The organism is Neobacillus dielmonensis, from assembly GCF_000612665.1.
Lineage (GTDB): Bacteria > Bacillota > Bacilli > Bacillales > Cytobacillaceae > Neobacillus > Neobacillus dielmonensis.
Genome location: NZ_HG942057.1, coordinates 1 through 57,671, shown reverse-complemented (window position 1 = coordinate 57,671; position 57,671 = coordinate 1). Strand labels below are relative to the sequence as shown.

General features: G+C 40.7%; 59 protein-coding genes and 1 pseudogene. 51 read left to right on the top strand and 9 right to left on the bottom strand.

The window, feature by feature from the left end; all coding sequences use genetic code 11:
* Nucleotides 1-4 precede the first annotated feature (4 nt).
* The 23 genes from BN2425_RS10425 (at nt 5) to BN2425_RS10315 (ending at nt 21,771) form a co-directional block, all read left to right on the top strand.
* Nucleotides 5-658, top strand: a complete 654-nt coding sequence (locus BN2425_RS10425) for a tetratricopeptide repeat protein (protein WP_042458689.1) — start codon at nt 5-7, stop codon at nt 656-658.
* 33 nt (nt 659-691) lie between these two features.
* Entirely contained in the window at nt 692-3,103 is a 2,412-nt protein-coding gene (gene recD2 / locus BN2425_RS10420) for an SF1B family DNA helicase RecD2 (RefSeq protein ID WP_042458686.1), read from the top strand.
* Between the two features lie 33 nt (nt 3,104-3,136).
* On the top strand, nt 3,137-3,640 hold the full coding sequence (locus BN2425_RS10415; RefSeq protein WP_042458683.1) for a PRC-barrel domain-containing protein: 504 nt from the start codon (nt 3,137-3,139) through the stop codon (nt 3,638-3,640).
* Between the two features lie 54 nt (nt 3,641-3,694).
* The gene (locus BN2425_RS10410) at nt 3,695-3,886 is read left to right on the top strand and encodes a hypothetical protein (protein ID WP_042458680.1); all 192 of its coding nucleotides are present in this window, start codon (nt 3,695-3,697) and stop codon (nt 3,884-3,886) included.
* Between the two features lie 89 nt (nt 3,887-3,975).
* Nucleotides 3,976-4,110 carry a YrzQ family protein gene (locus BN2425_RS10405; protein WP_074433042.1) on the top strand — a complete coding sequence of 45 codons (135 nt, stop codon included), beginning with the start codon at nt 3,976-3,978 and terminating at the stop codon, nt 4,108-4,110.
* Nucleotides 4,111-4,203: 93 nt separating this feature from the next.
* A complete protein-coding gene (locus tag BN2425_RS10400) occupies nt 4,204-5,283 on the top strand; it encodes an AI-2E family transporter (protein ID WP_154663488.1) in 1,080 nt (359 codons plus the stop codon).
* A gap of 386 nt (nt 5,284-5,669) precedes the next feature.
* Nucleotides 5,670-8,306 (top strand): alanine--tRNA ligase, encoded by a 2,637-nt coding sequence (gene alaS, locus BN2425_RS10395; protein ID WP_042458677.1) that lies wholly within the window; start codon nt 5,670-5,672, stop codon nt 8,304-8,306.
* Nucleotides 8,307-8,361: 55 nt separating this feature from the next.
* Nucleotides 8,362-8,628, top strand: a complete 267-nt coding sequence (locus BN2425_RS10390; protein ID WP_042458674.1) for an IreB family regulatory phosphoprotein — start codon at nt 8,362-8,364, stop codon at nt 8,626-8,628.
* Between the two features lie 3 nt (nt 8,629-8,631).
* The gene (ruvX, locus tag BN2425_RS10385) at nt 8,632-9,048 is read left to right on the top strand and encodes a Holliday junction resolvase RuvX (protein WP_042458670.1); all 417 of its coding nucleotides are present in this window, start codon (nt 8,632-8,634) and stop codon (nt 9,046-9,048) included.
* A gap of 12 nt (nt 9,049-9,060) precedes the next feature.
* On the top strand, nt 9,061-9,387 hold the full coding sequence (locus tag BN2425_RS10380; RefSeq protein WP_042458667.1) for a DUF1292 domain-containing protein: 327 nt from the start codon (nt 9,061-9,063) through the stop codon (nt 9,385-9,387).
* Nucleotides 9,388-9,552: 165 nt separating this feature from the next.
* Nucleotides 9,553-10,677 (top strand): endolytic transglycosylase MltG, encoded by a 1,125-nt coding sequence (gene mltG / locus BN2425_RS10375; protein WP_042458664.1) that lies wholly within the window; start codon nt 9,553-9,555, stop codon nt 10,675-10,677.
* A 301-nt stretch (nt 10,678-10,978) separates the two neighbouring features.
* Nucleotides 10,979-11,617 carry an O-methyltransferase gene (locus BN2425_RS10370; protein WP_042458661.1) on the top strand — a complete coding sequence of 213 codons (639 nt, stop codon included), beginning with the start codon at nt 10,979-10,981 and terminating at the stop codon, nt 11,615-11,617.
* A 5-nt stretch (nt 11,618-11,622) separates the two neighbouring features.
* A complete protein-coding gene (locus BN2425_RS10365; protein WP_042458659.1) occupies nt 11,623-12,552 on the top strand; it encodes a peptidase U32 family protein in 930 nt (309 codons plus the stop codon).
* A gap of 25 nt (nt 12,553-12,577) precedes the next feature.
* Nucleotides 12,578-13,849, top strand: a complete 1,272-nt coding sequence (locus BN2425_RS10360; protein ID WP_042458657.1) for a peptidase U32 family protein — start codon at nt 12,578-12,580, stop codon at nt 13,847-13,849.
* Nucleotides 13,850-13,853: 4 nt separating this feature from the next.
* Nucleotides 13,854-14,486: a uridine kinase gene (gene udk, locus BN2425_RS10355; protein WP_042458655.1), complete on the top strand. Its 633-nt coding sequence runs from the start codon at nt 13,854-13,856 to the stop codon at nt 14,484-14,486.
* A gap of 173 nt (nt 14,487-14,659) precedes the next feature.
* A complete protein-coding gene (gene greA / locus BN2425_RS10350) occupies nt 14,660-15,133 on the top strand; it encodes a transcription elongation factor GreA (RefSeq protein WP_042458652.1) in 474 nt (157 codons plus the stop codon).
* Between the two features lie 76 nt (nt 15,134-15,209).
* A complete protein-coding gene (locus BN2425_RS10345; protein WP_042458649.1) occupies nt 15,210-16,958 on the top strand; it encodes a peptidoglycan D,D-transpeptidase FtsI family protein in 1,749 nt (582 codons plus the stop codon).
* Between the two features lie 141 nt (nt 16,959-17,099).
* On the top strand, nt 17,100-19,085 hold the full coding sequence (locus BN2425_RS10340) for a S9 family peptidase (RefSeq protein ID WP_042458647.1): 1,986 nt from the start codon (nt 17,100-17,102) through the stop codon (nt 19,083-19,085).
* A 148-nt stretch (nt 19,086-19,233) separates the two neighbouring features.
* Entirely contained in the window at nt 19,234-19,926 is a 693-nt protein-coding gene (locus BN2425_RS10335) for a DUF1510 family protein (protein WP_042458644.1), read from the top strand.
* A 24-nt stretch (nt 19,927-19,950) separates the two neighbouring features.
* Nucleotides 19,951-20,646 (top strand): 5'-methylthioadenosine/S-adenosylhomocysteine nucleosidase, encoded by a 696-nt coding sequence (gene mtnN / locus BN2425_RS10330; RefSeq protein ID WP_042458642.1) that lies wholly within the window; start codon nt 19,951-19,953, stop codon nt 20,644-20,646.
* 132 nt (nt 20,647-20,778) lie between these two features.
* The gene (locus tag BN2425_RS10325) at nt 20,779-21,036 is read left to right on the top strand and encodes a YrhC family protein (RefSeq protein WP_042458640.1); all 258 of its coding nucleotides are present in this window, start codon (nt 20,779-20,781) and stop codon (nt 21,034-21,036) included.
* A gap of 425 nt (nt 21,037-21,461) precedes the next feature.
* Nucleotides 21,462-21,602 (top strand): YrzI family small protein, encoded by a 141-nt coding sequence (locus BN2425_RS10320; protein WP_074433041.1) that lies wholly within the window; start codon nt 21,462-21,464, stop codon nt 21,600-21,602.
* A gap of 28 nt (nt 21,603-21,630) precedes the next feature.
* Nucleotides 21,631-21,771 (top strand): YrzI family small protein, encoded by a 141-nt coding sequence (locus BN2425_RS10315; RefSeq protein ID WP_074433040.1) that lies wholly within the window; start codon nt 21,631-21,633, stop codon nt 21,769-21,771.
* A gap of 413 nt (nt 21,772-22,184) precedes the next feature.
* On the opposite strand, the gene BN2425_RS10310 is transcribed toward BN2425_RS10315, so the two are convergent.
* Complete coding sequence (locus BN2425_RS10310) at nt 22,185-23,978, bottom strand: M3 family oligoendopeptidase (RefSeq protein WP_042458637.1); 1,794 nt, start codon at nt 23,976-23,978, stop codon at nt 22,185-22,187.
* A gap of 241 nt (nt 23,979-24,219) precedes the next feature.
* Between BN2425_RS10310 and BN2425_RS10305 the strand changes: the two genes are divergently transcribed.
* Nucleotides 24,220-25,194: a F510_1955 family glycosylhydrolase gene (locus BN2425_RS10305; protein ID WP_052352821.1), complete on the top strand. Its 975-nt coding sequence runs from the start codon at nt 24,220-24,222 to the stop codon at nt 25,192-25,194.
* Between the two features lie 135 nt (nt 25,195-25,329).
* Here BN2425_RS10305 and BN2425_RS22495 read toward each other — a convergent pair.
* From BN2425_RS22495 to pssA, 3 genes and pseudogenes are all read right to left on the bottom strand, one after another.
* Nucleotides 25,330-25,784, bottom strand: a pseudogene (locus tag BN2425_RS22495) (transposase); the annotation flags it as partial.
* Between the two features lie 293 nt (nt 25,785-26,077).
* Nucleotides 26,078-26,794, bottom strand: coding sequence for an RNA polymerase sporulation sigma factor SigK (sigK, locus tag BN2425_RS10295; protein WP_042458633.1), 717 nt, complete (start codon nt 26,792-26,794; stop codon nt 26,078-26,080).
* Nucleotides 26,795-26,967: 173 nt separating this feature from the next.
* On the bottom strand, nt 26,968-27,507 hold the full coding sequence (gene pssA, locus BN2425_RS10290; protein ID WP_042458630.1) for a CDP-diacylglycerol--serine O-phosphatidyltransferase: 540 nt from the start codon (nt 27,505-27,507) through the stop codon (nt 26,968-26,970).
* Nucleotides 27,508-27,634: 127 nt separating this feature from the next.
* Between pssA and BN2425_RS10285 the strand changes: the two genes are divergently transcribed.
* Nucleotides 27,635-28,420 carry a phosphatidylserine decarboxylase gene (locus BN2425_RS10285; RefSeq protein WP_042458627.1) on the top strand — a complete coding sequence of 262 codons (786 nt, stop codon included), beginning with the start codon at nt 27,635-27,637 and terminating at the stop codon, nt 28,418-28,420.
* A gap of 71 nt (nt 28,421-28,491) precedes the next feature.
* Here BN2425_RS10285 and BN2425_RS10280 read toward each other — a convergent pair whose 3' ends face one another.
* Complete coding sequence (locus BN2425_RS10280; RefSeq protein WP_042458625.1) at nt 28,492-28,632, bottom strand: sporulation histidine kinase inhibitor Sda; 141 nt, start codon at nt 28,630-28,632, stop codon at nt 28,492-28,494.
* Nucleotides 28,633-29,138: 506 nt separating this feature from the next.
* On the opposite strand from BN2425_RS10280, the gene BN2425_RS10275 reads away from it, so the two are divergent.
* The 8 genes from BN2425_RS10275 to BN2425_RS10240 are packed head-to-tail and all read left to right on the top strand — an operon-like array spanning nt 29,139 to nt 34,162.
* Entirely contained in the window at nt 29,139-29,654 is a 516-nt protein-coding gene (locus BN2425_RS10275) for a YqeG family HAD IIIA-type phosphatase (RefSeq protein ID WP_042458622.1), read from the top strand.
* 3 nt (nt 29,655-29,657) lie between these two features.
* Complete coding sequence (gene yqeH / locus BN2425_RS10270) at nt 29,658-30,767, top strand: ribosome biogenesis GTPase YqeH (RefSeq protein ID WP_042458621.1); 1,110 nt, start codon at nt 29,658-29,660, stop codon at nt 30,765-30,767.
* Between the two features lie 22 nt (nt 30,768-30,789).
* On the top strand, nt 30,790-31,629 hold the full coding sequence (gene aroE, locus BN2425_RS10265; protein WP_042458618.1) for a shikimate dehydrogenase: 840 nt from the start codon (nt 30,790-30,792) through the stop codon (nt 31,627-31,629).
* On the top strand, nt 31,623-31,913 hold the full coding sequence (yhbY, locus tag BN2425_RS10260; RefSeq protein WP_042458615.1) for a ribosome assembly RNA-binding protein YhbY: 291 nt from the start codon (nt 31,623-31,625) through the stop codon (nt 31,911-31,913). The genes aroE and yhbY overlap by 7 nt, the downstream gene beginning before the upstream one ends.
* A 22-nt stretch (nt 31,914-31,935) precedes the next feature.
* A complete protein-coding gene (locus tag BN2425_RS10255; protein WP_042458612.1) occupies nt 31,936-32,505 on the top strand; it encodes a nicotinate-nucleotide adenylyltransferase in 570 nt (189 codons plus the stop codon).
* Nucleotides 32,495-33,061: a bis(5'-nucleosyl)-tetraphosphatase (symmetrical) YqeK gene (gene yqeK / locus BN2425_RS10250; protein ID WP_042458609.1), complete on the top strand. Its 567-nt coding sequence runs from the start codon at nt 32,495-32,497 to the stop codon at nt 33,059-33,061. Before BN2425_RS10255 ends, yqeK begins: the two co-directional genes overlap by 11 nt.
* 4 nt (nt 33,062-33,065) lie before the next feature.
* Nucleotides 33,066-33,422: a ribosome silencing factor gene (gene rsfS / locus BN2425_RS10245; RefSeq protein WP_042458606.1), complete on the top strand. Its 357-nt coding sequence runs from the start codon at nt 33,066-33,068 to the stop codon at nt 33,420-33,422.
* A complete protein-coding gene (locus tag BN2425_RS10240; protein WP_042458603.1) occupies nt 33,419-34,162 on the top strand; it encodes a class I SAM-dependent DNA methyltransferase in 744 nt (247 codons plus the stop codon). Before rsfS ends, BN2425_RS10240 begins: the two co-directional genes overlap by 4 nt.
* A gap of 456 nt (nt 34,163-34,618) precedes the next feature.
* Here the strand turns inward: BN2425_RS10240 and comER are convergent, their stop codons facing one another.
* On the bottom strand, nt 34,619-35,443 hold the full coding sequence (gene comER / locus BN2425_RS10235) for a late competence protein ComER (RefSeq protein WP_042458600.1): 825 nt from the start codon (nt 35,441-35,443) through the stop codon (nt 34,619-34,621).
* A 68-nt stretch (nt 35,444-35,511) separates the two neighbouring features.
* On the opposite strand from comER, the gene BN2425_RS10230 reads away from it, so the two are divergent.
* The 3 genes from BN2425_RS10230 to BN2425_RS10220 all read left to right on the top strand — a co-directional run bounded on the left by BN2425_RS10230 (nt 35,512) and on the right by BN2425_RS10220 (nt 39,102).
* The gene (locus tag BN2425_RS10230) at nt 35,512-36,198 is read left to right on the top strand and encodes a helix-hairpin-helix domain-containing protein (protein WP_235714604.1); all 687 of its coding nucleotides are present in this window, start codon (nt 35,512-35,514) and stop codon (nt 36,196-36,198) included.
* A gap of 71 nt (nt 36,199-36,269) precedes the next feature.
* Complete coding sequence (locus BN2425_RS10225) at nt 36,270-36,731, top strand: ComE operon protein 2 (RefSeq protein WP_042458594.1); 462 nt, start codon at nt 36,270-36,272, stop codon at nt 36,729-36,731.
* Between the two features lie 58 nt (nt 36,732-36,789).
* On the top strand, nt 36,790-39,102 hold the full coding sequence (locus BN2425_RS10220; protein WP_042458591.1) for a DNA internalization-related competence protein ComEC/Rec2: 2,313 nt from the start codon (nt 36,790-36,792) through the stop codon (nt 39,100-39,102).
* Between the two features lie 71 nt (nt 39,103-39,173).
* On the opposite strand, the gene BN2425_RS10215 is transcribed toward BN2425_RS10220, so the two are convergent.
* Nucleotides 39,174-39,308 carry a YqzM family protein gene (locus BN2425_RS10215; RefSeq protein WP_042458588.1) on the bottom strand — a complete coding sequence of 45 codons (135 nt, stop codon included), beginning with the start codon at nt 39,306-39,308 and terminating at the stop codon, nt 39,174-39,176.
* A 304-nt stretch (nt 39,309-39,612) separates the two neighbouring features.
* On the opposite strand from BN2425_RS10215, the gene holA reads away from it, so the two are divergent.
* Nucleotides 39,613-40,629, top strand: a complete 1,017-nt coding sequence (gene holA / locus BN2425_RS10210) for a DNA polymerase III subunit delta (protein WP_042458585.1) — start codon at nt 39,613-39,615, stop codon at nt 40,627-40,629.
* A gap of 443 nt (nt 40,630-41,072) precedes the next feature.
* Here holA and rpsT read toward each other — a convergent pair whose 3' ends face one another.
* Nucleotides 41,073-41,333: a 30S ribosomal protein S20 gene (rpsT, locus tag BN2425_RS10205; protein WP_042458582.1), complete on the bottom strand. Its 261-nt coding sequence runs from the start codon at nt 41,331-41,333 to the stop codon at nt 41,073-41,075.
* Nucleotides 41,334-41,533: 200 nt separating this feature from the next.
* Here rpsT and gpr point away from each other — a divergent pair, with 200 nt between their 5' ends.
* From gpr to mtaB, 12 genes are all read left to right on the top strand, one after another.
* Nucleotides 41,534-42,652 (top strand): GPR endopeptidase, encoded by a 1,119-nt coding sequence (gpr, locus tag BN2425_RS10200; RefSeq protein ID WP_042458580.1) that lies wholly within the window; start codon nt 41,534-41,536, stop codon nt 42,650-42,652.
* A gap of 122 nt (nt 42,653-42,774) precedes the next feature.
* Nucleotides 42,775-43,968 carry a stage II sporulation protein P gene (gene spoIIP / locus BN2425_RS10195; protein ID WP_042458576.1) on the top strand — a complete coding sequence of 398 codons (1,194 nt, stop codon included), beginning with the start codon at nt 42,775-42,777 and terminating at the stop codon, nt 43,966-43,968.
* 17 nt (nt 43,969-43,985) lie between these two features.
* Nucleotides 43,986-44,312 carry a DUF3679 domain-containing protein gene (locus tag BN2425_RS10190; protein ID WP_042458573.1) on the top strand — a complete coding sequence of 109 codons (327 nt, stop codon included), beginning with the start codon at nt 43,986-43,988 and terminating at the stop codon, nt 44,310-44,312.
* A gap of 174 nt (nt 44,313-44,486) precedes the next feature.
* Nucleotides 44,487-46,322, top strand: a complete 1,836-nt coding sequence (gene lepA / locus BN2425_RS10185) for a translation elongation factor 4 (protein WP_042458570.1) — start codon at nt 44,487-44,489, stop codon at nt 46,320-46,322.
* A 79-nt stretch (nt 46,323-46,401) separates the two neighbouring features.
* Nucleotides 46,402-47,541, top strand: a complete 1,140-nt coding sequence (hemW, locus tag BN2425_RS10180) for a radical SAM family heme chaperone HemW (protein WP_042458566.1) — start codon at nt 46,402-46,404, stop codon at nt 47,539-47,541.
* Nucleotides 47,542-47,688: 147 nt separating this feature from the next.
* Nucleotides 47,689-48,720, top strand: a complete 1,032-nt coding sequence (hrcA, locus tag BN2425_RS10175) for a heat-inducible transcriptional repressor HrcA (protein ID WP_042458712.1) — start codon at nt 47,689-47,691, stop codon at nt 48,718-48,720.
* A 95-nt stretch (nt 48,721-48,815) separates the two neighbouring features.
* Entirely contained in the window at nt 48,816-49,421 is a 606-nt protein-coding gene (grpE, locus tag BN2425_RS10170) for a nucleotide exchange factor GrpE (RefSeq protein WP_042458709.1), read from the top strand.
* Nucleotides 49,422-49,455: 34 nt separating this feature from the next.
* On the top strand, nt 49,456-51,291 hold the full coding sequence (gene dnaK / locus BN2425_RS10165) for a molecular chaperone DnaK (protein ID WP_042458563.1): 1,836 nt from the start codon (nt 49,456-49,458) through the stop codon (nt 51,289-51,291).
* A 146-nt stretch (nt 51,292-51,437) separates the two neighbouring features.
* Nucleotides 51,438-52,577, top strand: coding sequence for a molecular chaperone DnaJ (dnaJ, locus tag BN2425_RS10160; protein WP_042458560.1), 1,140 nt, complete (start codon nt 51,438-51,440; stop codon nt 52,575-52,577).
* 17 nt (nt 52,578-52,594) lie between these two features.
* The gene (gene prmA / locus BN2425_RS10155; RefSeq protein ID WP_042458557.1) at nt 52,595-53,536 is read left to right on the top strand and encodes a 50S ribosomal protein L11 methyltransferase; all 942 of its coding nucleotides are present in this window, start codon (nt 52,595-52,597) and stop codon (nt 53,534-53,536) included.
* A 110-nt stretch (nt 53,537-53,646) separates the two neighbouring features.
* A complete protein-coding gene (locus BN2425_RS10150) occupies nt 53,647-54,396 on the top strand; it encodes a 16S rRNA (uracil(1498)-N(3))-methyltransferase (protein ID WP_042458554.1) in 750 nt (249 codons plus the stop codon).
* A gap of 6 nt (nt 54,397-54,402) precedes the next feature.
* Nucleotides 54,403-55,758, top strand: coding sequence for a tRNA (N(6)-L-threonylcarbamoyladenosine(37)-C(2))-methylthiotransferase MtaB (gene mtaB / locus BN2425_RS10145; RefSeq protein WP_042458552.1), 1,356 nt, complete (start codon nt 54,403-54,405; stop codon nt 55,756-55,758).
* A 55-nt stretch (nt 55,759-55,813) separates the two neighbouring features.
* Here mtaB and BN2425_RS10140 read toward each other — a convergent pair whose 3' ends face one another.
* Nucleotides 55,814-56,749 (bottom strand): Na/Pi symporter, encoded by a 936-nt coding sequence (locus tag BN2425_RS10140; protein WP_042458549.1) that lies wholly within the window; start codon nt 56,747-56,749, stop codon nt 55,814-55,816.
* Nucleotides 56,750-56,973: 224 nt separating this feature from the next.
* Between BN2425_RS10140 and rpsU the strand changes: the two genes are divergently transcribed.
* Nucleotides 56,974-57,147, top strand: coding sequence for a 30S ribosomal protein S21 (gene rpsU, locus BN2425_RS10135; RefSeq protein ID WP_042458546.1), 174 nt, complete (start codon nt 56,974-56,976; stop codon nt 57,145-57,147).
* Nucleotides 57,148-57,162: 15 nt separating this feature from the next.
* Nucleotides 57,163-57,609 carry a GatB/YqeY domain-containing protein gene (locus BN2425_RS10130; RefSeq protein WP_042458543.1) on the top strand — a complete coding sequence of 149 codons (447 nt, stop codon included), beginning with the start codon at nt 57,163-57,165 and terminating at the stop codon, nt 57,607-57,609.
* The last annotated feature ends 62 nt before the right edge of the window (nt 57,610-57,671 follow it).

Genomic DNA, 57,671 nt, shown 5'->3' with positions numbered 1-57,671 from the left:
AAATATGGACCATAATCAAAGAGGTGTGCAATTTCTCCAGGAAGGAAATTTGGAGGAAGCAGCCAAAGCTTTTAATGAAGCCATTAATGAGAATCCTCGCGACCCTGCGGCCTATATTAATTTTGGACATGTTTTATCTGAATTAGGAGAAACGGATAAGGCATTAAAATTTTACCAAAGGGCCATTGAAATAGATGAAAATGCTGCAGCCGCTTATTACAGTGCGGGCAATCTGTACTTTAGTAACGACCGTTTTCAACAGGCAAAGAAGATGTTTGAGGAAGCGATGAAACGAGGCATGGAAACAAGCGATAATTATTTTATGCTCGGACTGACCTTAATGAACTTGGAGCAAGGTAAATTTGCGCTGGCTTATTTGCAAAGAAGCGTAGAACTGAACGGAACCGACGCCGAAGCCCGTTTCCAATATGGACTATGCTTGGCACAGCTTGAGTTGCTGGACCAGGCAATGGAGCAATTTGAAAAATGCTTGGAGATCGATCCGAATCATTCCGATGCTTACTATAATCTGGGAGTGTCCTATGCCTTTAAGGAACAGGCAGATAAGGCAATTGATATGTTTAACAAGGCGCTCGAAATTCAGCCGGATCATCTTTTAGCTGGACATGCTAAACAGTTAATCGAAGCCAACCAATAAGCAAATTAATTTTTATTGAAAGGAGGGAGTCCTTTGGAAAACCAGCAATCGCTTGATTTATTTACCGAACAGGGGACGTATATTAAAGGGCGGCCATTCGTCACGATTTTTCATAATGAACAGAATTTATATACTGTGATAAGAATCCGAGTGGATGAAACCAACCATACATATGAGGATAAGGAAGCAGTCGTGACCGGCTATTTCCCTAAAATTCACGAACAAGAGACTTATACCTTTTACGGAGATTTTAAGGAGCATCCCAAGTTTGGCATGCAATTCCACGCTACCCATTTCCGCAAAGACATGCCGCAATCGAAACAAGGTATTATTGCCTATTTGTCTGGGGAAATGTTCAAAGGGATTGGGAAAAAAACGGCAGAGAACATAGTTGAAACCCTAGGGGAAAACGCCATATCGAAAATCTTAAATCAGCCGTCCCTGCTGGACACTGTTCCAAAACTTCCTCCAGATAAGGCAAAACTGCTGTATGATACCCTAATGGAACATCAGGGCTTAGAGCAGGTCTTAATTGCTTTGAATCAATATGGCTTTGGTCCACAGCTTTCAATGAGAATTTACCAAGTGTATAAGGAAGAAACGCTTGAAATTATTCAAAAAAATCCATATCAGCTCGTTGAAGCTATTGAGGGGATTGGTTTTGGCAGAGCAGATGAGCTAGGCTACCAAATGGGGATTTCCGGGAATCATCCAGACCGTATCAAGGCAGCCTGCCTGTATATTTTAGAGAATGAATGCATGCAAACGGGCCATGTTTATATGCAAGCGAAGGATTTGCTCGAACAGGTAAAGTTGCTTCTTGAAGATAACCAACGTGATATTATCGACTATACAAATATTTCAACGGAAATCATCAAACTTCAAGAAGAAGGGAAGATTATCGGGGAGGAACAGCGTGTCTATCTGCCATCGTTATTTTTTGCCGAAAAAGGCCTGGTTACGAGCATCCGTCGAATTTTAGAACAGAAAGAGTATGAAGAACAATTTCCTGAATCTGAGTTTTTATTGGCGCTGGGCAGCTTAGAAGAACGATTAGCCGTACAGTATGCACCGACCCAGCGGGAAGCTATCCAAACTGCTTTAATGTCTCCTATGTTGATTTTAACAGGGGGCCCAGGAACCGGCAAAACCACCGTTATAAAAGGGATTGTCGAGCTCTATGCTGAGTTGCATGGCTGCTCGCTTGACCCTAAAGATTATCATAAAAAGCAAGAGCCATTCCCAATTTTACTTGCCGCCCCTACTGGAAGAGCTGCCAAGCGAATGAGTGAGTCTACAGGACTGCCTGCGGTCACTATTCACCGGCTGCTAGGCTATAATGGGACAGAAAACTTTGACCGTGATGATGCAAGCCCGCTTGAAGGTAAAATTCTCATCGTCGATGAGACCTCCATGCTCGATATTTGGCTGGCTAACCAATTGTTTAAAGCATTGCCAGAGCATATTCAAGTCATTCTTGTAGGGGATGAGGATCAGTTGCCGTCTGTCGGACCAGGTCAGGTACTAAAGGATTTGTTGCGATCAGAACGAATTCCTACAGTCAGGTTAACCGATATTTACCGCCAAGCTGAAGGGTCATCCATCATTGAATTGGCCCATGAAATTAAAAAGGGCAGACTGCCGGCCAATATTGCCATGAAACAAGCAGACCGCTCGTTTATTAAGTGCAGTACCGCACAGGTTGCACAAGTGGTTGAAAAAATCGCCTTAAACGCAAAAAATAAAGGGTTTACGGCGATGGATTTTCAGGTGCTTGCTCCGATGTACCGTGGGCCTGCAGGCATTGACCGATTAAATGTCCTATTGCAGGAAATTTTTAATCCTAATCCGAGCGGTACCAGAAAAGAAATCACCTACGGAGATGTGAAATACCGGATTGGCGATAAGGTTCTGCAGCTAGTCAACCAGCCTGAGAATAACGTATTCAATGGGGATATTGGTGAAATCATTTCGATTATCTATGCTAAGGAAAATACAGAAAAGCAGGATTTAATTTATATCTCTTTTGAAGGCCATGAAGTGGAGTATACAAAGCAGGATTTAAATCAAATCACGCATGCTTACTGTTGTTCGGTACATAAATCGCAGGGTAGTGAATTTCCAATCGTCCTATTGCCAGTTACTCGAAGCTATTACCGGATGCTGCAAAGAAATTTGATTTATACCGCCATCACCCGGTCCAAGCAATCGTTAATTATCTGCGGCGAAGAAGAAGCACTAAGGATGGGAGTAGAACGGGCTGACGAAATGTCAAGATTGACAACCCTTTGCGAAAAACTACAAGACGCCATACCTGTCCCAGATCAAAATCAAAGCATAACACCCGAAACCAAATCCATCTCATATGAAGAATTTCTAATGCGGGTGGACCCAATGATCGGGATGGAAAACGTTACACCTTATGATTTTATGGCGAAAAACTGAAACTAAAAATGTTCAATAGGAGGTGGGTACTCTTTGCGAACATTTTCCTTATTAAAAGGGCAGCCTGTATTTGAAACAAAAAGCGGCACAAAGATTGGAGAAATCAGCGACTTATATATTTCACCAGAGGGAATCGTTAAAGGCTTGCTAGTGAAAAAAGGAACATTATTTAAGCAATCCTGCTTTCTTGACATTCAAAAGGTGGATTCCTTCGGCTGGGACGGGGTCATGATTGAGGATGCCGGTCTTTTGGAAAAAGCAAAAGAAATGCCAGAATATACCTTAGGTCACCAGCATTCTCTTGAAGGGAAAATGATGCTTTCGAAAAGCGGTGAATCACTGGGACTGCTAAACGACGTATATTTTCAGGAAGAATTGGGCACAATCGTAGGGTACGAAATCACGGATGGCTTCTTTTCGGATATTACGGAAGGGAAACAAGTGATTCATTCCAAGAAGCCCTTAACGATTGGAAAAGATGCCATCATCGTAGACGTAAATAAAATGGAACCGTCTATTAACACACGAGGTGAATAGACCGCAGAAATTTTATTAGCGATTTAGCTGAAGAATGCGTGAGGTGTCTTTTCCATGTTTAAGTGTCCAAACTGCCAAAGCAAGGATATTGGTAAAATCGGCATCAACCAGTATTACTGCTGGAACTGTTTTATTGAGTTATCTGTGTCAAAAGGATTGATTAATACTCATCAGGTCGAAGAGGATGGGACATTAAGTTCATTGGATGATCTGTTTGAGGAAGATGTCCGCCGATTTACAATGTAATCAATTAAACGCCCGTAAGAACGGGGCTATGAGCCTGTAAACCGAAGTCAAAATAGTACTTTCCCATTCCCGATGAAGAGGTGAAAAGTATGAAAAAAGCAATGACATCGATGGCTGTACTCGGAATCGGAGCAGCTGCGTATACCATGGCACAGAAAAATCATTTAATGTCAGGCCGCCAAATGAGAAAAATGGCAAGAAAAGTAAAACGGGCTATGTTTTAATATTTCGCGTGTCCCCCTCGGGTTTTTCGAGGGGGATTTATGTATATTTACATATTGGGTCTCCAACACTAACGGTAAAAGGAGGCTAAAGCTTTGGAAAATCGGATGAAGTGGTTTTATCGAATCGGTTTTACACTCCTTTTATTAATTGCCATCTATATCTTTTTAAAGCTGCGGGTTGTTTGGCTGCCAGTTATTAAGTTAATTCTTATTATCCTGCTTCCATTTGGCATTTCTGCTTTTATTACTTACCTGTTGCATCCCATTATTGAAAAATTGCATGAAAAAGGACTGCACAGAGGAGTAGCTATTTTTTTAATTTATCTCCTGTTTTTTGGCGGTATTGGTTTTGCCCTTTATAAAGGCATACCTGCGATTATCGATCAAATAAAGGACTTGTCTGAAAGTGCCCCTGTTTTTGCCCAGCAGTACCGCGAGTGGATCAAAATTCTCCAATCTCACACAAGGGAGTGGCCGGACGGATTGCAAAATCGTGTAAACGAGGGGATTGACGCGTTTGAGGATAAATTGGATAGTCTCCTGACTACTATCGTAAATGTGCTAATCCAGTTTTTAAACTCAGCGGTTATTTTAGCGATAATCCCTTTTATCGTTTTTTATATGCTTAAAGATTTTGCAAAAATTAGACAGACAATCTGGTATTTAACACCGAAAAGCTGGCGAAAAAAAGGTATATTGTTCCTAAGAGATGTGGATAAATCATTAGGGAATTACATAAGGGGCCAGTTGCTTGTGTGTTTGATTATGGGGACAATTGCTTCCTGTTTATTTTGGGCATTTCAGCTAAAATATCCATTGTTGTTAGGTCTGATTGTTGGGGTAACCAATGTAATTCCTTACTTCGGACCAATCATTGGAGCGATTCCGGCAGTAATCGTGGCGGCAACGACTTCGGTTAAATTAATCATCGTTACCATCATTATTGTGTTCGGCCTTCAATTTATTGAAGGGAATATACTATCGCCTTATATTGTTGGCAAAAGTCTGCACATGCATCCATTATGGATCATGGCCGCGCTGACAGCAGGGGGAGAGATAGGCGGAATTCTCGGTTTGATTTTGGCTGTACCGGTTTTTGCCATTATGAAGGTGGGCCTCATCCACGTAAAAAATCATTTCATCGATGTCCGGCGCCATGAATCTTCAACATAGGATTTGACAAACCTTTTTTCCGTCGATATAATTCGTCATATATGGAAAATGAAGAAGGATCGAGTATGTTATAGTCCATCTGTAGCGGTTAAATGCGCAGAAGAGAGGAGTCCCCTTGGCTGAAAGAGATTCCAGATGAAGGATAACAGAACGCTAATCCGGAGTGCAGCTAACCACTGCCGTCATAAGCCGCGTTAAGGCGATATTGAGAGATGAGTACAATTTTTTTGTATTCATAATCAGGGTGGTACCGCGAGACAAGCTCTCGTCCCTGTTTTGGGGATGAGGGCTTTTTTGTATGCATTTTTAATAATGCGGTTTGTTCATATTGGTTCTTGATCAATACTGCCCTATAACATGCCTGCACATAAAAAGGAGGAAGTTTGATGAAAAATTTATCGGGATCACAAATCCGAAAAATGTATTTAGATTTCTTTAAGGAAAAAGGTCACTCCGTTGAACCAAGCGCATCATTGGTTCCACATGATGACCCTACCCTGTTGTGGATTAACAGCGGGGTGGCAACCCTAAAAAAATATTTTGATGGTCGGGTTATACCGGAAAATCCGCGAATCACTAATGCCCAAAAATCAATCAGAACCAATGATATCGAAAATGTCGGAAAAACTGCCCGGCACCATACTTTCTTTGAGATGCTAGGTAACTTCTCCATTGGTGATTATTTTAAAAAAGAAGCGATTCATTGGGCATGGGAATTTTTAACCGATGAAGAATGGATTGGCTTTGATAAAAAATTGCTTTCTGTAACCATCCATCCAGAAGACGAGGAAGCCTTTGAGATTTGGAATAAAGAAATTGGCATTCCGGAGGAGCGGATTATCCGTTTGGAAGGCAACTTCTGGGACATCGGGGAAGGCCCGAGTGGACCAAACTCTGAAATCTTCTATGACCGTGGTCCAGAATATGGAGATGACCCAAGTGATCCTGAATTGTACCCAGGCGGGGAGAATGAGCGTTATCTCGAAGTATGGAATTTGGTCTTTTCCCAATTCAATCATAATCCTGATGGCACGTATACTCCACTGCCAAAGAAAAACATTGATACCGGAATGGGTCTGGAGCGGATGGCATCGGTTGTGCAAAATGTTCCAACCAACTTCGATACAGACTTATTTATTCCAATTATCCGGGCAACTGAAGAGATTTCCGGTAAAAAGTACGGTGTAGATAAAGAAAAGGACGTTGCCTTCAAAGTAATTGCTGACCATATTCGTACAGTTGCCTTTGCCATTGGTGACGGGGCGCTTCCATCAAACGAGGGCCGCGGTTATATCTTGCGCCGCTTGCTTCGCCGTGCCGTTCGCTATGCAAAGCAAATTAATATTGAGCGTCCATTTATGTATGAACTTGTGCCAGTAGTAGGCGAGATTATGCATGATTTTTACCCTGAAGTAAAAGACAAGACTGATTTTATCCAAAAGGTTATTAAAAATGAAGAGGAACGATTCCATGAAACGCTGCATGAGGGATTAGCGATTTTATCCGGCATTATTAAGAATGCAAGAGAAAATGGTTCAAGTACGATTAGCGGCGAGAATGTATTCCGTCTTTATGATACGTACGGCTTCCCTGTGGAATTAACGGAAGAATATGCAGAGGAAGAAGGATTAACGGTTGACCATGAAGGCTTTGAAAAGGAAATGGAAGAACAGCGTGAGAGAGCCCGTGCCGCCCGTCAAGATGAAAGTTCCATGCATGTACAAGGCGGTATCTTAAGAGATTTGATCGTTTCAAGTAAATTTGTTGGTTATAACGAACTTAAGACGGATTCCATTGTAGTGGCCATTGTAAAAGAAGGAGAACTAGTGGAAAATGCTAACCAGGGTGAAGAAGTTCAGTTGATTCTCGATGTTACCCCGTTTTACGCTGAAAGTGGCGGACAAATTGCCGACCGCGGTGTATTAGAGGGTGAGGGTGTCACGGTTTCCATTAAGGATGTGCAAAAAGCGCCGAACGGGCAGAACCTTCATCAAGTAGTGATCAAATCCGGTCAATTAACCGTTAACCAGCAAGTTACAGCCACCGTTGACCCAGAAAATCGGGCACGAATCATCAAAAACCATACAGCGACCCACTTGATGCACCGTGCATTAAAAGATGTTCTCGGTGAGCATGTCAACCAAGCTGGTTCGCTTGTGGAACCGGATCGCCTCCGTTTTGATTTCTCTCATTTTGGCCAAGTGAAGCCAGATGAGCTGGAGCGGGTTGAAAGAATCGTGAATGAAAAAATTTGGAACAGCTTGGAAGTAACTATCTCCCAAAAACCGATTGCTGAAGCAAAGGCAATGGGCGCCATGGCACTGTTTGGCGAGAAATACGGCGATATTGTCCGAGTGGTCAAAGTGGGTGATTACAGCCTTGAGCTTTGCGGCGGCTGCCACGTGCCGAATACTTCTGTAATAGGCTTGTTTAAAATTGTATCTGAGAGCGGAATCGGTGCTGGAACTAGACGGATTGAAGCTGTAACAGGAGAGGCAGCTTATGTGCTATTGAATGAACAGGTTGGTTTGCTGAAAGAAGCAGCAGAAAAATTAAAGACCAATCCAAAAGACATTGTTACCCGGATTGACGGATTAATGGGTGAAATTAAGGGTCTTCAACGGGAGAATGAATCTTTGGCAGCCAAGCTTGGAAATATCGAAGCTGGCAGTCTTGTCTCAAAAGCAAAAGAGATTAATGGCGTAACCGTCCTAGCAGCCAAGGTTCAAGCAGCAGATATGAATAACTTGAGGAATATGGCTGACGATCTCAAACAAAAGCTGGGCTCCGCAGTTATTGTGCTAGGCAGTGCCCATGAAGGAAAGGTTAATTTAATCGCTGCTGTTACTAAAGATTTAATAGAGCGCGGTTACCATGCCGGCAAGCTTATTAAAGAAGTCGCTTCAAGATGCGGCGGCGGCGGCGGCGGCCGTCCAGATATGGCCCAAGCTGGAGGAAAGAATCCAGAACAGCTTGAGAGCGCCCTACAATTTGTGGAGGAATCGGTAAAATCTGTTTTGTAATAGGGACAAAGTAGTGTAGAATAAAGGTAACAAAGACGAGTTGAGGTGCACGTGAATGAGCTCATTTGACAAAACGATGCGATTTAATTTTCCGGAAGAGCCGTTTGAACATAACGTACAGGATGTACTTTTTCAAGTGTATGAGGCATTGCAGGAAAAAGGATATAATCCGATTAATCAAATTGTTGGTTACCTTTTATCCGGGGACCCGGCATACATTCCCCGTCACCGGGATGCCCGTAATATCATCCGTAAATTGGAACGGGATGAAATCATTGAGGAGTTAGTCAAATCCTATCTTAAACAACAGCGAGAGGTCTAAAGCATGCGTGTATTGGGTTTAGATGTCGGCTCCAAGACAGTGGGTGTCGCTCTTAGTGATGAACTGGGGTGGACAGCTCAGGGGCTGAAAACGCTCAAAATCAACGAAGAAAAGCAAGTGTTTGGTTTTGAGGAAATTGGTCAATTAATAGAAGAGTATCAGGTTAGCAAAGTCGTCGTCGGTTTGCCCAAAAACATGAACGGGACCATTGGACCCCGGGGTGAAGCAAGCAAACAGTATGCCGAGGAGATCGAACGAAGATTTTCGGTTCCCACAGTACTGTGGGACGAGCGTCTGACAACAATGGCCGCAGAACGTGTATTGCTTGAAGCGGATGTCAGTCGGAAAAAACGTAAAAAAGTCATCGACAAAATGGCAGCTGTGATGATTCTGCAGGGTTTTCTTGATAGTATTAAATAATGAGGTGAAGAAATGTCAAACGAACACAACCATAACCATCATGACCATGATCATGACCACGATGAGCAGTTTATTACACTGGTAAATGAAAATGGTGATGAAGAATTATTTGAAATCCTGCTAACTTTTGATTCAGAGGATTTTAACAAATCATATCTATTATGTTTCCCAGTCGGAGAGCTTGAGGATGATGAGGAAGGCGTTGTGCATGCCTATGCTTATGTCCCAACCGAAGACGGAGGCATCGGTGAATTGTTACCAGTTGAGTCGGATGAAGAATGGGATATGATTGAAGAAGTATTCAACACATTTATCGAGGACCAGGAAGAAGAAGAATAACCCAAAGGAAAGAGTCGGCAATAGCCGGCTCTTTTTCTGCATTTTATATGTAAAATTGACATTTTTCTCACTATATGCTGAAATAATTACAATGTAACTTCTGTGTTTTTATTATGATTTAGAAAAGCTAATGAATCTAAAGCATCATTGGGAAGGAGGAAAGGGATGACAACAGACAAAAAAGATATTATCCGAGAAAAAATGCTTGAACATCAAAGTGAAGCGAGAATCGTCAGACGAATTGTATTAATCATTTCCGTTTTACTGCTATTATTAATCATTATAATTGGTGGCGGAGGCTATCTTTATATTCAATCTGCCTTAAAGCCAATAGATGCCGGCAGCAAACAAAATAAGGTAGTGGAAATTCCACTGGGCTCTTCTGTAACAGGCATTGGTGAAACATTAGAAAAAAATGGAATTATAAAGGATGCAAAAGTATTTAAATATTATGTGAAGTTAAAAAATGAAGGCGGTTTTATGGCGGGAAAATATGAGCTAAGCCCATCCATGGATGTCCCGGAAATTGTCGGCAGGTTAAAAACGGGTAAAGTACTGGCGAATGCTAGCTTTAAAATCACCATACCGGAAGGCAAACAGCTAACGGAAATAGCCGCCATTATGGCAAAAGCCACAAACCAGAATGAAACAGAAGTATTTAATAAGCTAAACGACGGTGAATTTATTAAACAGGTCATGACTAAGTTTCCTGACCTTTTAACAACTGAAATAAACAATCCGGCTGTGAAATATCCGTTGGAAGGGTATCTGTACCCGGCTACCTACCCATTCTATAAGCCAAATCCAACTGTAGAAGAAATGGTGTCCGCCATGCTTAGCAAAACGCAGGAGGTTTTAGCCGACTATTCGGAGGAAATGAATCAAAAGAATGTATCGGTCCATCAAGTGTTAACCATGGCAGCGCTTGTGGAGGAAGAGGCAACGGCAAAAACGGATCGCAAAAAGATCGCGAGTGTATTCTATAATCGGATGGATAAGGGCATGCCGCTGCAAACGGACCCCACCGTCCTATATGCACAAGGCAAACACAAGGAGCGGGTCATGTATAAGGATTTGGAGGTCAACTCTCCATATAATACTTATCTGCACACGGGTCTTCCGCCGGGACCGATTGCCAATTCCGGGAAGTCATCGATTGAAGCCGCATTAGAACCAGAACAAACAGATTATTATTATTTCTTAGCAACTGAAACAGGAGATATTATTTTTACTAAAACATTGGAAGAACATAACCAGGAAAAGGAAAAATATATTTCTAATAAAAAATAGTACGATGGAAGGGGGAAGTATAGCATTCCCTCTTTTTTTGTGGTAGAATGGTTCAGGTGTTTATTTGGAAATCATAGCGTAACTCACAGTAAACGAACATTGAGTGGAATACCCGGTTATGTTGCTCGGGCCACCTTCACTGGTAAATTTCTGTGTACGCTATTTTTTATGTCTAAATAGGTGAAATTCAGCGAATAATAAGAGTATTTGACTTCGAAAAACTATTTTTAGTTCCAACGCCCGTAAAGTTAGTTCGCCGGGTGTTCTTATAGTATTTTTAGGATTGAGGTGACGCAGCTTGATGAATGAAAAGCTGCATTCATATTTAGAAGAGCTTATTCCGGACCGACATTTCCTGTTTACCGAAATGGAGAACTATGCAAAACTGCACCAAGTTCCGATCATGGAGCTGCAGGGCATTGAAGCTATGCTGCAGCTACTTAGAATTCATCGTTCTAAAACCATTTTGGAGGTTGGAACCGCAATTGGTTACTCAGCGCTTAGGATGGCTGAGGCACTTCCAAACGCGCAGATTGTAACAATTGAACGTGATAGCGAAAGGATCTCTGCAGCAGAGGAATTTTTCAAACGGACAAGCCTTAGTGAAAATATTCACTTGATTAAAGGAGATGCTTTGGAGGTTTCGGAACAGGTTAGCCACTATGCTCCTTTTGATGCCATCTTTATTGATGCAGCAAAAGGGCAATATAAAAAGTTCTTCGAGATTTATTCAAAGTATCTGAATTTGGACGGGATGATTATTACTGACAATGTGTTATTTAAAGGCCTTGTTGCTGAGGAGGAAATTGAATCAAAGCGCACGCGGAATCTTGTTAAGAAAATTAATGAGTTTAACCGCTGGTTAATGGGCCATCCAGATTATGATTCAGTTATCCTGCCAGTAGGCGATGGGGTGGCCATTAGTAAAAAGAAGAGGTGAAGAAGATGAAAAAACCTGAACTGCTGGTGACACCAACATCTGTTCATGATATTTTGCCTTTGGTAGAAGCAGGGGCGGATGCCTATGTGATTGGGGAACAGCGTTATGGCTTAAGGCTTGCCGGTGAATTTAACCGTGAAGATGTAAAACAGGCGATTGAACTAGCCCATTCTGCAGGAAAAAAAGTATATATTGCGATGAATGCAATTTTTCATAATGAAAAAATTGAGGAGTTAAATGATTATATCCGTTTCGCAGCTGACGCCAATGCAGATGCGATTATTTTTGGCGACCCTGCCGTGTTAATGGCAGTGAGAGAAACAGCCCCTCAGATGAAGCTCCACTGGAGTACAGAAACAACTGGGACCAACTGGTATACCTGCAACTATTGGGGGAGAAAAGGGGCTAAACGAGCAGTCTTGGCGCGTGAAATTAATATGGATGCGATTGTCGAAATAAAGGAAAATGCCGAAGTGGAAATTGAAGTACAGGTACATGGAATGAGCTGCATGTTCCAATCTAAACGGTCATTGCTTGGAAACTACTTTGAATACCAAGGGAAGGCCATGGAAATTGAGAATCGCAAACAGCAAAAAAATATGTTCCTTCACGATAAAGAGCGGGGAAGCAAATACCCGATTTTTGAGGATGAAAATGGCACCCACATTATGAGCCCAAATGATATTTGTATTATTGATGAGTTCCAAGATATGTTAGAAGCTGGCATTGATTCGTTTAAAATTGACGGCATCTTAAAAGATTCGGAATATATCCTTGCTGTCACTAAAATCTACCGTGAAGCCATTGATTTATATTTTGAAGATCCAGACCTTTATGAAGACAAGAAGGACGACCTGTTAGCTGCTATCGAAGAATTACAGCCGGCTAACCGTCCATTAGATACAGGTTTCTTCTTCAAGGAGACAGTTTATTAAACTGAAATTAAGGGAGGGGTCCAACGTGAATACAGTAAAAGACAAGATTTCTGAAATCATTGATGGAAAACGTGTCATTGTGAAAAAACCGGAACTACTTGCTCCAGCAGGCAATCTGGAAAAATTAAAGATTGCCGTGCAGTATGGAGCAGATGCGGTATTTATTGGCGGGCAAGAGTACGGACTCCGTTCCAATGCAGACAACTTTACGTTAGAAGAAATTAAAGAAGGCGTAGAGTTTGCCAAAAAATATGGTGCGAAAATTTATGTAACAACCAATATTTATGCCCACAATGAAAATATTCCCGGCTTGGAGGAATATCTACAAGGGTTAAAAGAAGCGGGTATTGCCGGAATTATTGTAGCAGACCCACTGATCATCGAAACCTGCCGCCGAATTGCACCAGAGATTGAAGTTCATTTAAGTACACAGCAATCTCTTTCCAACTGGAAAGCTATTAAGTTCTGGCAGGAAGAAGGATTGGAGCGGGTCGTATTAGCCCGTGAGACCAGTGCGGAAGAAATACGTGAAATGAAAGAAAAAGTAGATATTGAAATTGAAACGTTTATTCATGGCGCTATGTGTATTGCTTATTCAGGCCGTTGTACCTTGAGCAACCACATGACAGCAAGAGACTCGAACCGTGGGGGCTGCTGCCAGTCGTGCCGCTGGGATTATGACTTATATCAGCTTGAAGGAAATAACGGGGAATCGGCTCTTTTCGGGGCAGAGGACGCGCCATTCGCCATGAGCCCGAAGGATTTAAATCTAATTCAGTCGATTCCGAAAATGATTGAACTAGGCATTGATAGTTTAAAAATAGAAGGCCGAATGAAATCGATTCACTACATCGCAACTGTAGTAAGTGTTTATCGAAAAGTAATTGACGCATATTGCGCTGATCCCGACAATTTTGTCATTCAACGCGAATGGCTGGAAGAGCTTGATAAATGCGCTAATCGGGAAACAGCTCCAGCCTTCTTTGAAGGGGTGCCAGGGTATAAAGAGCAAATGTTTGGTAATCATAGCAAGAAGACAACGTTTGATTTTGTCGGTCTGGTCTTGAACTATGATGAAACGACACAAATGGTCACCCTGCAGCAGAGAAACCATTTTAAACCGGGTGATGAGGTGGAATTCTTCGGACCGGAAATTGACAACTTTACTCATGTCATCGACAAAATCTGGGATGAAAAGGGAAATGAACTGGACGCTGCCAGACATCCGCTTCAAATTGTCCGTTTTAAATTGGATAAACCGGTCTATCCTAACAACATGATGCGAAAGGAGAACTAGCTAGATGCGCAAACCAGTTGTTATTGGAGTAGCCGGCGGATCCGGCTCTGGAAAAACAAGCGTTACGAGAGCGATAGCTGAGAGTTTTAAAGACCATTCTCTTTTAGTGATTGAGCAGGATTATTATTATAAAGATCAAAGTCATTTGCCTTTTGAGGAGCGGTTAAAAACCAATTACGACCATCCCTTTGCTTTTGACAATGACCTGCTGATTGAACATGTGGAAAAGTTGCTGCGATATCAGCCAGTTAACAAGCCAGTCTACGATTATTCACTTCATACCCGTTCCGACCAAGTCATCCATGTGGAACCAAAGGAAGTCATTATTTTAGAAGGAATCTTGATTTTGGAGGACGAGCGTCTACGTAACTTAATGGATATTAAATTGTTTGTTGACACTGATGCGGATCTTAGAATTATCCGTCGGTTGTCCCGTGACATCAAAGAACGCGGACGTACGTTTGATTCTGTTATTGACCAATATACCAATGTGGTACGGCCGATGCATAACCAATTTATTGAACCAACTAAGCGGTATGCAGACATCATTATTCCAGAAGGCGGGCAAAATCACGTAGCCATTGACTTAATGGTCACAAAAATTCAAACAATTCTTGAACAAAAATCAATTTTATGACACAATAGCAAAAGAAAACACTTCAAAAATTGATTTTAGAGTTATAATTTTAAAAAAGCGCGCCCTAAACAATAGGACGCGCAAGCTTATATTATGCCTGTTTCGGCATAATATAAATTACATATATTGCACAATTCTAATGGGGGATTGTGAGACTAGAAGGAGTGAGGATTTTGGCTGCAGAAAAAGTATTTCCGATGACGCAGGCTGGTAAAGAAAAATTGGAACAGGAATTAGAGCAACTAAAAACTGTTAAACGTAAAGAAGTGGTAGAAAGAATTAAAATCGCTAGAAGCTTCGGCGACTTGTCGGAAAACTCCGAGTACGATTCCGCCAAAGAAGAGCAAGCCTTCGTTGAAGGAAGAATTACTACCTTAGAGAACATGATCCGTAATGCGAAAATCATTGAAGGCGGAGAGTTAGCCGATTCCGTTTCACTGGGCAGCTCAGTGACTTTTGTTGAACTACCAGACGGAGAGGAAGAGACTTACACAATTGTAGGAAGTGCGGAGGCAGACCCATTTGAAGGGAAAATTTCCAATGATTCACCGATTGCCAAAAGTTTGATTGGCAGAAAAGTGGGCGAACAAGTAACAGTTCAAACACCAGGCGGCGAAATGAGTGTGCGAATCGTTTCTATAAAGTAAAATTTAACTGTTAATTCAGTGTCATATTGTTTGAAAGTTCGAAACCTCGTCAAAACTTTTGACGAGGTGTTTTTTTATGTGGAGAAAACGTGCAATTGGCTGGTTAATCATTTGTATGATAGGTCTTACTTTCCTTTTAGTTCGATTAGTTCAAGTTCAATTAATCGATACAGAGACCTTTTCTAAACATCATGTCAATTTACTTGAGGAGAGCGTCAAACAAAGAACACAAGAGTTGGTCATAGATAATGGCAGAGGAAACTTCCTTGACCGAAATGGTACCATGTTGACCCATAAAATGGTGTCTGTCTTGGTTTTATTTCCATTTTTAAAAAAGCTGGATTGGGACATTGAAAAAGTTTCAGCGATTACCAATATCCCTGCAGATGATTTGAAAAAAGCGGTGGATTCAGCTAAGAAACCATTTGCCTTCGGGCAGCCTGACCCAATCGAGTTGACAAAATCACAAACGGAAAAAATAAATAAGCTAAATATACCCGGCGTTTTTGCGGTTGAGAAAAAGTTTGAACGTTCTTCTGTTCCTGCTGAACAGTTACTTGGGTTAACAGGTCAAAATTCAAAAGAACTTGCCAAACGCTATCCAAATAAAGAATTACCAGAGAAAACTCTGATTGGCGTTTCCGGTCTAGAAGAAAGCTTTGACGAATTTCTGCTGCCAGAGGGCCCCTCAAAACTGGTTTACCATGTTGACGGCAGTGGGGCGCCACTATTCGGAATCAATGTTAAATATGTGGATCCGGCTAATCCGTTTTATCCTGTCAATATTCGGACAACCATTGATAAAACCATCCAGGAGAAGGCTGAAGCATTAGTGGATCAATATCAGATTAAAAAGGGAGGTCTTGTTCTCCTTAATATTGAGGATAACAGTGTGTTAGCCATGGTCTCTCGTCCAGCTGTCAATAAAAAGGACCCTTATAGCAGTGCAGGCATTACGAATATGATGTTGGAACAACAAATTATGGGGTCTGTCTTTAAAACAGTTGTCGCAGCTGCAGCTATTGACCGCAACTTGGATGATCCAATGCGCTTGTTTGATTGCAGTAAGAAAATTAACGGCAATCCGGAGTTAAAATACAACTATGGCATGCTTAATTTCTCGGACAGCTTTGCAAGGAGCTGTAATCGCACGTTCGGGGAACTGGCTCAAGAGTTGCAAAAGCAAGACCCGAATACTTTAGAAGAATACGCTGCAAAGTTATCACTTACCGGTTCTGTTGGATGGCAGGGTGAAGTGTTCCATACCAGTAATTTCAAGCAGCTTGCTGATGAAGATAAAGGGCGTGTTTTTCTATCGGAGGATGCGAGAACAGACAAAAATTATGTGGCGATGTCGGGGATCGGCCAGCATGAAGTTCGGGCAACGCCCTTGGCTGTGGCAAACATGATGGCCACTATTGCCCGTGGGGGAAAAAAAGAAATGGTCCGGGCGGCGCTTAAAATAGAGTATAAAAATGAGACAACCATGATTGATTTTCCAGAAAAGAGTCTGGAAGGAGAAACCATTTCCCCCTATACAGCTTCTAAACTGCAAAAATTGCTGCGTGAGGTGGTTGTCAATCCAAACGGCACAGGACGCTGGTTTCAGGACCTGCCATTTGAAGTTGCAGGAAAGTCGGGAACGGCTGAAACGGGAAAATACGTGAATGGAGAACAACTGCATAATAAGTGGTTTGCGGGCTACTTTCCTTACCAAAATCCCCAATATGCACTGGTCGCCGTTAATCTAGATGTTTCAGACAGTGAAGGTGGAGTCAATTTACTGTTCGCTGATATCGTAAAAATGCTGTATGAAAATAAGTGATACAAATGTATTTTTGTATCAAAAAAAGTTTATAGAAAACAGCCAAAATATATTAATATAATTTTGGCTGTTTTTTTGCAGGAAAAATTATTTCTAGTGTCGAAATGAATTAGAGTAAATATTTTAAAAGGCGGTAATGTTATGACAACTAGAAAAGGGATACAGTCAACGGATTTATACAAACTAAAGTCAGTAGCAAATCCGGTTTTTGCTCCGGACGGAAGCTCCTATGTTTACGTCGAGACAATGATTGATAAAGAAACGGATGAATACCAATCGCATCTATTTTTTAATAACCTATCTGACGATGAAGCAGCTGTGCAATGGACGTTTGGAAAAGGAAAAAATATTTCTCCCTGCTGGTCTCCTGATGGAACAAAGCTTGCATTTGTTTCAACTCGAAGCGGTAAAAGTGAAATTTATGTGTTAAGTAAACATGGCGGGGAAGCTCGACAGCTGACCTCTCTATCAAACGGGGCCAGCAATCCTGTATGGTCACCTGATGGCAAAAGGATTGCCTTCGTTACGTCAGTAAAACCGGGACACGATCTATTAGATCAAGAAGAAGCGGTCAAAAAGCAGGACAAGCCGAAGCCGCTTGAGGTAACGCAAATGAAATATAAATCCGATTCCAGCGGCTTTTGGCAAGGAGATTACAGTCAGATAGCGGTTATTGATGTCAATAGTGGCGTAGTAACCCAACTGACTGAGGGCGATTTTGATTATGCACTTTACAGCTGGTCCCCAGATGGGAAAAACCTGTTAATTGGTGCCGATCTTGAGGAACCTGTGGATACATCCTTTAATCAAGATGTTTATCTACTAGAGGTTAACACTAAGAAGTTAACACGGATCACCAAAGGAACAGGTGACTTTGAAAAGGCAGTTTTCTCACCCAATGGCCAATTGGTCGGAATGATCGGTAATGAACGTGAATATGAAAATGCCACTCATCCAAAAGTATGGATTTATGAGCTTAAGTCGCAAGAGCTCAAATGTATAACCGCAAATTGGGATGTACCAGTGGGCAATTTAATGGTCGGTGATTTTCAACAATCAGTTGCTGACCCAGGATTGGTGTGGGATAACAATAGTGATGGTGTCTATTTCCTAGCAACAGACAGAGGGAACACCAATTTGTATTATGGAACTGTTGATGGGACAATTCACCCCATTACAACGGGTAATCATCATGTTTACGGATTTACTATCAATGATTCTAATAAAGTCATTTGTGCGATTAGTCATCCCACCCAAATTGGCGACTTATTTTTAGTGTCATTAAATGACGGGCAAATCGTAGGCCGCTTAACGGAAGTGAACGGAGACTATTTACAAGACATTGAGTTATCTCAGCCTGAAGCTATTGAATATGAAAGTGAAAATGGCTGGAAGGTTCAGGGATGGCTGATGAAGCCGATAGGATTTCAAACGGGGGAAAAGTATCCGCTTATCTTGGAAATTCATGGCGGACCGCACATGATGTATGGAAACACCTATATGAATGAATTTCAAATTCTCGCCGCTCAAGGATATGCTGTTTTATATACCAACCCAAGGGGCAGCCACGGCTATGGCCAACAGTTTGTTGATGCCGTCCGGGGCGATTATGGGGGAAATGATTATAAAGATGTAATGAACGGTGTCGATTTTGTATTACAACATTATGATTTCATCGATGAGGACCGACTCGGTGTAACCGGCGGAAGTTACGGTGGTTTTATGACAAACTGGATTGTCGGCCAGACAAATCGCTTTAAAGCGGCAGTCACTCAACGGTCCATTTCAAACTGGATTAGTTTTTATGGTGTCAGTGATATTGGCTATTACTTTACAGAATGGCAAATCAAATCAGATTTTCGCGATATTCAAACACTTTGGAAGCATTCGCCGTTAGCCTATGTTGAAAACGTGGAAACACCATTATTGATTCTTCACAGTGAAAAAGATTATCGTTGCCCAATCGAACAAGGAGAACAATTTTTTATTGCTCTAAAACGGCTTGGCAAAGAAACCAAGTTTGTCCGCTTCCCGGAACAAAATCATGAACTGTCCCGCAGTGGCAAGCCCGAATTGAGGATGAACCGTTTGGATTATATCACAGGCTGGTTCAAGGAATATATCTAATAATTTTGAGGGAAACCGCTTTGCTACATATAGCATGCGGTTTCTTTTCTTTTATTACAGAAATCTTACCGTCCAAGGTTATTCCTTCAAGTAAACGTGAATTCATGTTAAAATATTGAAAGCCTACTGTTTATAAGGAGTGATACAAATGAATAACGATTTCCAAAAGTCTCGTTCCGGTGTTCGGGCAAAACGAAGGAAAACCAATTTGATTTTAAATGGTTTAATAATTTTAGTTCTGGCGTTAATTATTATAGTTGCGTATAATATTTTTGCTTCTGGAAATGATGAAAATGCCTCATCAACAAAAGCAACTCAGAAGACTGAGCAGAAGGCAGCTGCAAATAAAGATAAAACAGAGAAGTCAACTCAAGCAGAAAAATCAAGTAAGGATAGCGAAGATACGGCAGCTAAGGCTGATGAAACTTCTGATGACTCTGATTCTGAAACGGCAAATAATAACCAAGCCGATGATCCTGAGCAGGCAGATACTGCACAAGCCACAGTTACGGATGGTGGCAGTTCACCAAATGTGGTCAAAACCATTGTGAACCCGGCATGGAAGCCAGTAGGCACCTCTCAGTCTGGAGAGCATGCAGCTGTTTATGATGAGAGCTCTGTTGATTGGCAGGAAATGTTAAAGGCAATTACCTATGCAACTGGAATTGACCAAAGCAATATGACCGTTTACTGGCTGGGAAGAGATAAATCCACCACCAATGGTTCGTTTGCAACGGTCGCTTCAAAAGATAAAACCCAAAAATATAATGTTTACCTTCAGTGGGTAGATGGTCAAGGCTGGATGCCGACCAAAATGGAAGAACTGTCTCAAATTCAATGACCAATTAATGAAAGAGGTTAAACCATGAAAATTGCCATAATCGGCGCAATGGAAGAAGAAGTAGCAATGCTTAAAGAAAATATCGAAGAGAAGACAGAGGAAACCATTGCAGGTTGTGAATTCACTTTCGGCCGCATGCATGGAGCGGATGTCATTTTGCTTCGTTCAGGAATAGGAAAAGTAAATGCCGCTATGTCAACGACGATCCTGTTGGAAAAATACAAGCCCGATGGTATTATCAATACCGGTTCAGCAGGCGGATTAAATCCTGACTTAAATGTGGGGGATGTCGTTTTCTCTACAGAAGTTCGGCATCATGATGTGGATGTTACTGCATTTGGTTACGAATACGGCCAAGTTCCTCAACTGCCGGCTTCATTTCAAGCAGATGAAAAGTTAGTAAAAATTGCTGAATCTGCAGCAAGGGATCTTGAAAAATTTAAGATTGTAAAAGGGTTAATTGTATCGGGTGACTCTTTTATCGAAGATCCAAACAGGGCAGCATTTATACGTGGAAAATTTGGAGATTTGCAGGCGGTTGAAATGGAAGCAGCTGCGATTGCCCAAGTTGCCCATCGGTTTGGGGTTCCTTTTGTCATTATCCGGTCTCTGTCGGATATTGCCGGCAAACAATCAGAAATCTCTTTTGATCAATTCATTGATCAAGCGGCAACAAATTCTGCCACGTTAGTCATGAAAATGGTGGCTGCTTTAAAATAGCGAGAAGATAATATTGTATATGCTAAAGGGCCGGCTAAGATAAGCCGGTCTTTTTAGTAATATTTACATCTGCTTTAATCTAATAACCTGTGTTAAAGTAAGTTAGTAGATTAAAAGAAAGCAGGTGGGCGCGTGAAGCAGCAAGCGAAACGGCTTTATGAGAAAATGGTTGATTTTAAGCGGTTTGCCATTATTCTGTTAGCTGTAGGAGTATTCTTCTTCTTAGGTGTCATTGTCCCGGCTGAAAAAACTGACATGGCATTAAATATTATGATCCTTGCTTCTTTGTCATTTCTGGCATTATCCATTTTATTTTTTACAATATCTAAGCAATGCCAAATAAGATTGATGGATATGGACGAAGATCATGACTTTTTCTCACAAGGATAAGTGTCCCGTCGCAATAGGGGGCGCTTATTTTTTTTGCCTATTTTCCTGATGTATCTAAATTTATTCAAAAACTTTCCAAAAAAAGGTTTACAACGCTGGAAATAGTGGATATAATTACCGTAGCAACAAATTAATTCCAAAGGAGGTCGAAGAATATGTTATTTGCGACAACTAAACCGGGAGCTAAAACAGAATATTTGAATAACACTCATTCGACCGGATTGGAATGGATTTTCTAGTTTATTATTACCATACATATCCATGCCGCAGGGAGAATGACGTCCTGCGGTATTTTTGTGCAAAAAATAATAACAGCCGCAGGGGTATTCTTCTGCGGCCTTTTTTTGCCTATTTTTCACACGTATTGGATATGTATGGTATAAGCTGGAAGTGCCGCTGCAAAAACACATTGGAGGTGATAAGAGATGACGCTGAATATTTTATTTTTTACAATTACAATCAAAAAACACGAAGTGACACGTGAGGAAGCGAATCACAAGGAAATCGTAGACAGCCTGTTTGAAAAGCATAAGGACCGGCAGATAACGATGCATCATTTGATATAAAACTGGGTTAAAAAAGGAAGTGAATGACATGACCCTGAATATCTTATTTTTAACGATTACCATTTCTAAACGGAAAGTGACAGCTGAACAAGCAAGACACCAGGAAATGGTTGAAAAGATATACGAACAACACAAAGACCGACAAATTTCTATGTATCGTATTATGTAAAGAAATTAAAAAATCTAGTGGAAGAAAGGTGGTTTTTCTAATGATATTTTTAATGCAAGGACGTGGAGCAAGCTTATGGGGTATGAAGGATACCACCTAGTCAAGAAAAAATGGGAGGGATCAAGTTGCCGCTACACATCTTATTATGGACAGTTTTCCTGAAAGTGATGAAAAAGGATTCATGAAGACGATTGGTTGTTAACAAAACGTTCACATTTCCTGAAGATTGATACTGTGAAAATATGATAAATTCAAAGTAGAAAATAGCAGAATCTTTCTAAGGGGTGGAGAGCATGTTTATGATGGTGATGGCCTTCGTCATAACTGGAACGATCGGCTGTGTCATTTCCGCCGAACTAAGCGCGGAATTCTAAACAAAGCAAGCATCGGCTGTTCAATGCCGATGCTTTTACTTATTTCGTTAATTCTAAAAACTCATCGATATCATCAAGACAAATTCGGACGGCTTTTTCCCAGAAGTCCTTTTGGGTGAGGTCAACCTGCAAATGTTTCATCGCAAGATCCTCAACGGTCATCGAGGCCGTATCCCGAAGTAGGGCAATATACTTTTCTTCATAGCCCTTTCCCTCTGCAATCGCCTGTGCATATATCCCCAATGAGAACAGATAACCGAATGTATAAGGGAAATTATAGAATGGTACATCGGTAATAAAAAAGTGCAGCTTGGAAGCCCAGAATAATGGATGATAGTCTACCAGGCTGTCTGCATATGCCTCTTTCTGAGCCTGCAGCATTATTTCATTTAACCGTTCTGCTTCCACAGGGCCCTGCTTTCTTTCTTCATAGAAACGTGTTTCAAAAAGAAAACGGGCATGGATATTCATTAACAGAGCGACTGTTCTTTGTATTTTATCATCCAGCAAAATCAGCTTTTCTTCTTCATTCTTAGCATTTTTAACTGAGGCATCTGAGACTATCATTTCGGCAAAGGTCGAAGCTGTCTCGGCCACGTTCATCGCGTAATTACGATTTAGAAAATGTACGCCTTTCATGGCAAATGAATGGAAGCCGTGTCCCAGTTCGTGTGCCAATGTCGAGACGTTTGATGGAGTGCCAGAGTAGGTCATAAATATCCGCGATTGGCCACTTTCCGGAAAATAGGTACAGAATCCACCAGGTGCTTTGCCTGGCCGGTCTTCAGCTTCAATCCATCGATTTTCAAACGCATTTTTAGCAAACGCCGCCAGCTTTTCCCCAAACAAGGCAAAATTTTGTTCGATAAACTCGGCCCCTTGTTGATAGGATATTTTGGTTTCGGTTTTACCGAGCGGTGCGTCAAGGTCGTACCAGCTTAATTTTTCTAAGCCAAGCAGTTTTGCCTTCCGTTCTAAATAGCTGACTAGTTTTTGTTTATTTTCTGAAATGACTGTCCACATTGTTTCCAATGTTTTCTTTTCCATTCTGCTGATGTTTAGAGGTTCTTTTAACACATCTTCCCAGCCGCGTTTTTTATAGACGTTTAGACGAAAGCCAGCTAAATGATTAAGCGTTTTTGCCAGCAAATCTTCCTGTTCGCCCCACGCCTTTTCCCAGCTCTCAAAAACAGTTTTTCTTATGTTGCGGTCAGGATTTGAAAATTTGTTGTGGGCTTGACCAACTGAAAGCAGTTTTTCTTCCCCTTGTTCGATAACGGGTACTTTAATTTTACTAACAATCAAATCGTATAATTGCCCCCAGCTGTGGTAGCCATCTACTCCAAGTGTGCTTATTAGGGCCTCTTCTTCTTTTGACAGTTTATCCTTTGCTCGTTCACGCCGCTCAGTTAACACAAACGAGAGTTCATTTAATGGTTCAATAGCCAATAGTTCCTGCCATACAGCGTCATTAAAAACGGTTAGCAGACTGTCAAATGAGCCAAGCGCTGTCTGGAAAGACGCACTTAAACTGGTCACCTTGGCATCTAGTGAATAGGCTTGTTTATCTGCGGTATTTTGAGCTAATAGGCACCCTGTAAATGCTCCTGCTTGACGAATTTTTTTACCAATCGTGACAAAATCGTTCAGTAGCTGTTGAAGAGATAGAGCATCTTCCGTGGTGTTATGTGGCTTCCAAGCAGTAACTTTGGATTGAAATTGAGCAATCAATTTTTCAGTATGCGCCAAATGATCGTGGAATTCAGGAGATTGGCTCCCACCGTTAAAAACTGAATCAAGATTCCATACGTCTGAATATGTATTAGTTGTCATTTGGGATCCTCCTTTTATTTTGTACTGTTTCATTATAGGGCTTATATTCAAATAATTCTATTACTTAGATGTTTTCAGTAAAAAAACTTATGCTAACACAGAAAATGATTTTTCATTATCTATGGGAGAGTTCCATTTTCAAAACTATATCATTTGACATTACCTTCTGCACTAGGGTATAAGTGGATGGATGAATCCTTCATTTAAATAGTTTATGAATATAATTTTGGGAGGAAAAAAAGTGAAAATCCAGTGGAAAGCTGCCTGCTTTGCTCTATTAGCCTGCTTCGTTCTGATTTCCTCAGGTTGTTCAAACAACAACAGCAGCTCTAAAAATGAAGATGAAAAGAGCACCCAAACGGCAAATAATAAGTTTAAAATTGTTAAGGCTAAATCTATAAAAGTAAGCCGGATTTTTGGTATTGGCTATCCAGGCAATGATTCTGAATTATATGTTGCAGCTAATAACGGCATTAAAATGTACCAACAGGGAACTTGGTTGGAAACAACGGCCAATCGCAATCAATATATGGGATTTCAAGCAATTGATACTGGCTTTATCGGGAGTGGACACCCACAAAAAGGTAGTGGTTTGAAGGACCCGCTTGGGATTATTTTGAGTAAAGATAAAGGGAAGACATTAGAAAAACTATCATTCTATGGTAATGGCAATTTTAACTTTATCGGTGCTGGTTATCAAAATGACAATATATATGTTATAAGTGACCAGGAAAAACAAGGACTAGCTCTCGGTGTGAATTATTCAACCAATAACGGATCTTCTTGGAAACAAAGCCTTTTGGCCGGATTTGATGCGAACTCCTTTGGAATGCTCGCTGTTCACCACCAGAACGGCGCAATTATGGCAATGTCCACAAGAACTGGGATTTATTATTCCTTGGATAATGGAAACACCATGAAACGGATTACAGACCCAGTTATGGTGACTGCTTTGACCTTCACTGGAGACTCTATTCTGTATTCGAGTGTGGAGAATGAGAAAATTATGTTTAAAACGATAAATCCGGGAACAGGGGAGATTGCCGAACTAACCATTCCGTTTCTAGATTACGATAATCCAATAACCTATGTGAGCGTTAATCCTAAAAATCCTAATCAGATGGCCTTCTCTACATATAAAAATGATTTATATGAATCAACTGATGGCGGCAAAGCATGGATGAACCTTCTAAAAAACGGCAAAGAGCAGGAGTAACTCCTGCTCTCAGATTGTAGATAGAAGGCATTACGAGTTTCCACATTTCGGGTGCCTTTTTCTAATAATATCCTTTTTTACTATAGTTTGGTGTTCAAACTGACCCCTAGGGGTCAATTTTTATGCCATTTTTGGTTTAACATGAGTAGAATTAATAAGCACATGTTCATGGCTAATCAAATTCTTATCGGATGCTTCTTTTAGAATGCGATAGAATATTCTTTCAAATAAGTCAGTATCTTTGAAACGGCGCTCATAGTTTTTTCCGAAAATCAAAAAATGGGGTACCTTATCATAAAAACCATAACCAAGAAACTAGTGATAGGCCATATTGGTTCTGATTTCTTCTATGGTTTGCCTCATAGATCGAATACCGAAGGTATATTGGATGAAAGTCATTTTAATTAATACTATAGGGTCAATGCTTGGACGCCCTTATCAGAGGAATACATATCTTGAACAAGTGGATAGATGAAAGAAAAGTCTATGGCAGCTTCTATCTTTCGGACCAAATGGTCCTCAGGTACAAGCTGCTCTAGAGCGACTATTTCTACTTGGTCACGGTTCATCAGTGTATTTTTTTTTAACATTTCATCCGCCTCATAAAATATATATACTTAATTGTACAAAAAAGGTAATCTATAGGTCATGTTGTTTGCCCTGTTGATTGGAGCGGAAGGCGCGAAGACTCCTGCGGGAGTACGGAGCAGGGGAGACCCCGCAGGCGCGGTACTCGCCGAGGAGGCTCACCGCAACGCCCGCGGAAAGCGAAGCGCCTGGAGCGCAAATCAACAGCCCCTATAAAAGAGCAAAAAAAGACTGTCGGCAAACCCAAAATTTCTTCGGATTTGTCGACAGTCTGAGAGCAGGCGTAACTCCTGCTCTAATTTTTTTTCTTTTTCTCTTTTTCTGCTCGATAAAATTCGTGAAACATTTTCATTAGGGCCCGTTTCTCAATCCTGGAAACATAACTCCGGGAAATTCCTAATTCTTTGGCAATCTCGCGCTGGGTTTTTTCCTTTTGTAAATCGAGGCCAAACCTCCCGATAATGACTTCTTTCTCCCTATTATCGAGGACTTCAATGTACTTTTTAATTTTTTCAAGCTCCATATTTAACTGGATTGTATCAATGACATCTTCTGATTCGGATTTTAACACATCAATCAATGATATTTCATTGCCTTCTTTATCTTGGCCAATTGGATCATGGAGAGATACATCCTTTTTCGTTTTCTTAAGCGCTCTTAAATGCATCAAAATCTCATTTTCAATACATCGAGCAGCATAGGTAGCGAGCTTTGTTCCTTTCCCTTCTGAATAACTCTCAATTGCTTTGATCAACCCAATTGTTCCAATTGAAATTAAATCTTCCGAGTCTTCTCCGGTATTTTCAAATTTCTTGACGATATGCGCAACAAGCCGTAAATTATGCTCAATTAACATATTCCGCGCATGGGAGTCCCCTTCTGCCATCAATCGCAAATACTTTCTCTCATCTGCGGCGGATAGGGGTTGGGGAAAGGCATTATTTTTCACATAAGAAACAAGAAATAAAAATTCCTTCACTAAGTATCCAAGAGCCGTTAAGATTCCAGACATCCACATCCACCCCGCATTGTTTTGGACTTTAGCCTATTATTAATTCCTATGAAGAAAACGGGTAATTGTGTCTGTCCAGTTTATTTTATTTCAAATTAGTCCGATAATAATAAAAAGACCTGACTGGCACGTGCCATTTGCAGGTCTTTTGGTTATTTTATAAGTAATTAGTGTTATACTTTTCTTAGTTTAAAGGTACTAACCATTAAAAATGAGAGAATGATCATAATAAATAAGAACATATAGGCTGGAACATAAGGGATCGCTAGATAACTAAGTGTAGCGATGCAGCCAGCAGCTGTAATTGGTAAACCAGTAAAGTAACCATTGCTTTCTGTAATGTTAAAACGGGCTAAGCGAAAAGCACCGCATCCTATATAAAAGACCGTAAAAAAAGAACCGGGCCCGCCAAATTCATGCAGAATTCCTTGATATAACAATAGTGCTGGTGCCATTCCAAATGATATAATATCACTCATGGAATCTAATTGTTTGCCGAGGTCAGATTCAATGTTAAACTTTCGGGCAACCATCCCATCAAATCTGTCTGCCAAAGCTGCAATAAAAATAAGCAGTAAGCTGAGCCGGAGATTGCCATGAATGCCAAACACGATGGCGAAACCCCCTAAACACAGATTCGACAATGTTATCACATTGGCTGTTTGGGATTTTAGCTTTTTAATTGTCTGGTCAAGAACATTTTGTAAGAACATTTCTCGGCACCACTCCTTTTTGACTATAGAAGCGAATTTTATTAGGTAAGTTACTCTATATTATTTCATTCTAAGTCTTTTATGTCTGTACGTAAAGAGTATTTTTACACTTTTTGGGGGTTGTTGCATGTTTCAGATGCTATACCGAACGTTAATCGAATTAACCAATGGGAAATGGACATCAGTGGTTTTAAAATGGTTCTCCAGGTCACGGATCAGCCGCTTTGTGGTTCCATCCTTTGCAAAGGTATACCAATTAAATCAAGACGAAATGGAAAGAGAGCTGCGGGAGTATCAAACCCTCCATGAATTGTTTGTACGAAATTTAAAGCAAGATGCTCGTTCCATTGATCAAAGTACGGAGTCGGTTGTTAGTCCGGTGGATGCGGTAATAGAAGATATCGGAGCCATTAAAGCATCGAGTGAGATTACGGTTAAGGGGAAAATTTATTCGATTGAGGAAATGCTTGGGGACCAAGATGTTCTACATAAATATTTGAATGGTACTTACATAATTCTCTACTTGAGTCCAAGTCACTATCATCGAATCCATAGCCCTGTAGATGGAACAGTGACAAAGCAATGGACTCTAGGGTCCAAATCTTACCCCGTAAATAAGTGGGGATTAAAGTATGGTGTCCGGACACTTGCGAAAAACTTCCGTGTCATTACAGAAGTAAAAACAGACTATGGGCATGTTTCAATCGTGAAGGTAGGCGCTATGTTTGTTAACTCGATTGAAACAACGCATAAGGGTTCCACATTGACAAAGGGTGGAGAGATAGCCTACTTTAGTTTTGGTTCTACAGTGGTGTTATTGTTTGAACAAGGAATATTCCAGATCGATCCGCGCATACAAACGCCAAAGGATATTAGGATGGGTGAAAAACTCGGATCTTTCACCCGAAGCTGATGTATTGCCATCACTAGGGCGCTATAAGTCTCTAAAAAAAGAAAAGCCCTTAAAGGGCGGAGTACAACCAGTTATGAGGACTTTTTTATTTTATGAATAAGGGAGCGCCGCCGAATTTCAGATTCAATAAGGCTAATAAATTCCGGACTTAAGTTCAGCTCTCGGGCTTTAAAGTAAGATTCAATAAGCAAATCATCTGACAGTTTACGCATGTCAGGGTCCACCTCCATTTTTTAAAATTAATGGTTCTAATTATTTTGAAGCTGCCATAAACTAGTAGGTTCAGTGGTGTAACCTTAATCTACCAAATTTATTCCTGTAGAACAATCGTTCTGTTTATCCACAGAATCCCGTGGATAAGTTGTGGTTAACTTGTTTATAAATGATAAGAAACCGAATGATTCAATGGGTATAATGTTAATAACTTTATCCACAACTGTTGGAAATGCAGAACTTTGTCGAAAAGTTTTTTAAAAAATTTCCTGAGTCGTCAAAAATTCAGCTAAAAAGTGTTTCTTCAACAATATAGAATCATCCACATTTTAAATATTTGACATGATTTGATGAACAATATAAAGAAAAACTCATTCTTACTGGTGTTCGCTTTTTCTTTGAAACAGTGGGAAAAAACGAGTATGATGATACAAGAAATGAAGATGAGTGTTTAAAAGAAACTAAGGCTTTTTGATAATTATCAATCCGATGAGGTGTACGCTTAGTGCTAAAACAATTTTTACCAAACGAACATGTTAAAAGTGTTCTCGACATAACGCCTGAAAATTTAAAGCAAAAAGGAGTTAAAGGGATTATTACAGACTTGGATAATACTCTCGTGGAATGGGACCGCCCCAGTGCTACTCCTGCATTGATTAAATGGTTTGAGGAAATGAAACGGAATAACATTCTCGTCACCATTGTCTCCAACAATAATGAAGAACGTGTAAAGGCGTTTGCCGACCCGCTGCAAATTCCATTTATCTTTCGCGCAAGAAAACCACTAGGCCCTGCATTTAAACGGGCAATAAAACAAATGGGAATTCAAAAACAAGAGGCAGTGGTAATCGGTGATCAATTATTAACAGACGTTCTTGGCGGCAATCGCAGTGGTTTTCATACGATACTTGTTGTCCCGGTTGCACAGACCGATGGATTGGCAACGAAATTTAACCGGTTTGTCGAACGAAGGATTTTAAATTGGTTTCGAAAAAAAGGGATGCTTCAATGGGAGGATTAATCAGTGACTGAATTAGAACATTTTTGCACCGGATGCGGGATTAAGATTCAAACGGAGAATCCTGAAGAAATTGGCTATGCCCCTTCTTCTGCTTTAGAGAAAGAAATCGTCATTTGCCAGAGATGCTTCCGATTAAAACACTATAATGAAGTTCAAGATGTTAGTTTGACTGATGATGATTTCTTGAAAATCTTAAATGGGATCAGTAAAACCGATTCATTGATCGTCATGGTAGTCGACATTTTTGACTTTAATGGCAGCTGGCTGCCGGGATTGCACCGCTTTGCAGGCAAAAATAACGTGCTGCTAGTCGGTAACAAGGTTGACCTGCTTCCAAAATCGGTTAAACATAACAAGTTAATTAACTGGATGAAAGCCCAAGCAAAGGAACTGGGCCTCCGGCCAGATGATGTTTTTCTTGTTAGTGCGGCAAAGGGATGGTTGATCAAGGAAACAGCTGCTGCCATTGAAGAATATCGTAACGGCAAGGATGTCTATGTGGTAGGCTGCACGAATGTGGGAAAATCCACGTTTATAAATAGGATTATCAAGGAGGTAACCGGAGAAGGAGATATGATCACTACCTCACACTTCCCTGGTACCACATTGGATATTATAGAAATCCCGCTAGATGACGGGAAAGCATTAATGGATACACCAGGAATTATTAATCATCATCAAATGGCCCACTTTGTCGACAAGCGGGATTTGAAAGTGATTACACCCAAAAAAGAAATTAAACCAAAAATATTCCAATTAAATGAAGGGCAGACATTATTTTTTGGCGGCTTGGCCCGGTTTGATTATGTAAGCGGTGGGGACAAAAGGTCTTTCGTTTGTTATTTATCAAACGAATTGAATATCCATCGAACGAAAACGGAAAATGCAGATGAACTCTACGAAAAGCATTTAGGAGAATTGTTAACACCTCCACGAGGTACTGATTTGGACAGTTTTCCTGAATTGGTGAAACAAGAGTTTATGATTAAAGAGGCGAAGACTGATATCGTCTTTTCCGGTCTCGGCTGGATCACTGTCAACGACCCGGGAATCAAGGTCAGCGCGTATGTACCAAAGGGTGTCCAAACATTAATTCGAAAATCATTAATTTAAAGGTTGGTTAAGGGTGAGGAGAATGAAAAAGTTATTTGCGGTAATTGGGGATCCTATTGCCCACTCCATGTCTCCTGTGATGCACAATGACTTATTTGCTATTTACCAGATAAATGCAACATACTTGCCATTTCGTGTGAAAGCAGATGACTTGGAAGATGCGGTCAAGGGCCTAAGGGCACTTGGGATAGGCGGTTTTAATGTAACCGTCCCCCACAAACAAAGGATTATTCCTTATTTAGATGAGGTGGATGAGCTTGCACAAGCGATTGGTGCGGTCAATACAGTTGTAAATGCTAATGGAAAATTGATTGGATACAATACAGATGGTCCTGGCTTTTTAACGGGCTTAGCATCCATTTTTCCGACTGTTGAGGGAAAGAAGATCTTAATCATTGGTGCTGGAGGGGCAGCAAGGGCGATTTACTTTACTCTTGCGAAGGAAAAACCTTGCGCTATTGATATTACCAATCGAACAGTAGATAAGGCAAAAGACTTGATTGAAGCCTGTCCTTATACCACGAAGTCCAATGCTTATTCTTTAATTGAAGCAGACACACTAATAAGAGAATATGATTTAATTGTTCAAACCACTTCCATCGGCATGGCTCCCCATGATGTGGAGCAGCCATTAAAATTTACGGCTCTAAAGGATGGGACAACTGTATGTGATATCATATACAATCCGCTTAAAACAACATTCTTGGAACGAGCCCAAACACACGGAGCAACTATACAAAATGGTATCGACATGTTTGTTTATCAGGGAGCACTCGCTTTTGAAAAGTGGACAGGGATTGCGCCTGATGTGAACAGAATGAGAGAAAATGTCTTGAAACAACTAGGAGGAACGACATGTTAACAGGAAAGCAAAAACGGTTTTTACGTTCGAAAGCCCACCATTTAGACCCTATTTTTCAAGTAGGCAAGGGTGGAGTGAATGATAATATGGTTAGACAAATTGGGGATGCACTAGAAGCTAGAGAATTGTTAAAGGTAAGTGTTTTACAGAATTGTGACGAGGATAAAACGGTTGTTGCTCACCAGCTTGTTGAAGGGGCTAATGCGGAGCTTGTCCAAATTATCGGTAATACGATTGTCCTTTACAAGGAATCTGAAGAAAATAAACAAATTGTTCTTCCTTAATATTTATATTTAGGAGGTTGTCATGAGAAAAGTTGGCATTTTGGGAGGAACCTTTGATCCGCCCCATAACGGACATCTTTTAATCGCAAATGAGGTTCTTTTTGCCCTAGAGCTGGATGAAATTTGGCTCATGCCCAATAGGGAGCCCCCTCATAAAGAAAAGTCAGGAGCAGTTACCAATGATAACCGTTTGCAAATGCTAAATCTGGCCATCCAAGGGAATCCTGCCTTTCAAATTCAACCGATTGAACTTGAAAGGACAGGTCCATCTTATACGGTGGATACGATGAAGCTTATCCATTCACGTTACAGAGACCATCAATTTTATTTTATTATTGGGGCGGACATGATTGAGTATTTGCCTAAATGGCATAAGATTGATGAATTGATTGAGCTTGTGCAATTTGTTGGAGTAGACCGCCCGTCTTATAGCTGCCAAACCGAATATCCGATTCTATATGTGGATGTTCCCAGTATGGAGATTTCATCCAGTATGATTAGAGACAGATTGAAATGTGGGAGGACGGTGCGGTACTTACTGCCAGAATCGGTTATTCATTTTATAGAGGAGAATCACTTATATGGAACGTGAAACAGCTTTAAACCTTGTAAAACCACAATTGACCGAGCACCGTTACCAGCATACACTGGGTGTCATGGAAACAGCGATTACTTTGGCAAAAAGATATGGTGCCGATGAAAAAAAGGCAGAAATCGCAGCTATTTTTCATGATTATGCCAAATTCCGCCCAAAAGAAGAAATGAAGGCCATTATCACCGAGCAAAACTTTCCTCAGGATTTATTGGACTTTAATGCTGAATTATGGCATGCTCCAGTGGGTGCGTATTTGGTAGAGAAAGAAGCAGGAGTCACAGACCAGGAAGTTTTAAACGCCATCCGCTATCACACTTCGGGGCGTCCTGGAATGACATTGCTGGAGAAAATTGTTTATTTAGCGGATTACATTGAACCGGGGCGGCATTTCCCGGGAGTCGAGGAAGTTAGGCAAATGGCGGAGGAAGATTTAGACCAGGCGCTAATTAAAGCCGTTCAAAATACGATCATGTTTTTAATGAGGAAAAATCAACAAGTTTATCCGGAAACGTTTCATACGTATAATGATTTAATAAAAATTGGGAAGGAATGATTGAATGGATAATCAGGAATTACTGAAAATCGCCGTCAAAGCGGCTGATGATAAACGGGCCGAGAATATTTTAGCCCTCGATATGAGAGGAATTTCTTTAATAGCGGATTATTTTATCATTTGTCATGGCAATTCAGATAAGCAGGTACAAGCGATTGCTAGAGAGATTAAAGAAAAGGCTTTAGAATATGGCTCCGACGTAAAGAGAATGGAAGGCTTTGATGAGGCAGGCTGGGTATTAATTGATTTGGGTGATGTGGTAGCACATGTTTTTCACCGAGATCAAAGAACATATTATAACTTGGAGCGCTTATGGGGGGATGCCCCCGAAGTAGATGTGCTCAGTGAGTTAAGTTCATGAGTTACGAGCAGTTTGCGTATCTTTATGATGAATTGATGAAAGACGCCCCGTATGATGAATGGGTTCGGTTTACAAATGAAAAACTGAATCAATACAACGTAACCGGTCACCGCATACTGGATTTGGCCTGCGGGACAGGGGAACTTTCCATTCGATTTGCCAAGCAGGGGTTTCAGGTAACTGGTGTGGATTTGTCTAATGAAATGCTCGCTGTGGCGCAAGCAAAAGCAGACCGAGAAGGTGTAAAAGTCCCTCTATACCAGCAAAACATGGCAGAATTAGAGGGGCCTGGAACATTTGATGTGGTTGGCATTTATTGCGACTCGTTAAACTACCTGGAATCCGAGGAAGAAGTTCAGGATACATTCATGCGTGTATTTGACCACTTGGAGCATGGGGGCTTGTTCATTTTTGATGTGCATTCGCTTTATAAAATAACAAACATCTTTATGGATCAAACCTTTGCTTATAATGATGAAGCGATCTCCTATATTTGGAATAGTTTTCCGGGGGAGGCCCCCTATAGTGTCGAACATGAGCTCAGTTTTTTTGTATTGGATCAAGCTTCTGGAAAATATGACCGATATGATGAACTTCACACGCAACGGACTTATCCGCCTGAGCAATATGCGTCGTGGCTGTCGCAGGCAGGTTTTAAACTGCTAGAAATCAATGCTGATTTCGAACATACAGTACCGCAGTCAGAATCTGAGAGAATATTTTTTATCGCACAAAAGTAAATAAAACACTGTTTTTGGAAATTAATTATCCATGCTATGGGGCCTGTTGAGATCCGCTCCAGGTGCTTTGCGGACCTTAGGGCGTGCCGGTGAGCCTCCTCGGCGCAAGCGCCTGCGGGGTCTTTCCTAAGCCCCGTGCTCCTGCAGGACATTGAATTACTTCCTTGTATCAGCCCACGCACGGAGAAAATGTGATAGCACAAGGAAAAGCATCCATGAGCTTTCATCGCACGAAATTATCCGAAAGCATAATTGAGGATTTTCGAGGAGTCTTCGCACCTTCCGCTCCAATCAACAGGAGTAAATTAACCTAATGAAATTGCAACACACCTTTTATAGTGTTGCAATCTTTTTTTTTATTTTGGCCCCTATGATGGTTTTTCGACAGCATGAAAAGCCATCCAAAAAAAGATGGCTTTTTTAATTCCTTGCAGGAGATATTAAAAAATTGTCGAATTATTGCTTTGTAAACTGTAGTTCCACTTTTTCAAGGTCCTCTTTAAATTTGCTGTGAGTGGCTTGAAATAGATGCTCAAAAATCTCCCCAAGCTCATTTTCAAGTACCTTAATTCCTTCTCCGGTAATTCCACCTTTTACACAGACTTTAGCTTGAAGTGATGGCAGCGTGTAGTGCTGCTGCTTTAATAATTCCCCTAATCCGACAACCATTTCACTAGTTAGAATGGTGGCTGTTTTTTCATCAATCTCCGTTTCTTTTACTGCGGCTTTAATAAACGCTTGAAGTAAATAGCTGAAGAAGGCGGGTCCGCAGCTGACGATGTCGGAGGCCACTCGGGTAATTTTCTCATCAATGTCTACAGGCACAGAGATCTTTTTCATTAAGTGTTCAATGACAGTTCTCCACTCTTTTTGACAATTACTTCCGTAAGAAATCAAAGATACTCCTGATAAAGCGCGGTTGGTGATGCTTGGAATAATCCGGGCGACTGAGCAAGATACTTTTGTTTCGATTTGGCTGGTACTGATAGGGCTTGTGATGGAAACTAGACATTTATTTTCATCTAGAAAGGGGTGAATTTCATCGATTATTTTAAAAACGTCTAGCGGCTTGACGCAAATAAACAGTAAATCGGATTGAGAGGCCACTTCCGACGCATTGCCCCCAACCCTTAGTCTCGGATATATATCTTTAAGTGCCATTGCTTTGGCAATCGTTCTGTTGGTGATTATCATTGAGGAAGGGGATACTGCTTTTCCATCAAGTAAGGCCTCCACCAAAATTCTCCCCATATTACCGGTCCCAATAATACCTATTTTCATTGTTTCCGACCCTCCTTCTCTCCAAGTTCTTTAATAACCATATGAAGATTGATAGGAAAATATACCTTTTGAAAGGATGGATTCGATTGAAAGACTGGCTGATGGAACATAAAGTTTATGCAATTATATTTGTCATTATAGCAATAGGCAGTGGTTATTATTTTTTTCAGCAAGAAAATCAACAGCTTATCTCGAGCCCCACAAACACGACCAATCAAAATGTTGAACTTAAGGAAAAGGAGGAAACAGCAAAGGTACAGGAGGAAACAGCAAAGGTACAGGAAGAAACAGTCCAGAAATCGGAACCGCTAATGGTTGATATCAAGGGACAAATCCATCAGCCAGGAGTTTATACTGCTAATGCTGGTGATCGGGTAATAGATGTTATTAGCCGAGCAGGTGGGTTCACGGAACTTGCTGATCAAAGTCAAGTAAACTTGGCCCAGCATATCCAGGATGAAATGATTATTTATATTCCAGCAATGGGCGAACAAGGAACTGATTCAACTGTTGTTGCTTCTGGAGGGGGGACGGTTTCTGCGGGACAAGGGCAAAAGCAAGGTAAGATTAATATAAACAAGGCCGATGCAACAGAATTGGAAAATCTTCCAGGGATTGGCCCGTCCAAAGCAGCGGCAATTATTGAGTATCGTGAAACGAGCGGTCCGTTTAAAACCCCGGAGGATTTAAAAAATATTAGCGGGATAGGAGACAAAACGTATGAAAAGTTAAAAGATTTAGTTGCCGTCCAATAATTCTTTTCATTGACCTAAGGGACAAGCCGGATTACACTTTAATAAAAATAGTTTGGGGAGTGGTGACAACAGTGACTCGGATTTCATGGGACCAATATTTTATGGCTCAAAGCCATTTACTTGCTTTAAGAAGCACTTGTACTCGGTTAACAGTGGGAGCTACCATTGTAAGGGACAAACGAATAATTGCCGGAGGTTATAATGGGTCAATTGCCGGCGGTGACCATTGCATCGATAAGGGCTGTTATGTCATCGACAATCATTGTGTGCGGACCATTCATGCTGAAATGAATGCCTTGCTTCAATGTGCTAAGTTTGGAGTACCAACAGAAAATGCAGAAATTTATGTGACCCATTTTCCGTGTTTGCAATGCTGTAAAGCAATTATCCAAGCGGGGCTTAAAACGGTTTATTATGCAATGGATTATAAAAACCATCCTTATGCCATTGAATTGTTTGAGCAGGCTGGAGTAAAGGTGGAGAAAGTGGAATTAACGGAACAGGAAATAGACTTTAGGAGTATCAGTGTCTAAAGTCAAAGGTGCGCCGGTCCGCCGGCGCCAACTATCTTTTTAATATTGGAGATAACCAATGAAAGGGACCTATTTTTATTTTGCAGCTGCTGCACTTTTAGCCGTGTTAAGTATCATAGTGGACTTTCTTCCTTTTCTCTTGTTAATGGGAGTTTATCTTTTTTGTTTATATAAATACAAAAGGTGGAAAAAACAACAGTTATTCATCCTTGTTCTATCGAGCCTCGTTTTTATGGGAAGCGCCTTGCATATCGTCAACAAGAATCACTCGGTTATCCCCGATACCACAATCGCTTTTGTCCTCGAATTTACCCAAGACCCACTAATCGACGGTGACCTTTTGCAGATTCAGGCAAAAGATCTTCGTTATCAAGAAAAAATAATTGCCCGTTACAAAATTAAAACCGAGCAAGAACAAGAAAACTTGCAAAACCGGTCGTTTTACAAAGTGAACTGTTATGCAACTGGAACGTTGAAAAAACCAAGTATTGCTAAAAATCCAAATAGCTTTGATTATCAAAAGTATTTAGCATCCAAAAATATCTATTGGATTATAGAACTGGATAAAAACCCTATACAAAATTGTACCTCGGTTACATCTAATCCACTTATCAAACTTAAACAATTCCGTTTCAATGGCATCCGCTATCTTGATACCCATTTTCCAAATGAAATCGCTGCGTTATCATCAGCCTTAATATATGGGGACCGTAATTTGTTTGACCCAAATATAATTGAAAATTACCAAGAGACTGGCCTTGTTCACTTGCTGGCAATTTCGGGTCTCCATGTTTCTTTACTTACTGGCATGGTGTTCTTTATGGGCATTCGTGTTGGCATAACTAGACAGTTCATGACCAATTTTCTTGTCACCGTTCTCCCGATCTATGCGGTTTTAACAGGTGCCTCTCCTTCGGTCAATCGCTCCGTGCTGATGATTAGTATGGTCCTCTTATCAAGCAAAGGCAAACACCAACTCACCGCTCTAGATGCCATCAGCCTGACGTTTATGGCTTATTTAATCTTCCAACCGTTTATCATTATAGATGTAGGATTTCAATTAACATTTTCCGTAAGTTTCGCCATCATCTTGTCTTCTCATCAAATATTAAAAGAGAATAACGGACATGTACCTCAAATGATTAAAGTATCGGTGGTTTCCCAATTGGCCGCAATGCCTTGTCTGCTCTATCACTTTTTTGAATTGTCGCTAATAGGAATAATAACCAATATGATTTACATTCCTCTTTTTTCCTTCATTTATTTACCACTCAGTTACCTGCTTTTGATCATTGAAATCATTTTCGGAAAGAATCCTGAATTGTTTATTCAGCTATATCGACAGTTGATTCACGCTGCGGACAATTTGCTGCAATATTTAGGGAATGGATCCTTGACCGTATTTACCCCGGGAAGACCGCCTCTTGTTGTCTTGATTGCATACATTTTCTTAATCATGCTCATTTTTTTTCACTGGGAAAAGAAGCGCAATACTCAGCGCTTAATCGGCATGTTTTGTATTCTTTTTACTTTCCAATTTGGATACAATTGGTTAAATGTTTACGGTGAGGTCACGATGATTGATGTGGGGCAGGGGGACAGCCTGTTGATTCATATGCCACATGGAAAAGGAAACTATCTCATTGATACAGGTGGCACGGTAATGTATGAAGGAGAAAGCTGGAAACAAAAACGGAAACCATTTGAGGTTGGCAGGGATGTGGTGGTGCCGTTATTAAAAAGTAAAGGAATCACAACAATTAATAAATTGATTTTGACGCACGGTGATATGGACCACATTGGAGGGGCATTATCTGTCATAAAAGAACTTCATGTAAAAGAAATTTTATTACCCGATGTTGCACAATCCTCTGAAACAGAACTAGACATTATAAAGGAAGCGGAGAAAAGAAAAATCCCTGTAATAAGAGTCTCAGAGGGATTTCAGTGGTCAGGTGGTTCAGCAACATTCACGATATTGGGGCCAAAAGAAAATTTTAATGGTGAAAGGAACAGCGGGTCGATAGCCACTTTTGCCCAAGTTGGAGGGCTTAATTGGTTTTTTGGAGGCGACCTTGACCAAGAAGGGGAACAAAGAATTATCCAAAAATATCCTAATCTCAAGGTGGATGTTTTGAAAGCAGGCCATCATGGCAGCAAAACATCAAGCTCAAATGAGTTTATTAAAAGAATTTCACCGGCTATTGCTCTTATTTCAGTAGGGGAACATAATCATTTCGGTCACCCTCATCAAGAGGTATTGAATAAATTAAATGAAGCTGGAGCAACAATTTACCGAACTGACCAGCAGGGGGCAGTCACTTATCAATTTTATCGGCAATCTGGAACCTTTTCGCTATATTTGCCATAAGATAAAGCAGACAATATAAAAAAGACTGCTCACAAGAGGCAGTCTCTTTTGTATCACTATGTAAGCTTTATTTAAGAACCAATTAGCTTGATGACTGTAGCAATAATAAACATGGTGGCAAAAAATCCGAATGAAACGATGAATCCAACCCCAGAATCAATTGCGTCGTTACGTTTGCTTTGCACATTTTTTTCAAATTCGTTCACAGTCTGTCCCCCCTATTTCACATATAGTATAAGATATTTATCAAAAAAAATCCAGCTTCTGTTTAATCCGGCTTTTCTGTCCTGTCAAGTGTTGTCAAAATAGTTTGTTTAGCTTAGGGCTATAATAACTTTACCCAATGAACTCCGTCAGTACTGGCAGAATCACACTGCTGTAACTGGCGTTCACATAGATCGGGAATTGGCGCTCAATAGACAAAAGCTGTCAATTCCCTTTTACTACTTGTCAAATTGTCCAAGCTTCATTACGATAAGAAAGAGTGAAATGAAGGGGAGCGCTGGACAAATGATATTAGATCTGTGGAAAAGTATTAAACGGGAAGAATTGGCTCCTATTTATTTATTATATGGAAAAGAAGCTTACTTAATCCATGAAACCAAGCAATTAATACTTAATCAATTATTATCTGAAGATGAGCGGGATTTTAACTTTTCTGCCTATGATTTGGAAGAAACGCCAATTGAACTTGCCATCGAGGATGCAGAAACGTTTCCTTTCTTCGGGGACAGAAAGGTTATCTTTTTACATAACCCAGTTTTTTTAACTGCTGAGAAATCAAAGGGAAAAATTGACCATAATTTAGCAAGATTTGAGGCTTACTTAGGTCAACCTGCACCGTTTACAGTCATGGTTATATCCGCGCCCTACGAAAAACTAGATGAACGGAAGAAATTGACAAAAGAATTAAAACGACGGGGAGAAGTTCTTGAAGCTAAGAAATTATCAGAACATGAGCTGAAGTCTTGGGTGCAAGATACGGCAAAAGCACGAGGAAAAGTATTTGAGCCTGATGCCATTGAGCATTTACTGGCACTGGTCGGCACCAATATGTTTATGATTTCCAGTGAAGTGGAAAAGCTTTCGTTATATGCCGGGGAAGAGACAAAGATTAATCGGGAACTTGTCGAAAAATTAGCAGCCAGGTCATTGGAACAAAATATTTTTACTTTAATTGAAAAAGTGGTTCAGCGCAGGCTGGATGAAGCGCTACGAATCTATTATGATTTGTTGAAACAAAATGAGGAGCCAATTAAAATATTAGCCTTACTCGCTGGTCAATTTAGGCTGATTTACCAAGTGAAGGAACTTTCAAGAAGAGGTTATGGCCAACAGCAAATAGCGGGGCTCTTAAAAACACACCCGTTCCGTGTAAAATTGGCGCTTGGACAGGCGGGAAAATTTACTGATGAGGAATTGGCCAATCTGATGGAACTGCTGGCGGAGGCGGATTATCAAATGAAAACTGGGGGAGCCAACAAATCGTTGTTAATAGAGATGTTATTATTCAAGCTACAGAAATAAAAGCAAACAAAAAAACGATTCCTGAGAAAGGGATCGTATTAGATTGAAGACAAAAGGCATTACGAATGTCCACATTCGGGTGCCTTTTTCTCATAATGTCCTTTTTTACTAAAGTTGTGTTCAAATTGACCCCTTGGGGATCAATTTTTATGCCATTTACCTCACAAAAATGTAGATACTTAATTATACAAAAAAGGTAATATACAGGTCATCTAAGTTGTTAGTCCTGTTGATTGGAGCGGAAGGCGCGAAGACTCCATCGGGAGTAAGGAGCAGGGGAGAGACCCCGCGGGCGCGGTACTCGCCGAGGAGGATCACCGCAAATGCCCTAAGGTCCGAGAAGCAAAAAAAGACTGTCGGCAAATCCAAATTTCTTCGAATTTACCTACAGTCTGAAACGATTCCTGAGAGAGGAATCGTTTTTTGTTGTTTGAGCTCTATAATTATAGGCTATTTACTTTTTTTGTTAGGCGGGCTTTTTGACGAGCAGCCGCATTTTTGTGGATAAGGCCTTTTGCAGCAGCTTTGTCCAATTTGCTTGCAGCAGAAACTAAAGCTTCTTTAGCAGTAGCAGCATCATTAACTGTAACAGCAGCTTCTACTTTTTTAACTGCAGTACGCATTGCAGATTTCGCCATTGTATTTTGAGCATTACGAGCTTCGCTTGTTTTTACACGCTTAATAGCAGATTTAATGTTAGGCATTACTTTCACCTCCTACAAAGAATCGAGACTATGTGAACTCGACTGTACATTCATTAACATATTCGCAACAAATGATATTTTATCAAACAGGGAACTAGAATGCAATGGAATTCATCATATTCGCCTGCATGTTTTTTTCGCTTAAGGGCAAAAATAGGAAATAGTTTCACATGTTAGGAAATTTTTAGGGGTGATTCAACATGAACGAATCCATTGATTTGAGTCAATATTCGGTCCGAACAGATTTAGCCATTGAAGCAAGTGAAATGGTGTTGGCACAGGCATCTGTTGAACAAGGACAAAATCTTTCGCAAATTGAAGGAGTTATTATTAAGGAAAAAGATGTAGACGATATCAAAATATCGTTAGTAGAAGTGACCAAACAGGGAGAAGAGCAAATAGGCAAGAAAGCTGGCAGATATTTAACTATGGAGGTTCAGGGGATTCGCGAGCAAAATACTGAGACCCAGCAGAAGGTGGAAGAAATTTTTGCACGAGAATTCTCGCATTTCTTAGAGAGTTCTGGGGTAAAAAAGACAGACTCCTGCTTAGTCGTAGGGTTGGGAAATTGGAATGTCACACCAGATGCCCTTGGCCCAATGGTTTGCGAAAACTTACTCATCACACGGCACTTGTTTCAACTCCAGCCGGAAAGCGTACAAGATGGCTATCGCCCAGTTAGTGCACTAGCACCGGGAGTCATGGGGCTAACGGGAATAGAGACGAGCGATATTATATTTGGCATTGTTGAAAAAACAAAGCCGGATTTTGTTATTGCGATTGATGCGCTTGCCTCACGATCGATTGAACGGGTAAACTCAACGATTCAAATTTCTGATACTGGCATCCATCCTGGTTCTGGTGTCGGAAACAAACGAAAGGAATTAAGCAAGGAAACTTTAGGTGTTCCGGTTATCGCAATCGGTGTTCCGACCGTAGTGGACGCTGTTTCGATTACCAGTGATACGATTGATTTTATCCTCAAACATTTTGGCCGGGAGATGCGGGAAGGAAACCGTCCATCCAGAGCGCTGGCACCTGCCGGTTTGAGTTTCGGTGAACGCCGGGTACTGACTGATGAAGACTTGCCTGAGGAGCAGCATCGTAAAACGTTTTTGGGAATCATCGGAACGTTGCCTGATGATGAAAAACGAAAGTTAATCTATGAGGTATTGTCTCCGCTTGGTCATAATTTAATGGTCACACCAAAGGAAGTCGATGTTTTTATCGAGGATATGGCGAACCTAATAGCCAATGGCTTGAATTCCTCCTTACACAATTCCATCAATCAAGATAATGCAGGATATTATACTAGATAAAAGGTATAGGGGATGATTTTGGAATCTACTATTTCAAAATCATTCCAAAAAATTGAATAATGGTTCTATCAATTCTAGTAATGGCATAGGTTTTACTAGAATCTTTTTTTAGGGGTGGAACCATGAAATCAAAGGCATCCGGTACGTTTATTATGGTGCAGGGGACTAGTGTTCTGAAACTGGCTGCAGCATTTTTTTTATTTATCCTATTGATTTTTTCAATTAGCGGTGTCATGACATCGTTAAAACCGCAGTATAAGTTATCATCTTCATCTGTTAATCAAGCTGCAACACAAGTGAACGGAGAACTGCTTTACCAATTAATAGGTTGGGAGAACCATCACTTTTTGGCAGTCAAACCGAATGCAACTGCACCTAAGTGGACGAACGTTATATTTAGTTTAACAAGCAATATAAATTTAAATGACCCACGCAGTCTTTTAGGACGAGAACTGCCAGGCTTTTATCAATTCGATGGAAAGATTTTAGTTGCAGGAGAGGGAACCAACTATACCAATATGCCGGTAGAATCCTCTCCGCCAATTGAAATCATGAAGGCAGAGCGAGAAGCAGCCTTGCAAAATTTAGAAGGAATAGAAAATCCGGACTCCTCGACCCCTCCTTCAGAACCTGGACAGACTACAGGGGACAGGAAAGTCGTTTATCTTTATTTTTCTCATAACCGTGAATCCTATTTGCCATACTTAAAAGGCGTTACGGATCCAAACTTAGCCTACCATTCACAAATAAACGTTACTAAAATCGGAGACCATTTAAAAGCCAGTCTAGAACAAAAAGGGATTGGTACAGAGGTTGATAAAACTGATATTATGGGCAATTTAACGAAAAAAGGCTTAACAATGCCAAGCGCCTATAAGGAATCAAATTCTGTTGTACAAGCTGCCATGACATCTAATCGGGATTTAAGCTATTTAATTGATATTCATCGGGATGCCAAACGCAAAGAACAAACCACTGTCGACATCAATGGAAAACCATATGCTAAGCTATCCTTTATTATTGGCGGAAAAAATCCAAACTACGAGAAAAATGCCAAGCTGGCAACGGATCTCCATAACCTGTTGGAAAGCAAATATAAAGGGTTAAGCTGGGGAGTAACCATTCAAAATAAAAGTGGATTTAACGGCGTTTACAATCAAAATCTGTCAGATAAAGCAATACTGATTGAATTTGGCGGGGTTGATAATACATTTGAAGAGCTAAATAACTCGGCTGATGCTTTGGCAGATGTATTTAGTGAATATTATTGGCAGGCCGAAAGTGTAAACGGAAATGTAAATCAATCATCCAATTAATAAGGGGGCAGGAAAGGATGAAGATGTTTATCGCAAAAAGTCTGGTGATTATTGCCCTAATGTTCATTTCTGTATTAACTGGAATGGAAATAGCTAACCATGGCATTCATAAAATGAAGGGATACGATGACCCTAATTTTCAAAATGCCGTTTCCATAAAGGAATCGGAAGAAGATTTTAGTGCGACGTTTCTAGGGAATGATATCTCTAGTCATGATATTGAGGCAAAAAAGAAAAAGCTCGAAGAAATGAATGCGTACAACTTCTTTTCCTCCATGGGAAAGAAGTTGTCTGACGGTTTAACGGGGGCTTCAGAAAATCTGATCAACAAACTAATTGACTGATGAAAGATTAAAAGCGGCTGTCAAAGCCGCTTTTGTTGTTAGCTGAACAGGCATAAGGCGGTTCTCGCCGCGGCATTCACGAATCTGCGAGTTTTCTTTATCATTGAATCTTGTTTTTCCTGCTGATATAATCAAGAATAGTTTACGTGTGTGAAGATAGTAGGAGTGAACGACATGAATAGTGAAGAAAGAAAGAAACGGCAGTCGAAAATAAGGAACTTTTCAATTATCGCCCATATTGACCACGGTAAATCCACTTTGGCTGACCGGATACTTGAAAAAACAAATGCACTGTCTTCGCGTGAAATGAAGGACCAGTTACTAGATTCGATGGACCTTGAAAGAGAACGCGGCATTACCATTAAGTTAAACGCAGTTGAATTGAAATATAAGGCAAAAGATGGGGAAGAATATACCTTCCATTTGATTGATACACCCGGGCACGTCGATTTTACTTATGAGGTTTCCCGCAGTCTTGCTGCCTGTGAGGGTGCCATTTTAGTTGTTGACGCGGCACAGGGAATTGAGGCACAAACCTTGGCGAATGTATATCTAGCACTTGATAATGACCTGGAGATTTTGCCTGTCATTAATAAAATTGACCTTCCAAGTGCCGATCCCGAGCGGGTTCGTAGTGAGATCGAAGAAGTCATTGGATTGGATGCCTCAGAAGCTGTGCTAGCTTCTGCAAAAGCAGGGATTGGTATTGAAGAAATTCTTGAACAAATAGTTGAGAAAGTTCCAGCCCCTGCAGGTGACCCAGAAGGTCCACTAAAGGCCTTAATTTTTGATTCTCTTTATGATGCATATCGCGGTGTTGTCGCCTATATCCGTGTCGTGGAAGGAACGGTTAAAGTCGGCGATAAAATTAAAATGATGGCTACTGGAGCAGAATTCGAAGTCAATGAGGTAGGAGTGTTTACACCTAAAGCAGTACTTCGCGATGAACTATCTGTCGGTGATGTTGGTTTCTTATCTGCTTCTATAAAAAATGTCGGTGATACCCGGGTAGGTGACACCATCACCAATGCAAAAAATGGGGCTACCGAACCACTGCCGGGCTACCGCAAGTTAAATCCAATGGTATATTGCGGGATGTATCCAATTGATACAGCAAAGTTTAATGACCTTCGTGAAGCATTGGAAAAGCTGCAATTAAACGATTCTGCCCTGCAATTTGAACCTGAAACCTCCCAAGCACTTGGGTTTGGGTTCCGGTGTGGATTTTTAGGATTGCTCCATATGGAAATTATTCAAGAACGTATAGAGCGTGAATTTAAGATTGACTTAATTACAACAGCCCCAAGTGTTATCTATCAGGTTTATATGACGGATGGTACAGTAATCCATGTCGATAATCCTTCTGATATGCCAGAACCGGTGAAAATAGACCGTGTGGAAGAACCGTATGTCAAAGCAACGATGATGGCCCCGAATGACTATGTGGGAGCCATCATGGAGCTTTGCCAGAACAAACGAGGAATCTTTATTGATATGCAATATCAAGGGGAAAATCGCGTCAGCATTGTCTACGAAATCCCTTTGGCTGAAATTGTCTATGACTTTTTTGACCAGCTTAAATCAAGCACCAGAGGATATGCTTCCTTTGATTATGAGTTAATTGGCTACAAACCATCCAGCCTGGTAAAAATGGACATTTTATTAAATGCTGAAAAGGTCGATGCTTTAAGTTTCATTGTCCATAAAGACTTTGCTTATGACCGCGGGAAAGTGATTGTGGAAAAGCTGAAAGAATTAATCCCGCGTCAACAGTTTGAGGTGCCTATACAGGCTGCTATCGGTCAGAAAATTGTTGCCCGCTCAACTATTAAAGCGATGCGTAAGAACGTATTGGCTAAATGTTACGGAGGAGATATATCCCGTAAACGCAAATTGTTAGAAAAGCAAAAAGAGGGTAAAAAACGGATGAAACAAGTCGGCTCTGTTGAGGTGCCGCAAGAAGCATTTATGGCTGTATTAAGAATGGATGACAATAATACAAAAAAATAAACGCAGCGGGGAGGTAAGGAACAGCCTAAAATAGGCAATTCCTGCCTCCTTTTGTTACTAGGAAAAGAAGGTGTTAAGCATGGTAAAAGCAGCCTATTTGCATATCCCATTTTGTGAACATATCTGCCATTATTGTGATTTTAATAAGGTGTTCCTAAAGGGACAACCGGTGGATGATTACTTGACTGTACTTGAGCAGGAAATTATATTGACCTTAAAGAACCATCCACAGGAAAGGTTACACACGATTTTTGTTGGTGGCGGTACACCAACTTCTTTAAATGAACAGCAATTATATCGATTCTGTGAAACGATTCGTCATTATTTGCCTGTTGAATCAGATTATGAATTTACGTTTGAAGCGAACCCAGGAGACTTATCGGAGGAAAAGTTGCAAATATTAAAGGAGGCTGGTGTAAATCGTATTAGTCTAGGAGTTCAAACCTTTAATGATGAGCTTCTTAAAAAAATTGGACGGGTCCACCGGGCTAAGGACGTATTTCAAACAATTGAATCTGTCAAAAAACTTGGCTTCGATAATATCAGCATTGATCTTATGTTTAGTCTCCCAACACAAACGATAGCTGATTTTAAAGAATCTTTAGAGACGGCTTTTTCGTTAGAGATTCCTCACTTTTCAGCCTATTCTTTGATTATCGAGCCGAAAACTGTTTTTTACAATTTGATGAGAAAAGGAAAGCTTCAGACCCCTGGCGAAGACATTGAGGCACAAATGTATGAATTGTTAATGGAAGAAATGGAAAGACATGGATACCATCAATATGAAATTAGTAACTTTTCAAAGCCTGGCTATGAGAGCCGTCACAATTTAACGTATTGGAATAATGAGGAGTATTACGGATTTGGAGCGGGAGCCCATTGTTATGTGAATGGATTTAGGCGCTCCAATATTGGACCTGTAAACAAATACATCGAAGCGGTCAAACGTGGTAACCTCCCTGTTTTGGAAGAACATAGGGTTTCTAAGATTGAACAAATGGAAGAGGAAATGTTCTTAGGACTTCGGAAAACCATGGGCGTTTCGATGACGCGCTTTAAAGAAAAATTTTCAGAGGATCTCATGCGATTATTTCATAACGAGATAGAGGATTTACTTAGAAAACAATGGATAGAAGTCAATCAAGATAATATATATTTAACTAAAACGGGGCGGTTGTTAGGAAATGAAGTGTTTCAAGCCTTTATCGGGGCAATTTAGGATTTCCCACTGTGGATACTTCGGGAAAGCTGTGAGGAAAGCACTAGTTTTCTCAGGCTTTTATGATTGACAGCAACACCCCTTTTTGATAATTTATTAATATAATTAGCACTCGGTAACAAAGAGTGCTAACAGAGGTGATGAATGTTGTTAACAGATCGGCAATTACTAATTCTACAAGTAATAGTGGATGACTTTATTCGATCTGCACAACCAGTCGGCTCTAGAAGCTTGTCGAAAAAGGAGGAAATCTCCTTCAGCTCGGCAACAATCCGAAACGAAATGGCCGACTTAGAAGAAATGGGCTATATTGAGAAGACTCATACTTCTTCAGGGCGTGTTCCATCTGAAAAAGGTTATCGTTATTACGTTGACCATTTACTTTCGCCTCAGGCCTTAGACCAGCATGATATTAAAATTATCCGCTCCATATTTGCTGGAAAAATTTTTGAATTTGAAAATATTATTCAAAAGTCTGCCAAAATGTTGTCGGAACTAACAAACTATACGTCTATTGTCTTGGGACCGGCTGTCAGTGTGAATAAATTAAAAAGAATACAGATTGTTCCATTGAATAAAGAAACTGCTGTGGCTATCCTCGTGACGGACACTGGGCATGTAGAAAACAGAACCTTTTCTCTGCCGGCTTCTATTGACTCTAATGAGTTGGAAAAGACCGTAAACATTTTGAATGAACGATTGAATGGAGTTCCAATGGATGAACTGCACGATAAAATATACAAAGAAGTGGCTTCACTTCTTAAGCAGCATATCATTCATTATGATTGGTTCCTTCAATCCATTGCGGAAACCGTTAAAATCCCGAATACGGAGAAACTATTTTTCGCCGGCAAGACAAATATGTTAAGCCAGCCGGAATTCCATGATATTTCGAAAGTTCGAAATCTGTTAACAATCATTGATCATGAAGAATGGATTACCGATATGATTAGGAGTAATTCAACGGGGATTAATGTCAAAATAGGTAGTGAAATTCAAAACAGTATCATGGAAAATTGCAGTTTAATAACTGCCACTTATTCTGCGGGATCAGAAAAGTTAGGGACCATTGCCATCCTGGGTCCTACAAGAATGGAGTACTCACGGGTAATCGGTTTGCTCAAACTGCTAAGCAGCGATTTGAGCTCAGCTTTAACTAAACTGTATCATTATAAATAGCTCTGGCAATATTGAATAGGGGTGAATCCCTACACCCCTATTGACATTTTACTATGATCATATGAGATTTTTCTTTGAGGGAGGTGAGTAAGTTGATGGAAGAGACCAAAAAGACTGCCAGCACGGAAGAGGATTTATTAAATAATACTACTGAACTTACTGAGGATCAGGCTGCTGAAATGAATACAGAAGATGATACATCAGTTCAAGTTGAAGAAGAAGTAAAAGAAGCCAATCCAGTCCAAGAATTACAGGAGCAAATTCAAGCTTTACAGCAAAAGGTAGACGAAGCTGATAATCGGTATTTGCGCCTTCAAGCAGACTTTGATAATTTCCGCCGCCGTACAAGGTTAGATCAGGAGGCGAGCGAAAAATATAGAGCACAAAAATTAGTCACAGATTTACTGCCAGTCATGGATAACTTCGAAAGAGCTTTGCAAATTGAAGTTGACAATGATCAAGCAAAGTCACTCTTGCAAGGAATGGAAATGGTTTACCGGAGCCTCACAGATGCATTGAAAAAAGAAGGTGTAGAGCCAATTGAAGCTATCGGCAAAGAATTTAATCCACATCAGCATCAAGCGGTCATGCAAGGAGAAGACCCTAACTATGGTTCCAATACAGTAATAGAAGAGTTCCAAAAGGGCTACCTGTTAAAGGATCGTGTGATTCGACCTGCGATGGTGAAAGTAAATCAATAGTTTAGTTTACATAACGTTTTAAGGAGGAAAAGTCATGAGTAAGATAATTGGTATTGACCTTGGGACAACTAACTCTTGTGTAGCTGTACTAGAAGGCGGCGAACCAAAGGTTATTCCTAACCCAGAAGGAAATCGCACGACTCCATCTGTTGTTGCCTTTAAAAATGGAGAGCGTCAGGTTGGAGAAGTGGCTAAACGCCAAGCGATTACAAACCCTAATACAATTATTTCTATTAAGCGTCACATGGGTACCAGTCATAAGGAGGAAATTGAAGGAAAACAATATACTCCTCAAGAGATTTCCGCTATCATACTTCAATACCTAAAATCCTATGCAGAGGACTATTTAGGCGAGACAGTAACCAAAGCTGTTATTACTGTTCCAGCTTATTTTAATGATGCTGAACGTCAGGCAACAAAAGATGCAGGTAAAATTGCCGGTCTTGAGGTAGAACGGATCATTAATGAACCAACTGCTGCTGCACTGGCTTATGGTTTGGATAAAACGGACCAAGACCAAACGATTTTAGTTTACGACCTTGGCGGTGGTACTTTCGACGTCTCCATTCTTGAACTTGGTGACGGCGTATTTGAAGTGAAAGCAACTGCTGGGGATAATCGTTTAGGCGGAGATGACTTTGACCAAGTTATCATCGATTATTTAGTAGAGCAATTCAAAAAAGAAAATGGCATTGACCTTGGCCAAGATAAAATGGCATTACAGCGTCTTAAGGATGCAGCTGAAAAAGCAAAGAAAGACCTTTCTGGTGTATCATCCACTCAAATTTCTTTGCCATTTATTACTGCAGGCCCTGCAGGTCCGCTTCATTTGGATGTTACGATGACTCGGGCAAAATTTGATGAATTAACTGCTCACCTTGTTGAACGGACAATGGGTCCTGTCCGCCAAGCATTAAGCGATGCTGGATTATCTGCTTCTGAGATTGACAAAGTCATTCTTGTTGGTGGTTCAACTCGGATTCCTGCTGTACAAGAAGCGATTAAAAAGGCAACAGGTCAAGAGCCTCACCGCGGAGTTAACCCAGATGAAGTAGTTGCCATGGGCGCAGCTATTCAAGGCGGTGTTATCACAGGTGATGTTAAGGATGTTGTGTTGCTTGATGTAACTCCTCTTTCACTAGGAATTGAAACCATGGGCGGCGTATTTACGAGGTTAATTGATCGAAATACAACGATCCCAACATCTAAATCTCAGGTTTTTTCAACTGCAGCCGATAACCAAACTGCTGTTGATATCCATGTGCTTCAAGGCGAACGTCCAATGGCAGCTGATAATAAAACGCTAGGACGTTTCCAATTGTCCGACATTCCGCCTGCACCACGCGGAATTCCTCAAATCGAAGTAACTTTTGATATTGATAAAAACGGTATTGTCAATGTTCGGGCAAAAGACCTTGGCACAAACAAAGAGCAGCAAATTACCATTAAGTCATCTACAGGGTTATCAGATGAAGAAATTCAAAAAATGGTAAGAGAAGCTGAAGATAACGCAGAGGCTGATAAGAAACGTAAAGAAGAAGCCGAGCTTCGCAATGAGGCTGATCAGCTAGTATTTACGACCGAGAAAACCTTAAAAGACCTTGAAGGTAAAGTCGATGCTGCTGAAGTAACAAAAGCAAATGACGCAAAAGATGCATTGAAAAAAGCAATCGAGAGCAACGATCTTGATGAAATGCGTGCTAAAAAGGATGCTTTGCAAGAAATCGTTCAAGCCTTAACTGTTAAGCTTTATGAGCAAGCTGCACAAGCACAGCAGGCTCAGGCAGGAGGCCAAGATGCAGAGGGTTCTGCTAAAAAAGATGACGATGTCATCGATGCAGAATTTGAAGAAGTAAAGGACGATAAATAAACACTTACACCTAACATAACCAGGAAAAGGTCAAAGTCAGACACACAAGGCTTTGGCTTTTTCTTTGAATAGAACTGTTTTTATTGCGTTCTGCTTCTTTGGGGTGTTAAAATAATCTTTATGTGACAGATTCGGGAGTGGTAATCATGAGTAAACGGGATTACTATGAGGTGCTTGGAGTCAGCAAGAGCGCTTCTAAGGATGAAATAAAAAAGGCATATCGCAAGCTGTCAAAAAAATATCACCCAGATATTAATAAAGAACCAGATGCTGCCGAAAAGTTTAAGGAAATTGCTGAAGCATATGAAGTGTTAAGTGATGACCAAAAGAAAGCACACTATGACCAATTTGGTCATACGGATCCTAACCAAGGGTTCGGTGGTTTTGGCGGAGGTAGTGATTTTGGTGGCTTTGGCGGCTTTGAAGATATTTTTAACACATTTTTCGGCGGCGGTGGTGGCGGCTCGCGACGACGAGACCCAAATGCACCAAGGCAAGGTGCTGACTTACAGTATAATATGACGATTAGTTTTGAGGAAGCAGCTTTTGGAAAAGAGGCTGAAATTGAAATACCAAGGGAAGAAACATGCTCAACTTGTCATGGTTCTGGGGCAAAGCCTGGAACGAAACCAGAAACATGTCGTCATTGTAATGGTTCAGGGCAAGTAAGCGTTGAGCAAAATACTCCTTTTGGCAGAATTGTCAATCGAAGAACTTGCCATAACTGTAACGGAACAGGAAAAGAAATTAAACAAAAGTGTTCAACTTGCGGCGGTTCCGGAAGAATCAAGAAGCGCAGCAAAATTCAAGTGAAAATTCCTGCTGGTATTGATGACGGCCAGCAACTAAGAATGTCTGGTAAAGGGGAAGCGGGTATCAATGGCGGTCCAGCCGGAGACTTATATATCGTATTCCATGTCCGCCCACATGAATTCTTCCAAAGAATGGATGATGACATATATTGCGAAACCCCGATTACTTTTGTTCAGGCAGCATTAGGGGATGAGATAGAAGTCCCGACGCTCCATGGTAAAGTAAAATTAAAAATACCAGCTGGTACCCAGACTGGCAAAAAGTTCCGATTGAAAGAAAAAGGGGTGCCAAATGTGCGCGGATTTGGCATTGGCGATCAATACGTGACCGTTCAAATTGTCACGCCGACGAAGCTATCAGACAAGCAAAAGCAGCTGTTAAAAGAGTTTGCTGAATTAAGTGGGTCAGCTCCGATGGGCGAACATGAGGAAACCCTTTTTTCTAAATTTAAACGTGCCTTTAAAGGCGAGTAAGGATTGGAGTTGGCAGAATGAAGTGGTCGGAAATAAGTATCCACACAACAAACGAAGCGATCGAACCTATTTCTAATATCTTGCATGAAGCTGGAGCGAGTGGGGTTGTAATTGAAGATCCGTTTGAGTTGACAAAGGAAAGGCAAGATCAATTCGGAGAAATCTACCAGCTCAATCCTGATGACTACCCAGAAGAAGGCGTTATTGTTAAAGCATATTTGCCGGTCAACAGTTTTTTAGGAGAAACGGTTGAAGCCATTAAGGATTCAATTAATAACTTAATTTTATTCAACATTGATATTGGCTTGAATAAAGTGACTATCAGTGAAGTACATGAAGAAGAGTGGGCTACCGCATGGAAGAAATACTATCATCCTGTAAAAATCTCGGAACGATTTACAATCGTCCCGACCTGGGAGATATATGAGCCTGTCAGCAGCGATGAATTAATTATTGAGTTAGATCCAGGCATGGCATTTGGGACAGGTACTCATCCAACAACTGTTATGTGTATCCAAGCACTAGAGCGGACAGTTAAGCCTGGTGACAAAGTCATTGATGTGGGAACTGGTTCTGGTGTATTGAGCATTGCAGCAGCCATGCTAGGGGCAGAGGACGTCCGGGCGTTTGATTTAGATGAAGTAGCTGTTACACAGGCGAGGTTAAACATTAAGCTTAATAAAGTCCATGAAAAAGTAAGGATTGGACAAAATAACCTCTTGGATGGGGTTGAAGAAAATTCAGCTGATTTAATTGTCGCCAATATTTTAGCAGAGGTCATTGTTCGATTTACGGAAGATGCGGCAAGAGTGCTTAAACCGGGAGGCAGCTTTATTGCATCCGGCATTATCCAGCCAAAAAAGGATCAGGTAAAACAGGCGTTAAATGAAGCCGGGTTTGAAATTATTGAAACGATTCTCATGGAAGACTGGGTTGCATTAATTGCTAAAAAGGTATAATCTGTTGAAAAAGGGGAGAATATACCCCTTTTTTTACGTTATTTATCTTTAAATGCTCCAACTCTTTTAGTAAAATAAAGAGTAAAATGTTTTTAGAGAGGGTGCTTCGTGTGCAACGCTACTTTGTTACCCACAGAGCAAGCGATCAGCATTTCTATATCAAAGGAGAAGACCGACATCATATTGTAAAAGTGATGCGGATGGAAATTGGTGATCAAATCATCTGTGTTGATCCTGAAGGAAATCAGGCTGTTTGCAGGCTTGCAGAAATTACCGATGAAACAGTCGTTGCAGACGTTGTACAATGGAATGAAGGGAATTCAGAGCTTCCAATCTCTGTTACTATTGCAAGCGGTCTTCCAAAAGGGGACAAGCTGGAGTGGATTATTCAAAAAGGCACTGAGTTGGGAGCAAAGCAATTTATTCCGTTTTCTGCAACACGTTCAGTCGTGAAATGGGATGAAAAAAAAGCTGGCAAAAAATTGGAACGATGGCAAAAAATCGCTAAAGAAGCGGCTGAACAATCTCACCGCAGCCAAGTGCCTAATATTGTCCAGCCGCTGAGTTTCCGGGATTTGCTCGTTATTAGTAACGATTTTGATTATAAATTAGCCGCCTTTGAGGATGAAAGCAGAAATGGGGAGGTCTCCATTTTTTCATCTACCTTAAAACAAATGAAGAAAGGTGATTCTCTTCTTATGGTTTTTGGTCCAGAAGGTGGTTTGGCAGAACAAGAAGTCCTTGCATTAAAGGATTATGGTTTTCAACTTTGCGGGCTTGGACCGCGCATTTTAAGGACGGAAACGGCACCATTATATTCTCTTGCGGCTGTTTCCTATCATTTTGATTTATTGAGGTGATCATCTATGCCAACAGTTGCTTTTCATACACTTGGATGTAAAGTCAATCATTATGAAACTGAGGCCATTTGGCAATTATTTAAACAGGAGGGCTATGAACGGGTTGAGTTTGAAGCCACTTCTGATGTATATGTGATTAATACTTGTACTGTAACAAACACTGGTGATAAAAAGAGTCGTCAGGTCATTCGTCGTGCCGTCAGAAAAAACCCTGATGCTGTTATTTGTGTAACAGGCTGTTATGCTCAAACGTCCCCAGCAGAAATTATGGCTATTCCTGGTGTCGATATTGTAGTCGGTACACAAGATCGTGTTAAAATGCTTGAGTATATTGAGCAATATAAGCAGGAACGCCAGCCGATCAACGGTGTAGGCAATATTATGAAAAACCGTGTATATGAAGAACTAGATGTTCCAGCATTTACAGACAGAACACGTGCTTCCTTGAAAATACAGGAAGGCTGCAACAATTTCTGCACATTCTGTATTATTCCTTGGGCGCGTGGATTGATGCGGTCACGTGATCCAAAGGAAGTCATTCGTCAGGCACAACAATTGGTGGATGCGGGTTATAAGGAAATTGTTTTGACCGGTATTCATACAGGCGGCTATGGAGAAGACATGAAAGATTATAACCTAGCGATGCTGCTCCGTGACTTGGAAGCAGAGGTTAAAGGTATCGAACGTTTGAGGATTTCATCTATTGAAGCGAGCCAAATTACCGATGAAGTAATTGAGGTAATTAAAAACTCAAATATTGTCGTCCGCCATCTTCATATTCCTATCCAATCAGGATCCAACACGGTCCTGAAACGGATGCGCCGTAAATATACGATGGAGTTCTTTGCTAATCGGCTGGAGCGCTTGAAAGAAGTATTGCCAGGTCTTGCTGTTACATCCGATGTTATTGTAGGTTTTCCAGGAGAAACAGAGGAAGAATTTATGGAAACCTATAATTTCATTAAAGAGCATAAATTCTCTGAACTGCATGTTTTCCCATACTCGAAGCGTACAGGTACGCCCGCAGCTAGAATGGAAGACCAAGTGGATGAAGAAGTGAAAAACGAACGGGTACACCGTTTAATCACACTAAATGACCAGCTTGCAAAAGAATATGCTTCTCACTTTGAGGATGAAGTTTTAGAAGTCATCCCTGAAGAAAAGTTCCGTGAAGATCCCAACTCAGGTTTGATTGAAGGTTATACAGATAATTACTTAAGAGTTGTCTTTGAAGGGTCAGAAGACTTAATAGGCCAACTGGTTAAAGTAAAGATTACGAAAGCTGGCTACCCATTCAATCAGGGACAATTTGTCCGTGTACTTGAACATTCAATGATTGGAAAGAATCAAGAAGCTGTTTAAAAAAAGGACCTTGCAGGTCCTTTTTTTATATCAATTATTGTGAGCTTCGGCAATTCTAAGCTCCCTTCGGTTTTCGATCATGCAAGAACAATATCATTTCACCAAACTTTGTCGCGAACGGGAGTACGATCAGCGAGGAAACAACGTTAAAAATGACACTGATATGCGCTAATTGAACATTGATGCTGCTGGCTAATAATGGTGCATTTTCGGTCAAGTAGGGGATAAGGGGGATAAACATTAAAACGCCTAAAACGTTTAGCCATACGTGTGCAAACGCAGCTAGTCTTGATTCTCGGCCGCCCCCAACCGACGCAATCACAGCTGTAATGCACGTACCAATATTAGCCCCTAATACAATGGCTATCCCGGCCTCAAGTTGCAGTAGACCAGCCGATAAAAAGCCCATCGTTATCCCTGTCATGGCTGTACTTGATTGGATGATGGCGGTAATAGCTGCACCCGTTATCAGGCTAAGAAGAATATGATCATTGATGCTTATAATAAATTGTCGGATAATTGGCATGGAGGTGAGTGGGCCTGCTAAAAGCTCGAATCCCTTCATCGCAGTGAAAACTGATGCAATACCCAACAATAGCATCCCAATGCTTCTAATTTTCTGCTTTGGTACAAGAATTAACAAAGCCCCAATAATAGCAAACGGTACAAGAACAACATCTATATTAAAGGTAATTAACTCAGTTTTAAAAGTTGTCCCAATATTAGTCCCAAGAATAATGCCAATTGATTGCGGAAATGTCATAATCCTTGCAGAAATTAATCCAATGGTAATGACCATCACGGCAGAACTACTCTGCAGCAGAGCAGTAATAAGGGTTCCTGTAAGCATTCCTTTTAGCGGTGTATCAGTTAATCTGGTCAACCATGTTTTTAAATTCTTAGCGGACAAATTGAATAAACCAAATCTGATAATTGTCATTCCAAAGATAAATAATAAAATGCAAAGTACAAATAATACTACATATAGCATGTATAAGGCACCTCCTTTTTCATTTTATGGCTGGTTAACATGGGACATGCCATTTCATTGAAAATTTAAAATTTGTGATAACAAATATTGTTTTTTATGCATAAAATTTAATTTCTTCATATTCATGCTGTGAAATTCAGTTGACCTTGTTTCAAGGTTATATTATAATTGCATGGTACATGGATTGATGTAAGTGTGTTGTGTTTCGGAGGGAGGGAAAGAGAATGTCTAAAACCGTCGTTCGTAAAAACGAATCGCTTGAAGATGCTCTTCGTCGCTTCAAACGTTCTGTATCAAAAACAGGTACTTTGCAAGAGGCTAGAAAGCGCGAATTCTACGAAAAACCAAGTGTAAAACGTAAGAAAAAGTCTGAAGCAGCAAGAAAACGTAAGTATTAAGAGGGTGTAATACACATGAGTCTTCTCGAGCGTTTAAATAATGACATGAAACAAGCGATGAAAAATAAGGAAAAAGACAAATTATCTGTGATTCGGATGATTAAGGCTTCTATGCAAAATGAAGCGATTAAGCTTGGCGTCAAAGAGCTATCCGAACAAGATGAGTTAACGGTCCTTTCTCGCGAATTAAAACAACGCAAAGACTCCCTCCATGAGTTTGATAAAGCGGGTCGTGAAGATCTGGTTGAAAAATTACGTACTGAGATCGCGATCGTAGAGCTGTATATGCCAAAGCAGCTTTCCGAGGACGAACTCGCTGAAATTGTAAAACAAACCATTTCTGAAGTCGGTGCTACATCAAAAGCGGATATGGGAAAAGTGATGTCTGCCATCATGCCAAAGGTTAAAGGTCGGGCAGACGGTTCACTTGTAAATAAATTTGTACAACAACACCTTTCATAGTATTCTGACACGCGAAGGCCACAGGAAAACAATCCTGTGGCCTTTTTATGTGCGCCCAGCAT

What these genes read in the sequence shown, in the direction of transcription:
- BN2425_RS10240 (WP_042458603.1), top strand. Translation starts at nt 33,419, where the DNA reads ATGAGTTACGAGCAGTTTGCGTATCTTTATGATGAATTGATGAAAGAC.
- grpE (WP_042458709.1), top strand. Translation starts at nt 48,816, where the DNA reads ATGGAAGAGACCAAAAAGACTGCCAGCACGGAAGAGGATTTATTAAAT.
- BN2425_RS10310 (WP_042458637.1), bottom strand. Translation starts at nt 23,978, where the DNA reads ATGACAACTAATACATATTCAGACGTATGGAATCTTGATTCAGTTTTT.
- comER (WP_042458600.1), bottom strand. Translation starts at nt 35,443, where the DNA reads ATGAAAATAGGTATTATTGGGACCGGTAATATGGGGAGAATTTTGGTG.
- rpsT (WP_042458582.1), bottom strand. Translation starts at nt 41,333, where the DNA reads ATGCCTAACATTAAATCTGCTATTAAGCGTGTAAAAACAAGCGAAGCT.
- BN2425_RS10315 (WP_074433040.1), top strand. Translation starts at nt 21,631, where the DNA reads ATGACCCTGAATATCTTATTTTTAACGATTACCATTTCTAAACGGAAA.
- BN2425_RS10340 (WP_042458647.1), top strand. Translation starts at nt 17,100, where the DNA reads ATGACAACTAGAAAAGGGATACAGTCAACGGATTTATACAAACTAAAG.
- rsfS (WP_042458606.1), top strand. Translation starts at nt 33,066, where the DNA reads ATGGATAATCAGGAATTACTGAAAATCGCCGTCAAAGCGGCTGATGAT.
- BN2425_RS10410 (WP_042458680.1), top strand. Translation starts at nt 3,695, where the DNA reads ATGTTTAAGTGTCCAAACTGCCAAAGCAAGGATATTGGTAAAATCGGC.
- mltG (WP_042458664.1), top strand. Translation starts at nt 9,553, where the DNA reads ATGACAACAGACAAAAAAGATATTATCCGAGAAAAAATGCTTGAACAT.
- pssA (WP_042458630.1), bottom strand. Translation starts at nt 27,507, where the DNA reads ATGTTCTTACAAAATGTTCTTGACCAGACAATTAAAAAGCTAAAATCC.
- mtaB (WP_042458552.1), top strand. Translation starts at nt 54,403, where the DNA reads ATGCCAACAGTTGCTTTTCATACACTTGGATGTAAAGTCAATCATTAT.
- BN2425_RS10255 (WP_042458612.1), top strand. Translation starts at nt 31,936, where the DNA reads ATGAGAAAAGTTGGCATTTTGGGAGGAACCTTTGATCCGCCCCATAAC.
- yhbY (WP_042458615.1), top strand. Translation starts at nt 31,623, where the DNA reads ATGTTAACAGGAAAGCAAAAACGGTTTTTACGTTCGAAAGCCCACCAT.
- dnaJ (WP_042458560.1), top strand. Translation starts at nt 51,438, where the DNA reads ATGAGTAAACGGGATTACTATGAGGTGCTTGGAGTCAGCAAGAGCGCT.
- alaS (WP_042458677.1), top strand. Translation starts at nt 5,670, where the DNA reads ATGAAAAATTTATCGGGATCACAAATCCGAAAAATGTATTTAGATTTC.
- BN2425_RS10365 (WP_042458659.1), top strand. Translation starts at nt 11,623, where the DNA reads ATGAAAAAACCTGAACTGCTGGTGACACCAACATCTGTTCATGATATT.
- BN2425_RS10345 (WP_042458649.1), top strand. Translation starts at nt 15,210, where the DNA reads ATGTGGAGAAAACGTGCAATTGGCTGGTTAATCATTTGTATGATAGGT.
- rpsU (WP_042458546.1), top strand. Translation starts at nt 56,974, where the DNA reads ATGTCTAAAACCGTCGTTCGTAAAAACGAATCGCTTGAAGATGCTCTT.
- BN2425_RS10380 (WP_042458667.1), top strand. Translation starts at nt 9,061, where the DNA reads ATGTCAAACGAACACAACCATAACCATCATGACCATGATCATGACCAC.
- dnaK (WP_042458563.1), top strand. Translation starts at nt 49,456, where the DNA reads ATGAGTAAGATAATTGGTATTGACCTTGGGACAACTAACTCTTGTGTA.
- BN2425_RS10190 (WP_042458573.1), top strand. Translation starts at nt 43,986, where the DNA reads ATGAAGATGTTTATCGCAAAAAGTCTGGTGATTATTGCCCTAATGTTC.
- holA (WP_042458585.1), top strand. Translation starts at nt 39,613, where the DNA reads ATGATATTAGATCTGTGGAAAAGTATTAAACGGGAAGAATTGGCTCCT.
- hemW (WP_042458566.1), top strand. Translation starts at nt 46,402, where the DNA reads ATGGTAAAAGCAGCCTATTTGCATATCCCATTTTGTGAACATATCTGC.
- BN2425_RS10140 (WP_042458549.1), bottom strand. Translation starts at nt 56,749, where the DNA reads ATGCTATATGTAGTATTATTTGTACTTTGCATTTTATTATTTATCTTT.
- BN2425_RS10220 (WP_042458591.1), top strand. Translation starts at nt 36,790, where the DNA reads ATGAAAGGGACCTATTTTTATTTTGCAGCTGCTGCACTTTTAGCCGTG.
- BN2425_RS10280 (WP_042458625.1), bottom strand. Translation starts at nt 28,632, where the DNA reads ATGCGTAAACTGTCAGATGATTTGCTTATTGAATCTTACTTTAAAGCC.
- BN2425_RS10285 (WP_042458627.1), top strand. Translation starts at nt 27,635, where the DNA reads ATGTTTCAGATGCTATACCGAACGTTAATCGAATTAACCAATGGGAAA.
- lepA (WP_042458570.1), top strand. Translation starts at nt 44,487, where the DNA reads ATGAATAGTGAAGAAAGAAAGAAACGGCAGTCGAAAATAAGGAACTTT.
- mtnN (WP_042458642.1), top strand. Translation starts at nt 19,951, where the DNA reads ATGAAAATTGCCATAATCGGCGCAATGGAAGAAGAAGTAGCAATGCTT.
- spoIIP (WP_042458576.1), top strand. Translation starts at nt 42,775, where the DNA reads ATGAAATCAAAGGCATCCGGTACGTTTATTATGGTGCAGGGGACTAGT.
- ruvX (WP_042458670.1), top strand. Translation starts at nt 8,632, where the DNA reads ATGCGTGTATTGGGTTTAGATGTCGGCTCCAAGACAGTGGGTGTCGCT.
- BN2425_RS10390 (WP_042458674.1), top strand. Translation starts at nt 8,362, where the DNA reads ATGAGCTCATTTGACAAAACGATGCGATTTAATTTTCCGGAAGAGCCG.
- BN2425_RS10405 (WP_074433042.1), top strand. Translation starts at nt 3,976, where the DNA reads ATGAAAAAAGCAATGACATCGATGGCTGTACTCGGAATCGGAGCAGCT.
- aroE (WP_042458618.1), top strand. Translation starts at nt 30,790, where the DNA reads ATGAAAAAGTTATTTGCGGTAATTGGGGATCCTATTGCCCACTCCATG.
- BN2425_RS10130 (WP_042458543.1), top strand. Translation starts at nt 57,163, where the DNA reads ATGAGTCTTCTCGAGCGTTTAAATAATGACATGAAACAAGCGATGAAA.
- prmA (WP_042458557.1), top strand. Translation starts at nt 52,595, where the DNA reads ATGAAGTGGTCGGAAATAAGTATCCACACAACAAACGAAGCGATCGAA.
- BN2425_RS10335 (WP_042458644.1), top strand. Translation starts at nt 19,234, where the DNA reads ATGAATAACGATTTCCAAAAGTCTCGTTCCGGTGTTCGGGCAAAACGA.
- BN2425_RS10370 (WP_042458661.1), top strand. Translation starts at nt 10,979, where the DNA reads ATGAATGAAAAGCTGCATTCATATTTAGAAGAGCTTATTCCGGACCGA.
- gpr (WP_042458580.1), top strand. Translation starts at nt 41,534, where the DNA reads ATGAACGAATCCATTGATTTGAGTCAATATTCGGTCCGAACAGATTTA.
- udk (WP_042458655.1), top strand. Translation starts at nt 13,854, where the DNA reads ATGCGCAAACCAGTTGTTATTGGAGTAGCCGGCGGATCCGGCTCTGGA.
- yqeK (WP_042458609.1), top strand. Translation starts at nt 32,495, where the DNA reads ATGGAACGTGAAACAGCTTTAAACCTTGTAAAACCACAATTGACCGAG.
- sigK (WP_042458633.1), bottom strand. Translation starts at nt 26,794, where the DNA reads ATGTCTGGAATCTTAACGGCTCTTGGATACTTAGTGAAGGAATTTTTA.
- BN2425_RS10425 (WP_042458689.1), top strand. Translation starts at nt 5, where the DNA reads ATGGACCATAATCAAAGAGGTGTGCAATTTCTCCAGGAAGGAAATTTG.
- BN2425_RS10320 (WP_074433041.1), top strand. Translation starts at nt 21,462, where the DNA reads ATGACGCTGAATATTTTATTTTTTACAATTACAATCAAAAAACACGAA.